We start from the raw sequence: 45,526 nt of genomic DNA on the forward strand, positions 1-45,526 counted from the left end.
ATTTTTTGTTTTCAGCGGAGGTATAAATCTTCTTCAGCTGTTCAATGCGCGGATCCTTTTCGTTAGCCTTGGTGGTTACGAAGATGTTAACAAACGGGTTATCAGCGCGTTCGACCAACAGGCTGTCCTTAGACGGGTTCAGTTTGGCAACCAGTGCATAGTTGGCATTGATTACGGCAATATCAAGGTCGCCCATTGCTTTAGGAATAGAAGCAGCGTCCAGCTCTTGAATCTTGTAGTTTTTCGGATTTTTGGTAATGCTTGCTATAGATGTAGAAACATCGTTTTTATCCTTAACTTCGATGAAGCCTTTGTCAGCCAGAACCAGAAGTGCGCGAGCACCGTTGGACGGATCGTTAGGAATGCCGATGGTTGCGCCTGCCGGGATATCCTCAACCTTTTTATATTTGGTGGAGTAGATAGCCATCGGGAAGTTTACGGTTTTGAAAGCTTCAACCAGTTCGAATTTAGGTTCTTTTTTCAGGGTTGCTGCCAGATACGGAGCATGCTGCATGGAGTTGGCAAACAGCTCGCCCTGTGCCAGGGATACGTTCGGGGTTACATAGTCGGAGAATTCGACAACCTCAATTTTCAGGCCTTGCTTTTCAGCCAGCTTTTTAACGTTGTCCATGATTTCAGCGTGCGGACCGGCGGTTACACCGATTTTAACAGGTGCGTTCGGGTCAGCCTTTTTATCGGCTGCCTTGTTGTCATCACCGCAGCCTGCGGCGATGATGGTCAGTGCGCAAAGCGCAACGGTGAGTAAAAGTTTGGTAATCTCCTTCATAAGTTGTTCCTCCCTAAAATAATGGTGGTCTGCTGCCAGGCAGAAGCGGCTTTTTCTTTATTACGTCGATGAAACTCGCTTCATCGTTGTAAACCCTCATTTGGCTTGTAGATTACAGTTTGTTTTTGTTTAATTTTTTAGATGCGTAGTCGCCTAAGGACTGCATTGCCTGTACCATGACGATGAGCACGACAACGGTGGCAATCATAACATCCATCTGGAAGCGCTGGTAGCCGTAGCGAATTGCCAGGTCACCAAGACCGCCGCCGCCTAAGGTGCCGGCCATTGCGGAATAGCCGATTAAGCTGATGATGGCAAGCGTTACACCCAGTACGATAGAATGCATTGCTTCGGGAAGCAGTACCTTAGTGATAATCTGCATCGGGCTTGCACCCATAGCCTGTGCTGCTTCGATAATGCCGGGGTTAATTTCCAGCAGAGAAGATTCAATGATACGTGCAATGAACGGTGCTGCGGAAATAGTCAGCGGCACGATTGCTGCGGTAGTACCGATGGAAGAGCCGACAATCATACGTGTCAGCGGAATAATTGCTACCATTAATATAATGAAAGGAGTGGAACGCGTTGCGTTGACAATCGCACCCAGAATAGTGTTAAGCGGTTGGTTCGGCAGAATGTGGTCCTTGCGGGTTACGGTAAGAATTACGCCCAGCGGAATGCCGATTAAAGTGGAAAGTGCGGTAGAAGCGAAAACCATGTAGCAGGTTTCCCAAAAGGATTTTATTAAAAGGTCAATCATATCAGGACTCATAGCCAATTACCTCCGTTTTCAGATGCTGCTGATGCAGATATTCCAATGCATTTTTAATGCGCTCGCGGTTACCGGAAATCTCAATCAGCAGGGTGCCGAAGAGGACATCCTTCAGCTGGTCGGTATTACCGGAAATAATGCTTACGTCAACATCAAAATGTTTTACCATGCCGGAAATAATAGGCTCGCTGGCACTGTCGCCGATGAAGGAGATACGCACCAGCAGCTTGCTGCCTTCTGTATAGGTATCGCTTAATTTCATCTGTTTAACGATATCAGGCAGCTCGGCGTTGATAACGCTCTTGGTAAATTCCTTGGTAGTGGGATGCTGCGGATTGGTGAAAACGTCAATCATCGGGCCTTCTTCAATGATGTCGCCGCTTTCGATAACAGCAACGCGGTCACAGATGGTTTTTACAACCTCCATCTGGTGCGTAATCAGCACGATGGTCAGGTTCATCTTTTTGTTGATGTCCTGCAGCAGATGCAGAATAGATTTGGTGGTCTGCGGGTCGAGGGCGCTGGTTGCTTCGTCGCACAGCAGTACCTTAGGATTGCTTGCCAGAGCGCGGGCAATGCCTACACGCTGCTTCTGGCCGCCGGATAATTGGCTGGGATAATAGTTGGCACGGCTTTCCAGCTGTACCAGCTCCAGCAGCGGACGTACGCGCTTGTCGATTTCGCTCTTGCTCAGACCTTGGATCTCCAGCGGAAAAGCGATGTTATCATAAACAGTACGGCTTGCCAGCAGGTTGAAGTGCTGGAAGATCATGCCGATGCTTTGACGTGCTTTACGCAGCTGTGCTTCGCTCATGGCGGTCAGCTCCTGGCCGTCAACGAATACCTGGCCTGCGGTAGGTTTTTCCAGCATGTTGATGCAGCGCACCAAGGTGGATTTGCCGGCACCGGAAAGACCGATGATACCGAAAATTTCGCCGGCCTTGATGCTCAGGCTTGTTTTGTGCAGAGCATGGATGTCGCCGGCCTTGCTGTAGTAGGTTTTTTCTACATTAACTAGTTCTATCATTCTTGTGTTCCTTTCTAATGTGACTGCAAGTTTCAGCAGTCCTTATTTGAGTGTGAGAGATTATTTTCCAATAGAAGTCAGCGGATGCTGCTTGAGAGTCGCATTCTCCGGTGTACGTCTGCTGTCGGAATTGACGGCCGGCGTAAAAAAATCCTTCACCGGCACGGCGAAGGATACGTTGCATCTGTAATCTTCATCTGCCGGAATTATCCGTTGGAATTGGCACCGTTCACTGATGTGTGGTTGCCGTAGCTTCATCGGGCCAGTCCCTCAGCTACTCTTGATGAAATCTCTGTTAAGTTTGAATGAAATAATCATACATCTATTTTAGGATATTGTCAACAGTTTTGCGTAAAATTTACGAAAAAACTGTAAAGCTGTAAAGCTGCGTCCAATGGATTTCAGGAATTGCTCAAATTATATCAAAATACTAGGTAATTGTAAAGCGAAATGCGAAATTTTTTACAAAACCTGCGGAAAAAAGATTTTTTGTAAATTCTTCTTGACTTTCACAAGATAAAGTATTAAAGTATTTTTACAAGTTAGTGAGTTAAAGTACTATCGTTATATGCACGTAACGCACAGGAGGAAACTAAAAAATGGCAGCAAATATTCATGATCATTTAACAGACCAGTTATTCAAAGCGATTCTCAGCTTAAAGGATGAGGAGCAATGCTATAAATTTTTTGAGGATATCTGTACTATCAGCGAGCTGAAGGCAATGGCACAGCGCCTAGAGGTAGCGCGCATGCTGGATGAAGGCTGTATTTACGAAACTATCGTAGAGAAAACCGGTGCCAGCACCGCGACGATTTCACGCGTTAAACGTTGTCTTGTTTACGGCGCTGACGGTTATAATTCTGTCATGCAAGTTATAAAAGAGGGGAAGAAAAAAGATGACTAATAAGGTGTATCAGGTTCCCTACGGAACCAAGGATATTCTGCCGGGAGAGATGAAGACACGCCGCGGAATTGAAAATGCGATTATCAACGTTTTTGACAAATGGGGCTATGATGAGGTAAAAACACCTGATTTCGAATATGTTGATACTTTTGGCGCCGCAGGTAGCAAAGGGGACTTCCGTTTTTTTGACCGCAGCAATAATCTGCTGGCGCTGCGCAATGATATGACGGCACCGATTGCCCGTCTGACAGCGACACGCCTGCAGGGCGGCGAAAAGATTAAACGTCTTTGCTATCTGGCAAATCTTTACCGTTATGAAGAAATTCAGGCGGGACGCCAATGCGAATTCGAGCAGGCCGGTGTAGAAATGCTGGGTGCCAGCGGTGCCGCTGCCGATGCCGAGGTTATCGTGCTGGCAGCCGAAGCATTGCAGGCTGCAGGCTTGCAGAAGTTCGCTATCAGCCTGGGCCACGTTGATTTTATCAACGGCCTGGCGGAGGAAGCGGGCTTTGATGCTGCTCAGCTGCAGCAGCTGAAGGATTACCTGCGCCGTCATGATGCTGTGGGCATGCAGCAGATGGCAGATGCGATGGAAAATATCCGTCCGGAAATCAAGCAGCTTTTTGCCGATTTCCTCTTCCTGCAGGGCGGCATAGAGCTTTTGGACAAGGTTGCTGCAATAGTAACTAACGCTAAGTGCCAAGGCGCGCTGAATGATTTGCGCAAAATCTACAAGCTGGTGGATGCTTACGGTGCAGCAGGCTATTTGAGCTTTGATCTTGGCTTATATCGTTCGCTTGACTATTACACGGGCATGCTTTTTGAAGTGTATCTGCCGGAAATGGGTTATCCGGTGGCAGGCGGCGGACGCTACGATAAGATGATGCAGCGCTTCGGTCTGGAGTGCCCGGCAACAGGCTTTGCCGTTGGCGTGGACCGCGTACTGCTGGCTTTGGAGCGCAACGGTGTTGCTACCAATAACCGCACCTGGGACGTGCTGGTAACCTGGAGCGAAGGCAAGCTGCCGGAGGCGATTGCCAAAGCGACAGCATTGCGCCGCGAAGGTCGCAGCGTGAAGCTGCTGACCGAGGCTGCGGACCTGCAGGGAGCAGCGCTTGCCGTAAAGGAATATGGCTGTAAATCGTTAGTATATGTAGAATAAGCTTAAAGAAAAGATAGTATACACATTAAGCTTATAGCTGGGAAATATAGAGGGGTATTTTTATGGACGAATACATTACTATAGCATTGCCGAAGGGCAAGCTGTTCGATAAGTCTGTACGCCTGCTGGCGAAGGTAGGCTACAGCGCCGAAAACGTTACCGAGGATTCACGCAAGCTGGTAATCAGCAACGAGGAAACCAAGGTACGCTTTATTATTGCCAAAACCGTTGATGTACCGACGTATGTTGAATACGGTGCGGCAGATATCGGTATCATCGGCAAGGATGTACTGCTGGAGCAGGATAAAGACGTGGTGGAGCTTCTGGATTTGGGCTTTGGCCGCTGCCGTCTGATGATGGCGGTGCCGGAGGCCAAGCGACGCGCCAAGCTGACGGATTATGCTCACCTGAGGGTAGCAACGAAGTATCCGAACTGCGCCAAGGCTTATTTCAATAAGCTGGGAATTCAGACAGAAATTGTGAAGCTCAACGGCTCGATTGAGCTTGGACCTATCGTAGGCCTGAGTGAAATGATTGTAGATATAGTAGAAACAGGGCGCACCCTGAAAGAAAATAAACTGGCGGAGGTTGATTCTATTTTTACCGCTACTGCCAGACTGATTGCCAACCGCGCCAGCTTTAAGCTGAAATTTGCGCGCTTGCACAAGCTGGTTGAGGATTTACGTATTGTTTTAAATGAGGAGGATAAATAAAATGCAGGTTACAGACGCAAGAAAGATGAGCGCAGCAGAGATTGCTGCTTTAATGAAGAAGAAAGCTTTTGACGAGGTGGAATTATCTCCGCGCATTCAGGCAGGCACGGACGCTATGTTCGGCAGACACATGACGGCAGCACAGGTTGTTGATCAGATTGTTGCTGATGTGCGTAAAAACGGTGACGAAAGCCTTTTTTACTATACTAAGCTGATTGACCGCGTAGAGCTGACACCGGAAAATATCCGCGTAACCGAGGAAGAATTTGCGGAAGCGGAAGCGGAAGCTATTGTCAAACCGGAAGTAAAGGCTGCTTTGGAGCGTGCCATTGCCAATGTTATGAAGTTCCATGAAGAGCAGATGCCGAAAACCTGGCTTACGAACCGTCCTTACGGTTCACTGCTGGGGCAAAAGGTTACCCCGGTTGATTCCGTCGGTATTTATGTTCCCGGCGGCACTGCTGCTTATCCTTCGTCTGTAATGATGAATGCCTGCCCGGCAAAGGTGGCCGGCGTTCCCCGCATTGTGATGGCCGTACCGCCCGGAAAGGACGGCAAGGTTAATCCGAACGTGCTGGTAACGGCAAAATTAATCGGTGTTACCGAAATTTATAAAATGGGCGGCGCACAGGCAATTGCTGCACTGGCCTTTGGCACCGCAACCGTACCGAAGGTAGAAAAAATCACCGGCCCCGGCAATATCTTTGTAACCTTGGCGAAAAAAGCCGTTATCGGTCACGTTGATATTGATATGCTTGCCGGTCCGAGCGAAATTTTGATTGTAGCAGATGATAGCGCTAACCCGACTTATCTGGCAGCAGACCTTCTGAGCCAGGCAGAGCATGATCCGCTGGCCTGCGCCATTCTGATTACCGACAGCGAGCGTGTGGCCAACGCTGTGGGCGAGGAAATCGAAGTGCAGCTGGCACAGCTGCCGCGTAAGGAAATCGCCGGTACCTCTCTGCAGCAGGCAGGTAAGATCGTCCTTGCCAAGGATATGCCTACCGTTATCGAAATGGCTAACCTTTCCGCACCGGAGCACTTGGAAATCATGACTAAGGCACCGTTCGAAATTATGCCGTATATCCGTAATGCCGGCGCAATGTTCCTGGGTGCTTATTCACCGGAACCGCTGGGCGATTACTATGCAGGACCGAACCACGTTCTGCCGACAGGCGGTACGGCGAAATTCTATTCCGTACTGAACGTAGAAACCTTTATGAAGAAAACTAGCATTATTGCCTACACTGCTCCGGCACTTATGGCCGCTGCCGACGATATTATTACCTTGGCTGAAGCAGAGGGACTGCAGGCTCATGCAAACGCTATCCGTAAACGTGTGGGTAAATAAGGAGGCAGAAGATGAGTAGCTTTACTGTTCGCCAAAGTATTGAGGCGATGGAAGAATATGCCGTAGAAAGCGTGGCGGCGGATATTATTGTTAACGCCAACGAAAGTAATTACCAGCTGCCGCAGGAGATTGCGGAAAAGATTACCCAGCGCACCGCACGCTTCCCGTTTAACCGTTATCCGCCAATTAAATCGGAAAACCTGTGCGAAGTGATTGCCAAAGAGCTGGATGTAGATATTGACTGTGTAAAAATCGGCAACGGTTCCAGCGAGTTGTTGGAAAAGGCCTGTTATGTTTTTGGCGGGCCCGGCAAAAAGATTGCCGTACCCTGGCCGTCATTTTCTATGTACGGCGAATACGCTGCCCTTTCCGACAGCGAGGAGGTGCGCTATCCGCTGACAGCCGAAGGCTTTGTTGATGCTGACAGCGTTATCAGCTTTTGTAAGGAGCAGCAGCCTTCACTGTTGATTGTCTGCAATCCGAACAATCCTACAGGCAACTATAACAGCCTGGCAGCTATGGAAAAAATTATTGCTAATGTAGATTGCCCTGTTATTATGGATGAGGCTTACATGGAATTTGCCGATGGCAAGGAGCTGGCACCGAATGATTTGCGTCCGATGCACAAGCTGTGGCTGGTAGCAGGCTCTACTTTGAGCTTAGTCGGACGCTACAGCAATCTGATGGTTTTCCGCACCTTTTCCAAGGCCTATGGGCTGGCAGGTCTGCGCTGCGGTTATGCAGTGGGTGCGCTGGGGCTGGTGCGTCAGCTGGGCAAGGCGCTGCTGCCGTATCATGTAAATGCCTTTACGCTGATGGCCGCTAAAACAGTTTACGAAAACAAGGAATTGTATAAAGAACGCATCAAAACCATCCGCGAGGAACGCGATAAATTTGCAGATTGTCTGAAAACCTTAGGCTTTAAGGTATGGCCGACGGCAACTAATTTTGTTACCTTCCGTGCGGAGGGGGAACTGATGCAGCAGCTTGCCAAGGCTTATGCGGCGAAATTTAGCGAAAGATTGCCGGAGCAGGCGGCAGGAGGCAAGCTGATCTTTAAATATCTTTTGGCCAACAGTATTCTGGTGCGTGATTTCAGCACGCATCCGGTGCTGCAGGGCTGCTTGCGTATCACTATCGGCTTGTCTGAAGAAAACAAGCAGATTATTGCTAAAATCACCGAGCTTTGTGCGGAGGTAAAAGCATGAGAAGCGGTAATGTAGAAAGAAAAACACTGGAAACAGGCATCAGCGCCGAATGGTGCCTTGATGGCAGCGGCAGCTGCGAAATAAATACAGGCATCGGCTTTTTTGACCATATGCTGACGCTTTTGGCGAAGCACAGCTTCAGTGATCTGGTGGTGCATGCTGTGGGCGACTTAGATGTTGACAGCCATCATACGGTAGAGGACTGCGGTATTGTTTTAGGCCAGGCGCTGAAGGAGGCTGTGGGCGATAAGGCAGGCATTCACCGTTACGGCAACTGCTTTTTGCCGATGGATGAAGCGCTGATACAGGTGTGTCTGGATTTCAGCGGCCGTCCGTATCTTGTTTTTGACGCGGATATTCCTAAGGTACAGCTTGGCATTTACGATGCCGAGATGACGGAGGAATTTTTCCGCGCTTTGGCAATGCAGGCAGGCCTCACGCTGCATATCCGCGTGCTTTACGGCAAGAATACGCATCACATCATCGAAGCGATTTTCAAAGGTTTTGCCAGAGCGTTGGCCGAGGCAGTAGCCTTTGACAGCCGTGTGCATGGTGTTATGAGCAGCAAGGGGACACTTTAATGCGTGTTATAAAGCACCGTTGCTTCACACATGTTTTGAGTTAGCATGAGGGAAAATATATGAGTAAAAAAATAACGATTATAGATTATGGCATGGGCAATCTTTACAGCGTGCAGAACGCACTGCGTTCTATCGGTGCGGAGCCTGTGGTGACAAGCGATGCGTCTGTGATTGCGCAGGCTGAAAAGATTCTGCTCCCGGGCGTGGGTGCTTTTGGCGATTGTATGGCTAACCTGGAAAAGTCGGGCCTGATTCCCGTGATTACGGAAAGCCTGCACAGCGGCAAGCCTTTTCTGGGCATTTGTCTGGGCATGCAGCTTTTGTTTGAGGGCAGCGACGAAGCGCCGGGCGTTAAGGGCCTGGGCTTCTTCAAAGGCAAGGTGCGCCTGCTTGATACCGAGCTGAAGATTCCGCATATGGGCTGGAATAAGCTGGAGCTGCGCAGTCCTTCACCGCTTTTAGAGGGTGCGGAGGGTGAATACGTTTACTTTGTGCACAGCTTCCATGCGGAGCCAGAGGACAGAAGCATTATTACCTCGGTCTGCGACTATGGCATGGAGGTTACTGCTTCCGTGGGACGCGGTAATGTTCAGGCCTTTCAGTTCCATCCGGAAAAGTCGAGCAGAGTCGGCATGCGCCTGCTGAAAAATTTTGTTGAATTATGAGGGGAAAATTATGATTATATATCCTGCAATAGATATCCGTGGCGGACGCTGCGTGCGTCTGACGGAGGGACGCTTTGATGCAGAAACTGTTTTTGCCGATGACCCGGCGGAGATGGCTGCCAAGTGGGCGGCCTGCGGTGCCGAATGGCTGCATCTTGTTGATCTTGACGGTGCGCTGGCGGGCGAGGGCAAAAACCTGCCTGTGATTGAACGCATTCTTAAAACTGTAAAAATTCCTGTCGAGCTTGGCGGCGGTATTCGCAATCTGCAGGCAGTAGAAAAGCTTTTGGAGCTGGGTGTGGAGCGCCTGATTTTGGGCAGCGCTGCCGTAAAGAATCCTGAGCTTGTCAAAGAGGCCTGCGCCAAATATCCCGGACATATCGCTGTCGGCATTGATGCGAAGAACGGCGATGTAGCTATCGAAGGCTGGGGCGAAGGAAGCGGCGTTGTCGCAACCGAGCTGGCCAAGCGCATGGCAGAATATGGTGTGGCAACGATTATCTTTACCGATATCAGCCGTGACGGTATGCTCAGCGGCGTAAATGCCGAAGCGACGGCGGCGTTGGCGCGTGCCTGTGGCGTACCGATTATTGCCAGCGGCGGTGTAGCTTCGCTCGATGATATCCGCAACGTAAAAAAATACGAAAAGGATGGCGTAGCAGGCTGCATTATCGGTAAGGCAATTTATACCGGTGCCGTTAATCTGCCGGACGCTTTAAAAATTGCTGCGGCAAAGGAGGAATAAGATGCTTACGAAGAGAATTATTCCTTGTCTTGATGTTAAGGAAGGACGTGTTGTTAAGGGCACGAACTTTGTCGGTCTGCGTGATGCCGGTGACCCGGTGGAACGTGCGGCGGCTTATGATGCCGAGGGTGCTGATGAGCTTGTTTTCCTTGATATTACTGCGACCTTTGAGGAGCGCAAGGCGATGCTGGATGTTATCAGCAGAACTGCGGCCAAGGTTTTTATGCCGCTGACAGTCGGCGGCGGCATCAGCAGCGTGGAGGATATCAAAAATTCTCTGCGTGCCGGTGCTGATAAAACCTCGCTCAATTCCGCAGCGGTAAAAAATCCGCAGCTGATTGCCGACGGTGCCAAACTGTTTGGTAACCAGTGCATTGTTCTCGCAATTGATGCACGTAAATGCGGTGAGAACAAGTGGGAGGTTTATGTGCAGGGCGGGCGTAAGCCGACGGGACTTGATGCCGTGGAATGGGCAAAAAAAGGTGTAGCGCTCGGTGCCGGAGAAATCCTGCTGACAAGCATGGATGCCGACGGCACGAAAAACGGCTATGACATTGCTCTGACGAAGGCCGTAAGCAGTGCCGTAAATGTGCCTGTTATCGCCAGCGGCGGTGCAGGCAAGCTGGAGGATTTCTATGATGTGCTGACAGAAGGTGGCGCTGACGCTGTGCTGGCGGCCTCTGTTTTTCACTATAAAACCTTCACCATTAAGCAGGTGAAGGAGTATCTGCGTTCTCGAGGTATAGAGGTGAGGTTATAATGCAGATCGATATTTCTAAAATCAAATTTGACAGCAGAGGTCTTGTGCCTGCTGTTGTTGTAGATGTACGCACGAACGATGTTGTTATGCTGGCGTATATGAATGAGGAGTCATTGCTCAAAACATTGGAAACAGGTTATACCTGGTTCTGGAGCCGCAGCCGTCAGGAGCTGTGGAACAAGGGCGCAACAAGCGGTAATCTGCAGAAGGTTGTAGAGCTGTTCTATGACTGTGACGGTGATGCATTGCTCGTAAAGGTAGAGCAGCAGGGAGTAGCTTGCCATACAGGCGAATATTCCTGCTTCCATAATGCGCTGTGGCATACGTCCAATCTGCCGGTGCCTGAGGTAGAAGGGCTGCCGAAGGTTATCAGCGAGTTGTACCGTATGATTTTGTACAAGCGTCAGGCTGATGATGCAGAGATGAAGTTCCTTATGAGCGGCAGTCAGGATAAGCTGCTGCAAAAGCTGGGCAACGAGATTACGGAAACGATTATCGCGTCCAAGAACGGCGAGAAGGATAAGGTGCTGCACGAAATGGCAGATTTGTGGTATCACTGCCTGGTGCTTTTGGCTTATCACAACATTACGCCGGAGGAGCTGCTGCGTGAGCTTGGGGGCAAGAGAGCGTAAGGAAAATTTTACAAAACCAAATATGTATGCTAGACTATAAACAGTTGCATGATTATTTTCACTTAGCGAAAAGATCGTGCCTGACTGTGTGAGTCAGTGGCATCTGTCGAGCTTTCGGCAGATGCCTTTTTTATTGACACCACATATGACACCAAGTATAATGGAGATAGAAAGAAGCTATGTCACAATGGGAAAAGCTACTGTACAAGCTGAAAAAATTATCACATGATATGCGGTTTGAGGAATTGCAGAAAATATTGGAAAGCTATGGCTATGAAATGCAATCTCCGCAAAGTGGCAGCAGCCATTTTTCGTTTCGTAAAAAGGGCAGAGCTGTTATTACTATTCCTAAGCATAAACCGATCAAAAAGGTGTATATTAAGTTAGTTAAAAATATTGTGGAAAGCGAGGAAGAAAAATGAAAACTTTAGAAGATTACATGAAGTTGAATTATCGCCTTGAGTTTGAACCTGATGAAGATGAAGGCGGTTATGTTGCTTATTTTCCTGAGCTTCCCGGCTGTATTACTATGGGGGATACTATTGAAGAGGCAGCGGCAAATGCAGTTGATGCTAAGCGTACATGGCTGGAAGCTGCCTTGGAAAATGAAATGGGAATTCCTCTGCCTGAGAAAAAGGATAAATATTCCGGTCAGTTTAAACTTCGTGTGCCCAAGGCTTTGCATAAGCTTTTGAGTCAGCATGCTAAGCAGGAAGGTATCAGTATGAATCAGTATTGTGTGTATCTGCTTACTCGTAATGATGCTCTTAATGCCAAATAGATAAGATTGAGCGTAACTCATCAAAAATAGAAATCTGCTGTGCGAAAGCGTGGCAGATTTTTTATTACCTTTGTAACAATTTTCTTTTCCTGCTATAACCTGAGATACTTTTTTTCGCTAAAGCATTACAAAAGCATTTAAATATAGTATAATGATAACATATTATTTTCTGGCACTATTTTAGGGAGAGGTGTAATTACTCATGGATGAAAGAAATAATAAACCTGTGCCGCAGCTGATAGAGGTTGAGCCAATGCAGGATGGCTACCGCTGGGTCGCAATTACGGCGATGCTGCTGGCAATCGGTATTATTCTGCACACTGTAAGTCCTAACGTCGGCGGTGTAACGCCTAACTGGACAATTGCTATGTACTCTATTGTTATCAATCTGACGCGTCCCAAGCTGTCTCAGGCTATCGGTATCGGTTTTATCGCTGGCCTGACACTGGTACCGTCCTCTAAATCGGCTTTCCCGCTGGGCAATGTTGCCAGCGAGCTGGCCGGTGCGACTGTCTGCTGCCTTTTGGTTGAGGCTATGGTTAAAATCGGTATCAGCGAATGGAAGCTGCGTCCGTTTATCACCGGCTTTGTTGCTACGATGACCAGCGGCGGTCTGTTTACTTTTATCCTGAAGCTTATTTTAGGCTTGCCGCTGCACGTATGGATTTACGCTATGCTGCCGGTTGTTGCGATTGTAGGCCTGCTTAACGGTTTGATAACCTTCTTCCTGTACGCTCCCGTGCGGAAGCTGTTTTACTTTCAGGAGGATGAAAAATAATGGAAAGCGTAATCAACGTAGAGAATTTTTACTTTGCCTATAAAAAATCGGATCTGGTGCTGCGGGATATCAACTTTGAAATAAAAAAAGGCAGCTTCACCGTTATCACCGGACCTAGCGGTGCCGGTAAGACAACGCTGTGCAAGGCTATGACCGGTATCGTCCCCTATTACATGGGCGGACGCTACAGCGGCGATGTTAAAATTAACGGCGAAAGCACTAAGGGCAAGCGCGTCAGCGATATTGCCATGCGTGTGGGCTTTATTATGGAAGACTACGAAAGCCAGCTGGTTTCATTGACTGCCGGCGAGGAAATTGCCTTCAGCCTGCTTAACCACGGATTTGCGCCGCATGAGGTTAAAGAACGCACCAGACAGGCGCTCGAGGATGTAGGCCTGCCGGGGCGCGAAAGCTATCAGCTGGACGAGCTCAGCGGTGGTCAGCGTCAGCGTCTGCTTTTGGCAGCAACGCTTGCCGTGCATCCGGAGATTATTGTGCTGGATGAGCCTGTATCTGCAATGGACCCGGACGGTGCACGTTCCCTGTATAAGCTGGTAGACAAAATCCATAAGCAGTACGGTACAACGATTATTGCCGTTGAACATCGCGTGGATTATGTGCTGCCTTACGTAACGGATATGATTGTACTGAACGAGGGCGAGCTGGTGGCGGCTGATGCCTTTGAGGCTGCTGCTCCTAAAATGTACGAAAATCCTGCATTACGTCCGCTGCTGCCGTCACTGTGGCAGATTAAGCTGGGCCTGGAAGAAAAGCTCGGCGTGGATTTGGGCGATTGGCGCAGCGAAGAGGATGCGCTGGCTGATTTTCGCACCTATGGGATTGTTGCGGCAGAAGGGAGAGCTGACTGATGTTAGAAGCAAAGGATGTCAATTTCGCTTATATGCGTGGACAGCCTGTAATCAAGGATATGGATTGCAAGATAGAGGACGGAGAATTTGTGGCGTTGTTGGGACATAACGGCAGCGGTAAAACAACCTTGAGCCGTCTGTTTATGGCACTGTGCCATCCGCGCAGCGGTCAGGTTTTTGTTGACGGCGAGGATATCGTTAAGCGTGAGCCGGCAGATTTGGCCGATAAAATCGGTTACGTATTCCAAAACCCGGACCTGCAGATTTTAGAGGATACTGTATTTGATGAGGTTGCTTATGGGCCGCGTGCCAAAAAGCTGACGGAAGCAACTATAGAGCGTCAGGTAAACGAAGCGTTGGAGGCTATGGGCCTGACAGAGCTGAAGGGTGAATATCCGCGCCTTCTGTCCTTCGGTCAGAAGCGACGCCTTGGCGTTGCGGCGGCACTGGCACTTAATCCGCGCACGCTGATTCTGGACGAAATTACCAATGGCCAGGATGCGTTGGAAAAGGAAGCTATGATGAGCTACCTGCAGGCAATCAATGAAAAGCGCGGCATTACGATTGTACTGATTTCGCATGATATGGATATTGTACGTCGTTACGCTAAGCGTGCAATTGTATTGCATTACGGCAAGCTGGTTTACGACGGTACGCCGGTGAAGCTGTTTGACGGCAGCCAACCGGTAGAGCGCTGGGGTCTGTGCCGTCCTACGGTAGCAGCTCTGGCTGCATCCTTGGGAATTGAGGCCGCAACTGCCGAAGAATTTTGCAAGCAAGTTATTTGTAAGGAGGGAAGCAGATGAAGCTGACAGCCTTTACACAGATTATAGTTACTCTGGCGGTTACTGCCTGGGTGTTCATTCTGCCGGTAGAAGCGGTAGCCACGATTCTTGTTTTGGAGCTGGCGCTGCTGTTATACATTAAGCATGACAGAATGACGATGGCTGCTATCGGCGGTCTGGCAGTTTTCACCGGTATGATGATTTTACTGCAGCTGCTTTTCGGCTCTCCGCTTGATGTATCGCTTACCGGCGGCCTGCGTATGCTGGTTATGACGATGGCGTTTTTGTGCCTGTTGGCAGCGAGCCGAATTCAGGACATTGCCAAGGCTTTGGTAGACCGTTTTCATATGCCCTGCGAATATGCCTTCATGCTGACTACGGCGCTGCGCTTTGTGCCTAACTTTCTGACCGATAGCGGTATTACGCTGGATGCACAAAGCTGTCGCGGCTATTCTAACCGTGGCAATATGTTCAAGCGCTTCTTCGCTTATCTGGTTGTTATCCGTCCGCTGGTTATGCGTGCGGTAGCAAAATCGGAAACACTGGCACTTTCCATGGAGCTGAAGGGCTTTGGCGGTAACACCTACAAGAATATGCCGCCGGCACCGCTGCGCTTCGGCGATATTTTCGTACTTCTTTTGGTAGTAGTGCTGAGTACTTATCCGCTGTGGATTAAATATCTCTAATAAAAAACAAAGAACTGCGAAAGCTCTGTGCAGTGTATTGCTGTACAAAGCTTTAGCAGTTCTTTTTTGTTGCGTAAACAATTTTTATTCTCCCTTGGTCTGGAATTCGGCAATGGCAGGATTAATCAATGCCATATAATAACCGGCGACAACCTCGGGACCGGGATTCATTTTGTTTTTGAGCCACCAGCGAATCATGCCGACAAAGCTGCTAGTGAGGCTGTTGATTAAGAAGTCCTCCGGCACTCTTTGTGAGTATTCGTCGTAGGACCCGCTCATCTTGATGCTGACGTTCTGCAGCATGTAATCGCGGAAGAAGCCTAAGAACAGCGTACCGTCATCGTAATTGATGATGCCCAGGTAGTATTCGCGTTTGTCGCGCAGGTGATAAAGGATGTGTGTGATACGAGTTTCCGTGTTTTGCGGCATTTCGGGAAAATTATGTGTGGAGCAGGGAGGGATAACCGGACTGAAGATATGGTCGAAAAGCTCAAAGCAGATTTGGCGTGCCAGATCATCTTTGGTTTCGAAGTGGCTGTAAAAGGTGCTGCGGCCGACATCGGCTGCATCGATGATATCCTTAACGCTGACTTTTTCATAGCTTGTTTTGGTAAGCAATTTGACAAAGGCATCGATAATTGCCTGTCTGGTCTTTTTTTGTCTTCTGTCCATGGTATGCAATGCTCCTCTCCCGATAATGTACATTTTATGAAAAGTGTTCATTAAAGTACGAATCTCGATTTTTGTAGATAGATTTTTCACCCAAATTAGATTATCATATACATAGAGTTTAGTCAAGAACTTGACTTCGCTTCATAATATACTCATACTCATCAAAAAACGTAAAAGGCGTCCGGCGGCAAACGGACGCTTTTTGCGTTGTGCGCAAAAATACAAAATCCCGCGGTCTTATGGCCCGCGGGGTTTTGCTTTTGATGAGTATTGAGTAGAAAAAAGGGTTGAGCTGTATACCTTATGTTTCCGCACAAGCTACAGAGTATGTTGTAAAAGCTCCCAGGGGATGAAGCTTTTTACAGTTATATTGAAGGGAAAGAGGAGTAATTAATTTTTACTATTTTTGTCTTGCGTTAATGCTGAGGCGGTTGGGGAAATTCGCCGTTGTGATGTCTGTAGCCATGGAATTCTTCCTTATGGTGTTTGTAGCCACGGTATTCACCTTTATGATGTTTGGGCGGCTTCGGCGGCAGCGGTCTGTTGGCTCTTATAGCCTCGCGCTGCTCGGGAGTCATATGCTGCAGACGCTCGTGGCGTACCTGGCGCTGCGCCATATCGTCCTTAATGAACTGCTGCACTTCGGCCTTTTGAGCCGGTGTGAGCTTAGCCATGGTTTCTTTGGCGTATTTTTCGTGAGCTTCCTTGCGATCTTTACGCATTTTTTCTATAGCTTTTTCACGCTGTTCGGGTGTCATGCTTCTCCATTCCGCACGCAGCTTCTGGTGCTCGGCACGCTGTTCGGGTGTAAGCTTAGGACCTTGGCGATGCATTCTGTGAGCCGGCGGCGGGCAGGGACGGTCTGCGTCATTTTCGTGCAGAATAGCATTTACACGCTCGCTCATAGAAGGCTGCGGCGGACAATCTGCAGAGGCAGCAAAAGCGCTGGTGCAGAAGGCTGTTAAAACTGTACCGGTAACGAGAATCTTTTTCATGTTCAACATCAGAATCACTCCTTATATCTTTAAATCGTTTAGTGGAATTTTGCTTTGATTAAGGCTTGGCTTTTAGCTGTTCCTTAACTTTGCTTATATTGTACAGGCATTTTATGACTTTTTTATGTTTTTAGTCTTAATTTGAGCTGAAAAATATCTTTTTTTGCGTCATACTTTTAACACACATAGACGTTAAAATATAATATAATGAAAGAAAAGCAGCTTAAGGAGGTTTGGCGATGAAGAAAATGCTTATCGCTGATGATAATAAACAGATTACGACAATTTTATCCGGTTATGCCAAAAAGGAAGGCTTTGAGCCGGTTGTTGCGCTGGACGGAGCAGAGGCACTGGATAAATATCTGCAGTATGAGCATGAAATTGCTGTCGTGCTGCTGGATGTTATGATGCCGGAGATAGATGGCTTTGAGGTTTGCCGCCGTCTGCGCAAGGAATCCATGGTGCCTATTATTATGATTACGGCGCGTGGTGAGGATTACGACAAGATTATGGGTTTGGATATCGGTGCGGACGATTATGTGATTAAGCCGTTCAGCGCACCGGAGGTGATGGCCCGCGTGCGTGCGGTACTGCGTCGTCTGGGGGCGCAGGAGCCGGCGAACGCTCAGACTCTGTCTTACGCAAATCTGTACATTAATTTGGAAAAGTATGCAGTGCAGATTAACGGTGAAGATGTGGCACTTACAAAAAAAGAAATCGAGCTTTTATGGACGCTGGCGAAAAATTCTACGAAGGTTTTCAGCCGTGATAATCTGTTGGACAGTATCTGGGGTTATGACTATTTCGGTGACAGCCGTACTGTCGATTCGCATATCAAGCGCCTGCGCGCTAAGCTGGATAAGTACGAGCACCCTCTGTGGGAAATCAAAACTATCTGGGGCGTAGGCTACCGCTTTGAGGGACACAAGGATGAATAATAAAATTGCTTTAAATCTGACGTTGTACTTTTCAGCGGTCTTGCTTGTTTTTGCGCTGATTATCGGCGGCGTTTTTTACCAGTTCTTCAAACAGCAGACAATTGAAATCAAGGAAAAGGAAATGCGTCTGCGGGCGGAGAAAATTGCCGAAGTGCTGAGCGATAATATGGAGCGCATGGAAAGCCGCCACGGTGATGGTATTGCCAACAGCAAATTTATCAGCTATCTGGATAATGTGACGCAGGAAATCGTCTGGGTGGTGGACAGCAATCGTCAGCTGAGCATCAATAAGGACAGTGTACAGCGTCAGCGTCGTGAGGTACAAAAGCATCATGAGCATAGCGGCTTTGGCCTTTTTAAGCGTCCCCTGCCGCCGATTGCCTGGAAGGAACCGCCTAAGACTTCTAAGGAAGCCTATGAAAGACTGCCTGCACAGGTCAGAGAAAAGGTTGAAGAGGGCTTTAGCGGAAAAGAGTTTATTATAGAAGAATATAATCCTGTTCTGGATGGCATTATGCTGACTGTAGGCAGACCGATTTATGACAGCAAGGGACAGGTAAAGGCTGTGCTTTTGCTGCATTCTCCGGTAGCAGGATTGCAAGATGCTATCTGGTCTGGTCTGCGTATTCTGCTTATCAGTCTGCTGGTGGCAATGGCTTTGGGCATGTTGCTTTCGGTAGTGCTCAGCTGGCGCTTTACCGGCACGATAGAAAAAATGAAAAAAATTGCCGAGCGTCTGGCGGAACGTGATTATAGCGCCCGCACCAACATTAAGCAAAATGACGAAATTGGCGAGCTGGCGCGTACGCTGGATATTCTAGCGGAGCGTCTGGAGCTGGCAGATGCCGAAAGCCAGAAGCTGGAAAAGCTGCGCCGCGAGTTTATTGCCAACATTTCGCATGAGCTGCGCACGCCTGTAACGGTTATCCGCGGCAGTCTGGAGGCCTTGCGTGACGGTGTAGTTACGGAAAAGGCGGACGTTGAGGAATTCCATGAGCAGATGTATAAGGAAAGCCTGTTTTTGCAGCGACTGATAAATGATCTGCTGGATTTGTCGCGTTTGCAGAATACGGATTTCCCGATTGAAAAATCACCGTTGAACCTTGTCGATGTTATACATGATGCAGTGCGCAGCGGCAGGCAGCTCGGTGCTGATAAAAAGCTGCAGATTACATGCAGTGCGGATAAGGACATTTACATGCTGAACGGTGATTACGGACGCTTGCGGCAGATGCTGATGATTTTTTTGCATAACAGCATCAAGTTTTCGCCCGAAGGCAGTGAAATTAAGCTGGAGCTGGCAGGCAACAGGCTGAAGCTTATTGACCATGGCTGCGGTATTAAGGAAGAGGATATTCCGCATGCCTTCGACCGCTTTTATAAGGCGCGCAATGAGCATAATAAGAGCGGCAGCGGTCTGGGACTGGCAATCGCCAAGCAGATTGCCCAGCGCCATGATATGCAGCTGGAGCTGCAGAGCAAGCTGGGCGAGGGGACAACGATTATTATCGGTTTGCCGCCCGAGCTGAAGGAAAAGGAGTATACGGATGAATAAGATGAATTACGGCTGTGAAGGACTTTGTGTCGCTATCAGCGGCGGTACGTCGGGCATTGGCCTGGCGGCGGCGCTGCGCTTTTTGACGGATGGTGCGCGGGTATATATTTTGGGACGCTCCGTGGAACGCGGTGCGCAGGCTTTGCGTTATCTGGAGGAGCAGACAGGAAAGCAGGCAGTGTATATTTCCTGTGACGTGACGAAGCAGGCTGAATGCAAGGCTGCAGTGGCAAAGATTGCCGAGCAGGAAGGCAAGCCTGACTGGCAGCTGGATATTTTGGTAAACAGCGCCGGCTTTTATCGCGAGCAGCGTCTGGAGCAGCTTACGGAAGCAGATTTTGATGCGATGATGAACGTCAACGTTAAAGGCATGATGTTTTTGATGCAGGCAGCCCTGCCTTATCTGCGCAGCAAAAGCAGCGTGGTGAATATTGCGTCGGATGCTGCTGTCAGCGGCAATTACGGCTGTGCGCTTTATTGTGCTACTAAAGGCGCAGTGGTGGCGTTTACTAGAGCACTGGCGCTGGATTTGGCGCCGAGCGTGCGCGTGAATTGCGTCTGCCCGGCAGACGTGGATACGCCGCTGCTGGCGCAGCAGCTTGCTGATGCGAACGGCGGTTATACACTGGCAGATGTGGCTGCAGCCTATCCGTTGCAGCGGATTGCTGCAGCCGGTGAGATTGCTCACGTAATCTGCAGTCTGGCGTCCCCTGCCAACAGCTTTATGACCGGCAGCATTGTAACTGTTGACGGCGGCCTGACAGCCGGATAAATATTGTAAATATTGAATTGTGGTAAAACAGGCAAAAAACAGGTAAAGAAATTTTCTTTGCCTGTTTTTTATATACGCAAACGAATATAAGTGATATAATTAATGTATTAAAGTATAAAAAATACGGGAGGGTATTTTTATGGATAAAATGCAGCCCATTGGCGTACTTGATTCGGGAGTCGGCGGTCTGTCGGTTTTGAAATGCCTGCATCAGATGCTGCCGTACGAGGATTTTATTTATGTGGGTGATACTGCACGTACGCCTTACGGCACACGCAGTGAACAAGAAATCCGTGGTTTTGTAGGCGAAATAATCGATTGGCTGGCAGCCAAAAACGTTAAGCAGGTAGTTATAGCCTGCAATACGTTGACGATGCTCGGTGTAGACAGTTTGCGGGGGACGCATCCGTTCGGGGTTGTCGGGATGTCCAAGGGGGCGCAGCAGCTGTTGGCGGCCAGTCCGAATAAGAAAATCGGCGTGTTGGCAACGCAGTTTACTATTGCCAGCGGACTGCACAAAAAGGCTATTCTTGCCGCTGATGCGCAAGCGCAGGTTTATCCTGTGGCCTGCCCCAAGTTTGTACCGTTAATTGAAGGTGAGCGCTTTGACAGCCCGGAGCTGCAGCAGGCTATTGCCGAGTATACCGAGCCTTTTAAAAAAGCTGGCGTTGAAGCAGTGATTTTGTCCTGTACGCATTATCCTTTTATCAAAGAACAAATAGAAGCAGATTTAGGACCGAATGTAAAGGTGCTTGACCCGGCGGCTGCCACCAGTGCCGACGCTATCGCAGCACTTAAGGAGGAAGGTCTGCTGCGTACAGAAGGCAAGGGACGTCTGCAGGTTTGCTGCACAGCTGATCTGGCAAGAGTTGAGCGCTTGGCAGGCAGAATGCTGCCTGTCGACGATTGCGACTTTTCTTTAATCGATTTAAAAGAGAATTAATCGCATAACTTTTATTCTTTTCGAAAAAGAAGCAGGAATTTTCTTGTTAATGTCTAATTTATAATAATTAAGAGCGAGAAAGGGATTGCTTTTTTGTGGCTTGCTATGCGAGCTGCCTAATAGGTATTTATGTTACTAAATGCCGGTTTCATGATACTGTGAAAGCGGTATTTATATTTTCGCAGCTATGTCATCTGTATTGACTGATGACTGGTTACGCAAATGCTATTATATTCAAAAATAATATAAAGAAAGGTGGTAGCTGTGGAAAAGCAGGGAGTATTGAACGATAAAAAAATTGTAGGCTCGCCTATGGTGCATATGACATGTCTTGCTCTGGTGCTGTTTGCATTCTGGATGGTTTTGTCAGGCAGAACAGAAACAAAATTTGTCGTATACGGTATCCTCACAGCTGTGGTGACAACTTGGGTTACATACCCGCTTTTGCTGGTCCCAAATAAGGACGGCAGTAAAAAGTATTATGTTTTCGGTTTTTCGATTCCGAAAATGATTATGTACTTTTTCTGGCTGATGTGGCAGCTGGTGCTCGCCAATATTGATGTGCTGCTGGCAACTACAGGTCAGGAGCTGAACATTGATCCTAAGGTTGTCCGCTTCCGCTTCAAAGCCGATAATCCTATGGCATCTGTTATTTTGGCGAACTCAATTACGCTGACACCGGGTACAGTAACAATGAATGTTACCGACGACGGTGTGTATGAGATTCATGCACTGACCGTTGGTGCGGCCGCAGGCGTGCTCGACGGCGGCATGCAGAAAAAGGTTGCCGATTTATATGGCGAAAAATTTGATTTTGCAGTAGTAGAGAGTGAGGAATGATTATGCAGATTATATTTTATATTATGATGGTAGCCATTCTTCTGATCATCGGTACGATGCTGCAACGCTTGTTTAACGGACCGACAATTTTTGACAGAATGAACGCCTTGGGCGTTATCGGTGCCGATACAATTCTATTATTGGTGCTTTTCGGCTATATTGACAAACGTCCGGATATGTATGTTGATATAGCGATTTCTTATGCAATTTTAGGCTTTATCGGCTCGCTGATTGTAGCTAAATTTATAGGAGGTAAAAGGATATGATTGAACAATTCGGTTTTACCTCCCCGCGTGAAGTTATCGCTGCACTGTTCCTGTTAAGCGGCCTGGTATTCTTCGTCGGCTCAGCTATCGGTATGCTGCGCCTGCCGGACTTCTATTCCAGAATCCATGCCTCCGGTAACAGTGAAACTCTTGGCTGTACGCTTTCCTTTATCGGTCTGATGATTTATGAAGGACCTACACTGACAGCGGCAAAGATGGCTTTTGTATTTTTACTTGTTTTTATGGCGAATCCGATCGGCTCGCATATTCTGAGCAAGGCAGCCTATAAATCCGGGCACCCTGTCTGGACACTGCAAAGCAAGGGAGCTAAAAAGCTTGTCGGTCTGGAAAAAGCTGACCACAGTGCTGACGAGCCTGTCGGTCATATCCGCAAGAAGCCTGCAAAAACAAATCGTAATCAGGTACATAAATATCTTAAGAAGAAAGGAGATAAATAAAATGGAGATTTATACTATTGAAGCTCTTTTACTTGTCTTCCTGATTCTCATTACCTGTGCAGTTATTTTCTGCAAGGATATTCTTAGTGCTGCGATTATCTACAGTGCGTTCAGCTTCTGTGCTGTGCTGCTGTATCTGATGATGGGTTCCCCTGACGTGGCCTTTACGGAGGCTGTTATCGGTACGATTTCTACCATCTTCTTCGTAGCTTCGTTGAAAAAAATTGATAGGTGGTGTAAATAATGCGTGGATTAGTTGCTGTTATCCTAGCGATTATGACAGGCATGTTTTGCTCTGTCGTAACCTACCTGCCCGAAATTGGTGACGCGAACACTGCGCCTAACCAGCATGTTACTCCGACCTATATCTCCCGTAGTGCGGAGGATACAGGCTCGCCCAATATCGTAACGGGCGTCATCATCGACTATCGTGGCTTCGATACTATGTGGGAAACCTCGGTAATGTTCCTCGCCGGTCTGACAACGGTGCTGGTGCTGACCAGCAATCCGGTAGGACGCAGACCTGAGGAAGAGCCGGAGGATCCGGAGGAAGGAGAGATTATCAAATGAAAGAACCATTTGGCGGTCTTATCCTGAATGTGGCCTTCAGAATGCTGGTGCCGTTTACGCTTACCTACGGTGTCTACATTCTTTGCCTGGGTGAATTTTCTCCGGGCGGCGGCTTCCAGGCAGGCGCATTGCTTTCTGTAGGCGTGCTGCTTGCACGTCTTATCCTGGGCTTTGATACAAAGTTCAATGTCTTAGGCAAAACCTCTGTTGTTCTTGCCGGCGTGGGCACCTTCCTGTATGCTTTTACCGGCTGGCTGACATTGTTCGGCGGTGCAGACTTTTTCCTGAACTACAATTATATGCCGATTCATATGGAGCCGCAGCATGAAATGCATGCTATGGGCATTTTCCTTATTGAAATCGGTGTTGCCATCTGCGTAATGATGACAATTATTAATCTGCTTGATGCAATCGTGAAAAGGGGTGACGAAGATGGAAGTGCTCAATGAGTTTTTGAAAACAAAAGGCATTTATTCCCTGGTCATGATTCTTTTCTTTCTGGGTGTGTATGGCATGGTCCTCAGCAAAAACTACATGAAGAAGCTGATGGCGATGAATGTTATGCAGGTTGCCGTAATCTATTTTTATCTGTGTTTTGCACAGAAGGATGGCGCAATGATTCCTATCCAGAACGGCCTGACAACAGATCCTAATGCTTACATTAACCCTCTGCCGCACGGCCTGATGCTGACAGCAATCGTTGTAAGCCTTGGTACCACGGGCGTAGCAATTGCACTCCTCATGCGTATTAAAGAAATCTACGGTTCTGTTGAAGAAGTAGAGGTATTGAGGAGGGCTAGTAAATGACACAGCATGCTCCCGTCCTAATTGTACTTTTACCTTTGACAGCATCATTGCTGTGTATGTTATTTTCCCGTATCAGCAAGTTTTTAGGCTCCTGGATAGTTATGGCTTCTATCGCAGGTGCCTTTGCCAATGCCTGCATCGTACTGCAAAGAGTGTTGGAGTCCGGCGGCAAAACCTGGCATTACTGGATGGGTGGCTGGGAACCGCCAATCGGTATTGAATTTGCTCTTGACCCGTTGAACAGTATTCTGGCAGTAGTGGTAACGTTTATTTCCCTGATGGTTTCGCTTTACAGCCGTCCATTCGTCAAGGATGAGGACTGGCTGCATGTAGGCGGCTATTATACACTGTTTGGTCTACTGACGGTAGGTCTTTCCGGTATGATTATCACCGGTGATGTTTTTAACCTATATGTATATCTGGAGATTATGTCACTTTCCGGTTACGGCCTGATTGCCCTTGGCGGCAGAAAGTCAATGCTGGCAGCCTTCCGTTACCTGTTAATCGGTACCATCGGTGCTTCTCTGTATCTGCTTGGTGTCGGTTATCTGTACGCTATGACAGGTACTCTGAACATGGCTGACCTTGCTGCACGCGTAGTTCCGCATCTGAATTCGCCGCTGTTTGCGATTGCTGTAGCCTGCTTTATCATCGGCTTCGGTATCAAGATGGCGCTGTTCCCGCTGCATGGCTGGCAGCCTGATGCCTACACCTTCGCTCATCCGGGCGCTGCTGCTTTTATCGCAGGCTGCATGAGTAAGGCTCCGGCATATGCTTTAATTCGTTTTGTATATTATATCTTTAAGGTTGATAACCCTGTAGTTCAGAGTGCGCTCAATGTTTTGGGCATTCTCGGTGTAGCAGGTATTCTTATCGGTTCTATTATGGCGATGGCTCAGTATGACTTCCGCCGTATGCTGGCATATTCCTCTGTGGCACAGATCGGTTACATTGCTATTGGTCTGGCAATGGGTAATATGTACGGCTTTATCGGTGCTGTACTGCACGCTATCAACCATGCTTTTATGAAGAGCAGTCTGTTCCTGGTTATCGGCGGTATTGAGTATCGCTTCGGTGAGGTTAATCTGTACCGCTTAGGCGGCATGAACAAAAAGATGACTATCAGTACGATTACCGTGCTGCTGGCTTCTTTGTCTATGATCGGCCTGCCTCCGACCTGCGGCTTCTTCAGTAAATGGTATCTTATGCTTGGTGCCTACACCGGCGCGCAGTACTTCTACATCGCTGTACTTGTTATCAGCTCCCTGCTGAATGCAATTTATTTCTTCCGTATTATTGAGCAGATGTTTATACAGCGTGAAGCTTCGCTGACTGAGGTACATCCGCATAAGGGCAAGCTGGGCTTACCGCTTTCCATGGTTATCCCGATTCTCGTCGGCGGTATCATGATTCTGGTACTTGGCTTCTACAGTGTTGACATCGTTACCGATGTCGTTAAGTTAGGATTGCCGGAGGTGTTTCTGAGATGACTATTTTAGATTGCAGACCATTTCTGGCGGTTGGTGTATCTTTTATAGCTGCTGTACTTATCGCGTTCAGCAGACGCTGGCCTAACCTGCGTGAAACCTGGAGCGTTATCGCTTCCGTACTTAAATTCGGCATCATCCTGTCGATGTTGCCCGCTGTTCTCGATGGCAATCAGTATCAGTGGACGCTGTGCCAAATTACCGATACCGTGGGACTGACGCTGCGTACCGATCCGGCCGGCATGATTTTTGCGGTGCTTGCTTCGATGCTGTGGGTACCGATGAACTTCTATTCCATCGGCTATATGCGCTGCAATAACGAAAGCGAGCAGACCGGTTATTTTGCCGCTTTTGCTATCTGCATGAGTGCCGTAATGGGCATTGCGATGGCCGAAAACCTGTTGACCTTCTTCATCTTTTACGAGCTGCTGACTCTGGCAAGCTATCCGCTGGTACTGCATAAGCGTAACCAGGAAGCTTTGATGGCCAGCCGTAAGTATTTGATTTATACCTTGATTTCCGGTCAGCTTTTCCTGGCCGGCGTTATCGCCGTTTACTGCATCAGCGGTACGATGGACTTTACTCCCGGCGGTTTCCTGACTACGGACATGGCTCCGAGATGGGTGCTGCAGGCTATCTTCGTACTGATGATTTTGGCAGGCTCCGTAAAGGCTGCGGTTATGCCGCTGCATGGCTGGCTGCCGGCAGCAATGATTGCGCCGACTCCGGTATCTGCATTACTGCATGCCGTTGCCGTTGTTAAAACCGGTGTTTTCGCCGTACTGCGTATCATCGGCTTCGTCTTTGGCCCGAAGCTGCTGGCGGAAATAGGTGTCGTTGATGTATTGGCGTGGGCTGCTGCGGCAAGCATTATCATTTCTTCCCTTATTGCTCTGCGTCAGGATCATCTGAAACGTCGTCTGGCGTTCTCCACTATCGGCCAGCTTTCCTACATCGTGTTAGGTGCTGCGCTTATTTCTCCGCTGAGCATCAAGGGTGCTTACCTGCATCTGGTAGCTCATGCTGTTATGAAGATTACCCTCTTTATGTGCGCCGGTCTGATTATCGCGCGTACACACAGAAACAATATCAGTGAGCTGTATGGCATCGGCAAGAAGCTGCCGGTAACTATGGCCTGCTTCACGATTGCTTCTCTTGGTATCGCCGGTACACCGTTCCTCGTTGGCTTTGTCAGCAAATGGAATCTGGCACTCGGCGCTTTGCAGGCAGGCAAGCCTTTGTACATTCTCGTCTGGGTTGCCAGTGCGCTTCTGGCTGCCGGCTATCTGATGCCTGTTGTACAGATGGCATACTTCCGCAAGGATCCGCAGGAGGAGTTCCGTGAATATGGCGATATCAGCTACTCGATGCTGATACCTATTTGCGTTACAACTATTATCGCTGTTGTCCTCGGTATCGTGCCGGATATTTATCCGCACTTCTATGAGCTGGCAACAATGGCCTCCAACGCTATTTGCGCAGGCTGGAACGGAGGTTGGATGTAATGAGCAAGAAAACTGTTTACATGATAGCTGCTGCCGTACTCGTGCTTTCCGCAATCGGAGAGCTTTGCGGTGTACATCTGCACAGTCCTGCGTGGTGGCCGCTGCCGTTTGGCTATGATATTTTCTTCGGCTTCTTCGGTTGCTGGCTGCTGATTATTCTGGCAAAAATTATCATGACGCCGCTGCTGCAGCGTGATGAAACCTACTATGATGATCCTAAGGGAGGTGAGAACGATGAGTAATCTGCTTCATCCCGGTCTGATCCTCATTGCCGTGGGTGTGATTGCAATGCTCGTGCCGAAAATGCTGCGCAAGTTCGTTTTGGCTGTAGGCCCGTTCTTTGCCCTATTTGCTACACTTTCTATGCCGGTTGGCGCAGATTTGAGCATTGAGTTTCTGGGTACAGGCTATCACTTGGGCTACATGTTTGTAGATAAGCTCAGCTACGTGTTCTGCATGATTTTTGCGCTGATGGCTTGCATCGGCGGCATTTATTCCTGTCATAACGAGAACCGTATGGAAGCATTGTGCTCCATGTCCTATGCCGGCTGTGCTCTTGGTGTAACACTGGCTAAGGATTGGCTGACGCTGATTTTCTTCTGGGAAGCACTTGCCGTAACCTCTCTGTTCTTGATCTGGTGCCGCAATACTCCTCAGTCCCGTCGCGCAGGCCTGCGTTATCTTTTGGTGCACATGCTTGGCGGCAACCTGCTGCTGCTCGGTATTTTCCTGAAGGTTGGCAGTGGTGATTCTCTGATTGCAAATCTGTCCAAGGCTCCGCATGACCTTGCTTTCTGGGCAATTTTAATCGGTGTAGCTGTTAATGCGGCAATTCCGCCGGTTAATGCCTGGTTGGTTGATGCTTATCCCGAAGGCACGATTACAGGCAGCGTATTCTTAAGCTCCTTTACGACAAAGGTTGCTGTTTATGCTTTAATCCGTATCTTTGCCGGAACAGATTTCCTGATGGGCTTTGGCTGCTTTATGGCGCTTTACGGTGCAGCCTATGCGATTATGGAAAACGATATGCGCCGTCTGCTCGGTTACCATATTATCAGCCAGGTAGGCTTCATGGTTGCCGGTGTAGGCGTTGGCACGGCGATGGCACTGAATGGTGCTGCTGCCCATGCCTTCTCGCACATCCTGTATAAATCCCTGCTCTTCATGTGTGCCGGTGCTATTATCTATGCAACCGGTATCCGCAAGATTAATCAGCTAAGCGGTATGGCGAAAAAGATGCCGTTCGTGGCTGTATGCTTCTTTGTAGCGGCATTCTCCATTTCCGGTGTACCGTTCTTCAACGGCTTCATCAGCAAAACGATTACGATTGCCGCTGCATCCGCTGCCGGTTATGATTGGGTATATACTCTGCTGGAGCTTGCCAGCATAGGTACTTTCTTATCCATTACCTTGAAGATGGGTTACTTTATCTTCCTGCGTGATGCCGATAAGAATGTAGAAATTAAAAATCCTCTGCCGAAGAATATGTATATTGGCATGGGCTTCGGCGCAGCGCTCTGCTTCCTGTACGGCGTATATCCGGATCTGTTGTATCGATATCTGCCGTTCGGTTATCCAGATTACCAGCCGTTTACTGCAGCACATATGCTGAGCTACGTAGAAATTCTTGTCGTAACCATGGTGCCGTTTATGATGTTCCTGCCGCGCATGGAGCCTCATACAGCGCTTAGCCTCGATACAGACTGGTTCTACCGTAAGCCGATTGATTTTGTCATCGTCCGCGTCAGCATGCTGCTGTGTGCAATCAGCGGCGGCCTGGGCAGTGCCTGGGGCGTACTGTACGAAAAGTTTATGGATCTTACGAGCAATCCGATGGATTTCCTCGATGCCAAACCGTTCCGTAAACGCACGCATTATAACCCGGAAAACTACCGTACATCTATCGCTGACCCGATGATGATTACCTTAACGGTGCTGGTAAGCAGCATTGCTTACTTCATTGCAACGTTATAAAATGCTTTTAAGAGCTGTCGCACGCAGGTGCGGCAGCTCTTTTACGTAGTCTTTTCAAAGTATAATTTATTTATCTTGTAAATATTATTATTAGGTGTTATATTATTGATAATCATCATATATGAAAGAGGTTATCGGTATGCTTAAGGGTATATTTTTAATTATAGGTGCCGCAACCTGCTGGGGCATGGGCGGTGTAGCAGGACAGTATTTGTATCAATATCATCAGGCAGATATGATCTGGCTTTGCATGGCGCGTCAGATTCTGGCAGGCTGTATGTTCCTGCTTTTTGCGGCCTTTGTGCAGAAGCAGGATATCTTTGCTATTCTTAAGGCAGATACCTGGAATATTATTGAGTTTTCATTTTTAGGTATCTTGGGCGCGCAGCTGGGCTTTTATTACACCATCGGTTTGTGCAATGCGGCGACGGCGACGGTTTTGCAGTACATGGCACCGATTTATGTAATGCTGTGGATGAGCTATAAGTCAAGAAAAATTCCTGACGGACGTGAACTGATAGGCATTGTCGGTGCGCTGGTAGGTGTATTTCTTATTGCAACGCACGGCAGCCTTGACAGTCTGGCGATTTCGCCAATAGCCCTGACAATCGGTGTATTGTCTGCGCTTTCCTATGCATATTACAGCATTAAGCCGGGCCAAATGCTCAAAAAATATACTGCGGCAACGCTTATCGGCTGGGGCCAGCTTATCAGCGGTGTGGCATTGATTATCTGGCGTAATCCCTTTACGCCAGCAGGTCATTGGGATATGAGCGGTTATCTTGCTTTTGCGTATCTGCTTTTGGGTGCGACTATTGCGAGCTATGCATTTTATCTGGCAGGCCTGAAAATTGTCGGACCGACTAAGGCGAGCCTGATTTCCTGCGCCGAGCCTTTGGCTTCTATTATCTCCGTAGTATTGCTGCTGAATACTGAATTGGCTGGTGCTGACTATATCGGTATGGCGTGCATTATTTTCACAGTTTTATTACTTTCACTGCCTAAAAAATAAACATTTTTCATAGCAGATATGATAGAATAGAATTAAGTAAAATTGCTTAGGCTAACCAAGAGGAGGTACGGAGATGACTGATTATAAGTACAAATATGGTCATGGCTACAAGGAGTTTTCTCTGCCGGAGGAGCATGTTCTGGGCGAACTGAAAATGAAGCAGATGCCGCCTCTGGAGAATTTAAAAGCAGCTGTTCTGGATGCTTTATATCATCCTATCGCCAGCGCACCGATTAATGAGCTGGTGCAGCCCGGAATGAAAATTGCCTTTATCTGTAACGATTCAACTCGTGTTGCCAACACGCATTCCTTTATGCCCATTTTGGTTAACGAAATGAATAAACTGGGTGTTAAGGATGAGGATATGCATATTGTCTTTGCTTTGGGTACACATCGCTGCATGAGCCACGAGGAAATGGTGGAGCAGGTCGGCGAGGATGTTGCCAAACGCCTGAAAATGTATAACAGCGACTGCCATGTGCAGGATAACTTCGAGTATTTCGGCGAAACAGAGCATGGCACTCCTGTATGGCTCAATAAGCATGTTTGTGATGCTGAGCTGGTTATTTTGACCGGTACCGTTGTTTATCACTTCTTCAGCGGCTTTGGCGGCGGACGCAAGGCCGTGCTGCCCGGTGTTGCCGCTATGGAAACGGTACGCAAAAACCATAGCCTGATGATGAGCCCGGAGGCAAAATTAGGCAAGCTGCATGGCAATCCTGTATACGATGATCAGGTTGAGGGCGTGCGTCTTTTTGCTAAAGAGCATAAGATGTTCCTGTTCCATTCTATTTTGGATGCACAAAAGCAATTCTTGAAGGTTTTTGCCGGTGACTGGTATGAAGCACATCTTGAGGCCTGCAAATTTGTCGAGCAGGTTTATGGCGTACCTATCAGCGAGCCCGCGGATGTAGTTATTGCCAGCTGCGGCGGTTATCCTAAGGATATCAATATTTATCAACTGCAAAAGACGATGGATAATGCCTGGTGTGCTGTTAAGGATGGCGGCGTAATCATTATTCTCGGTGAATGCGAAGAAGGCAGCGGAAGTGCCGCTCTGGAAAAGGCATTGGAAGAAAATCCTTCTCCGGATGCTATTAAGGCGGAGCTGGAAAAGAATTTTGTCATCGGTGCGCATAAGGCTTTTGCGATCACCCGTCTGATGAAGAAGGCACATTTTATCCTTGTATCCGCTTTGGATAAAGAGCTTGCCAAAAAATTGCTGTTTGAATCAGTGGATGATGTAGATGCGGCTATGAAGCTGGCAGAAAAATATGTCGGCAAAGATTATAAGGTTTTACTGATGCCGCAGGGCAGTCTGACAGTGCCTGTATTGAAAAAATAAAATTTTATAAAAAAACAAATGACTCTTGCCTTTTATGATGATATCATATATAATTGTAATGTTATTAGTATGTGATTAAGTAGAAGGGGAGAACGTTTGTGAAGTTAGATATTGATTATAAGGCTATAGGACTGAGGATAAAGGCCGCTCGTGCCAGAAAAGGATTAACTCAGGGAAATATAGCTAATCTAACTGGTCTGTCAACTCCGCATATCAGCAATATAGAAACCGGTAATACTAAGCTTGGCCTGCCTACAATTATTCATCTGGCTAATGTACTGGATGTTTCTGTGGACGAGCTGCTGTGTGACAACATTCATCACAGTGAGCAGATTTACTGTAATGAGCTGGCTGACTTGGTTAAGGATTGTTCCGTAGATGAACTGCATATTATTTCTGAATTAGCAAAGGTCATCAAGAAGGCCGGTATTAACAGTGCCAAGAAGGTCAGAAAGCGCCGTACCAAGGCAGAGATGGCAGCAGCTAAGGCAGCTGAAGAAGCTGCAATGCAGATGGAAATTTAATATAGCTTATGTGCTACTGTAGCTCAGCTGGTAGAGCAACTGATTCGTAATCAGTAGGTCGCAGGTTCAAATCCCGTCAGTAGCTCCATTAAAAAATCAAGCACCCATGCGGGTTTCGCATGGGTGCTGTTTTTGTGTAAAGCTAGTACCGCAAGCAGCAAAAAAGGCCCTGCTTGGGCAGAGTCAACACGGCTACGATTGCCGCTAGAACTGCTCAAGCAGAGCCTTAATCTTGAGAAAAGTATAACACATGAATTGCCGAAAAGCAATTCTAAGTTATCCGCTTGCTCCGGACTGTGTGCCGAAGTTTCTTCTTATGGAATAATCAAAAACAAAATAAAAATATTAGCAAAAATATGCTGAATATGATATAATGATTTTGGTAGATGTCATAACATTTTCCGTGAACATTCCACCTTAATGTTTTTTTGTTTAACGTTTACCACCTTTTTTCAGCAAAACCCCACGGCGAAAGCTGTGGGGTTTTTGTGTCGTGCGAGTTAATCTCTGGGGTTTTCGTTCTCCCATTTATGGACAGCATCCTTGAACGCCATTACGCTGATGATTTTGGCTACACTTTCGCCTTTTCTGAAGCCTTTGCCACGTCCGCCGTAAAGATTGATAACTTTGTACAACTCCTCGGCAAAAGGTTTTACGGTAGCCTCGATGATAGCATCGGTCTGTTGTTCTCTTTCAGCCTCAAGCATTTTAGCCTTGGATTTTTCGCCTCCGCGCAATTCGGCAATGAAATTCTTTACCGCGATACGCTCGGTATCAGTCAGCTTAAATGATGTTACCCTTGCTCCAGCGGGGAGCTCTCTTTTACGGCCTGCACCCTCTCTGGCACCGCCGGCTTTGATAGAATTTTTAACATTTTCCATAACAAATACCTCCTTGTCTTACAAATGGTAATAATGAATTTGAAATTTCTATAATTATAATACTACGCTCGAGAAAATATGTCAACTATAAAATGAGAAAATATGATAAGGTAATACTAAAAGAGCGACTTGCTTTTGTAATTATCTATGTGAAGCTATATTCTCATAGTAGCAGTCAGTCTGCAATAAAAAAGCCGTTGGTCAAACCAACGGCTTAGTAAATTCTGGTGGAGATAAGCGGGATCGAACCGCTGACCTCTTGAATGCCATTCAAGCGCTCTCCCAGCTGAGCTATACCCCCATATTATATATCTATCTTACAAAAGAGAGCGGTGTTTGTCAAGTAAGCAAAAGCATTATTAATCCGCAAAGTAACGTATGAGCAGAAATGTTTCATACAGTATAAAGCAGATATACTTTAAAAATTGCTATATAATTTAATTTCCTGCTTGATGCCATTATGTAAAATTAAAGCCGAGAATCTGCGGGGAGGCAGCAGCTGCTCAGGAAAATATATTGTGCATAATTTATTTCGCAAGCTTAATGATAGTCCGGGTGGAATTTTAGTCAAAAATTTGACTAAATACGTGAAAAGTATTAAAATATAGACGTTGTATTAGCTTCGTAAAAAATAAAAGCACAGCAGTTTAATAGATATTAAAAATAAAAGGAGTATCAGGATGAGTCAAAATTTCTTGGAGCGATGTAATGAGAAAATGCAATCAATATATGATTACTGCGGAACAAAAGCTAAGCAGTTGTATGCCGAGCTTTTGGCAGCAGTACGGTCCTTATATAATCACTGTGAAGTGAAAGCACGCGAATTTTACGCTATGCTTTTAGAAAAAGTGCAGTTATTATACAATGGATGTTTAGAAAAAATAGCAGCGATTGTTGCACAGGTGAAGGCAGTCATAGCTGTTGCAAAAATTCAACTGGCTATGTTCGATCGTCGTGTGCGTCTGCATGTTATGAGCATTGTGAATAAGCTGCAGGCTAAGCAGCAGGAGATTGTCGGACGTATGAAAGCACGCTATCATGCGCTACGCAGTACCTGGCGCCGCAACCAGCATTTTACCTTCTGGTTTATTCCGGCAGACGGTCAGAATATAGCTAAAACCCATGTGAAAAAGACTCATTTGAAATATGCTATGACAGCAGTTGCTTCATTCCTTGTTTTTGTGTCCTGTACTATCGGTGTACTGGCTCATTTTGCTGTGCAAAACGAGCAGCAGAAGCAGGAGCTGGCTGCTTATAAGCAGACTAAATCCGAGCAGGAGCAGACTATCAGACAATTACGCCTGATGGCAGAAACCAACCAGAAAAAGCTGGCAGCTTTGTCTAAGCTGGAAGACCAGGTTCGCAGCCAGATGGAAAAAAGCGGTGCACAGCTTCCTCCTAAGAGCAATGCTTCCGATTACGCAGGTCAGGGCGGTCCTGTATTGGGTTCTGCTAATCCGGCAAACATTGTACTGGAGCAGGAAAAGAACATTGGTCTTGAGGCTGATGCGAAAAAAGTTGATTTGGAAAATTTGCTGAGCGCTATTGAAGCTGAGAACTATCGTCGTGAGGTTACTCCGAGCCAATGGCCTACCAGTGGCGGTTATATTTCATCTTCTTTCGGCGGTCGCGCTAATCCCTTTGGCGGTTATGGCCGTGACTGGCATCCTGGTATTGATATTGCCACTGATTATGGCGAGCCGGTTTATGCCAGTGCAGCAGGCTATGTACAGCAGGCAGGCTGGTATGGCGGTTATGGAATTTATGCACGTATAAACCATGATTATGGCTATCAGACAGCATATGGTCATATGAGCCGTGTTGTCTGCCGTGCAGGACAATATGTGAAAAAAGGCGAGATTATCGGTTATGTCGGCAGCACCGGCTACAGCACCGGTCCGCATCTGCATTTTGAAGTTATTCATTATGGCGAGCAGGTTGATCCTTCCAGCCTGATGTAATTGTGACTGATAACCAGATATTGAAAATTTTAAGTTCGTCGTGCTTTGTGCGACGAATTTTTTTAAGTAAAAAAGAAATAAATTTCAGAAATATTGTTTACATATGTTCTGACAAATGCTACAATGAGGATAACGAAAGGAGCGGATGAACTATGCTTACTTTAGAAATGCTGGAAAAAATGCTTTTGGCAGCAGCAGTTGAGCTTGAAGAAAAAAGCAAAATGCTGTGCGAGCTGGACAGCGTAGCCGGTGACGGTGACCATGGCGTTACTATTGCGCGTATGGCAGAATCCATGAAAAACAAGGTAGAAGCGCATGATAGTGCTAATATTAAAGATTTGCTTGATGATTTGAGCATGGCTTTTATGAACAGCAACGGCGGCAGTGCAGGACCTTTATGGGGCACTGTTTTTGGCGGACTTGCCGATGCTGCACCTGAGGATGCTAAGGAAGTTTCTTTGGAAGAGCTTCAAGCTATGCTGGCTCAGGCTAAAGAGGATTTTGAGGATATTTCCAAAGCTAAAATCGGTGATAAGACGATGGTTGATGCTCTGTATCCTGCACTTGAAGCAGGTATGACTGCCGAAGGTGATGCGAAGGCTGTCTTTGCTGCTATGGGCAAGGCAGCAGCCGAGGGCGCAGAAAAAACTGCTGACATGGTAGCACGCTTCGGCCGTGCTAAAAACGTCGGTGAACGCAGCCTAGGTACTAAGGACCCAGGTGCAACGTCTATTTCTATTCTGCTGACAGCAATGGCTGCGGCAATTTGATTTGCTGATAAAGCGCAAGCTTAAAAAACAATAAAATAAATAAAAACGGAGGCGTCATTATGCAAAAATTCATTAACAATCCGGAAAATCTGACAAGTGAATTATTGGAAGGTCTTGTGTTATCTAATCCTGATATCATCACTCTGGAGCAGGGAAACCTCATTGTAAACAAGAAGTTGGCAGAGGCAGACCGTGTAACTATCGTAACCTTGGGCGGAACCGGCCATGAGCCTGCTATCAGCGGCTTTGTCGGCGAAGGTATGATTGATATTTCTGTTGCAGGTAATATTTTTGCTGCACCCGGTCCTCAGGCTTGCGTAGAAGCAATTAAGATGGCTGATAAAGGTCGTGGCGTACTTTTCGTTGTACTCAACCATGCAGGTGATATGCTGACCGGCAACCTGACCATGAAACAGGTGAAAAAACTGGGCATTAATGTTGTTAAGGTTGTAACTCAGGAAGACGTTGCCAATGCTCCGCGCGAAAACGCTGACGACCGCCGTGGTCTGGTTGGCTGCGTTCCTCTGTACAAGATTGCCGGTGCTGCAGCTGCTGCAGGCAAATCCTTGGAAGAGGTTGCTGCTATTGCACAGAAATTTGCTGATAACATGGCAACTATTGCTGTTGCTACTAAAGGTGCTACTCATCCCGCAACCGGTATGGAAATCGCTCATATTGCCGAAGGCACTATGGAAATCGGCATGGGCCAGCATGGTGAAGGCGGTGGCGGTACTCAGCCGATGAAATCTGCTGACGAAACAGCTGCAATTATGATGGACGCTCTGCTAAAGGATCTGGACGTAAAAGCAGGCGAAAAGCTGATGGTCGTTATCAACGGCAGCGGTGCTACTACTCTGATGGAACAGCTGATTGTTTTCCGTGCCTGCCATAAGCTGTTGGCAGAAAAAGGTATTGAGGTTGTGGCAAGTGCTGTAGGCGAAATCCTTACCGTACAGGAAACCGCAGGCTTCCAGATGTTCATTGCGCGTATGGATGACGAGCTGCTTGGCTACTGGAATGCTCCGTGCCGCACTCCGTACTATAGAAATTAAGCAGGTGACTGAATATGGCAGATAAAGAAGGTAATGTACTGGCAAAAGATTATGGCATCGGCATTGCTCCGCCGGAGCGTCCGTTCCCGGTAAAGGGGCACGCATCCGCAGGCTGGGGCATGCAATCTCGTCTGGGACAGATTTTTGCTGATGACGGCCGCACTATTATGCTGGCCTTTGACCATGGCTATATCATGGGCTCTACCGCAGGTTTGGAACGTCTTGATCTGACAATTCCGCCGCTGATGCAATATGCGGATTGCCTGATGGCAACAAGAGGTGCTTTGCGTACCTGCATTCCCGCTAACCATCACAAGGCTGTTGCTCTGCGCTGTACTGCTGACACTAGCGTACTCAAGGACGATATGAGCTTTGGTAATGTCGGCGTTGAAATAGAAGATGTTATCCGCATGAATGCTTCCTGCATGGCAGTTCAATGCTTTGTAGGCTCTGCAGGTGAGCTTGACTCCCTGCGCAATTTGTCTTATTATGTAAATATGGGCGAACGTTTTGCAATTCCTGTTCTCGGTGTTGTAGCAGTTGGCAAGGAGATGGAGCGTACTACGCGTTATTTCTCCCTGGCTACACGTCTGCTGGCCGAAACCGGCGCACATATCATCAAAACATATTATTGTGATAACTTCGAACAGGTTACTGCTGCATGCCCCGTACCTATCGTAATTGCCGGCGGCAAGAAGATTCCTGAGCGCGACGCACTGGAAATGGCTTATCGTGCCGTAAACGAAGGCGCAGCCGGTGTTGATATGGGACGCAACGTTTTGCAGGCTGCCGCACCGAAGGCTATGCTGCGTGCAATCCGTATGGTTGTACACGAAAACGCAACGCCGGAAGCAGCTTACCATGCTTATGAGTTATGGCAGAAGGATGTGGATTAAATGAAAGAATTTATGCATGTCGGCGTACCGACGACTGTTGCAAGAGAAGGCGAGATTTATGCAGAAGGCATAAAAACGCATCTCATTACTCCTGATACCAATGAATTTCATATTGAATACCTGCGTTTCGAAAAAGATACTCCGTTGCCGGAAGAGCTGCAGACCTTAGTGCATGTAGCTTATAAGGTTGATGACCTTGATAAGCAGCTGGCAGAAAATAAGGTTATTGTTGAGCCCTGGATGGCTGATGAGCATACCCGCATTGCTTTCATCATGAAGGATGGTATCCTGTTCGAATTAATGGAAGAAGTTAAATAAATGCTATCGGTTCATGAACGGGCACAGCTTGTAGCTGCTGCCCGTTTATATTATGAAAGCAATCTGACGCAGGCGCAAATTGCGCAACGCCTTAATGTGTCACGTCCATCTGTCAGCAAGATGCTGGCAAGAGCGCGTGAGCTGGGAATTGTGCATATCGAAATCCGTGCCGGAGATGAGGGAAAGGCGGATTTGCTGCAGCGTCTGCAATCTAAATATGCCTTGGCCGGTGGCTGTGTGCTTACAGATGAACAGGACGCATTGACGCAGGCTATGCATTATCTTATGGCTGAAACAACGGCTGACAAGAGCTTGGCTCTGGGCTGGGGTTATGCCTTGGGCGAGGTTGTGCTGAAGGCTGCGGACTGCAGCAGTTATACGCAGGACGGTATGGTATATCCGCTGATCGGTACGGCGAATTTTCCTAATAAGGGTTATCATCCGGATGAGCTGGTGAAAATATGGGCAAGCGCCTGTGGCAGAAGCTGTTATATGCTTGGCTGCAGTGCTTTTCCTGATTCCGAGGAGGAACGCGCCGAGTTGGAAAGCCGTTCTGTCTATCAGCAGCTTCTACAGCAATGGCAAAGTCTGGATGCTGCTGTTGTTTCAGTTTGCGATTATCCTGCCGTGCCCGATGAAGCAACGGCAACCCGTTTCGGTAATGCGTTGGAACAGCAAAAGGCCGTAGGAAGCTTTTTGTCATATTATTATAATCAGCGCGGTGAATTCATCAGCGGTAATAATGATTACTGTTTGCATATTCCGCTGGCGCAGCTGCGCCGTTGCAAGAAGCTGATAGGCATTGGCTTGAATGCCGGTAATAAGGCGTTGGTGGGTGCTTTGGCAACAGGTCTTTTTACGCATCTTATTGTCAGCGAAGAGCAGGCTAAGGCTTTGCTGAAATAATTTCATTGAGGATTGACTGCCTCACACTATAGGTGTGGGGCAGTTTTACTTTTCACAGCAGAACATGTAACTTTTTATACAGTAAATATACATTGAAAACAGAAATGAGGAAATTTTTTCAAAAAACTTTACAAATAAAGTATAAAAGCATAAAATAACCTTAACTACATTTATACGAAATTTGTAGCATGGAAGGATGGTAGAAAATGATTTCTCTCAAAAGCAACAAAATTAAAGCATTGGCAGCCGGTCTGATGCTGACCCTCGCCTTGGGGGCATTAGGCTGCGGCGATGACAAAAAGGAAGCAGGTGCAAAGGCTGAAAAAGTTAATGTAGGCATTGTACAGCTGGTTGAGCATGAGGCGCTTGATGCAGCTAACAAGGGTTTTATTGACGGTCTGGCATCTAAGGGTTATAAGGAAGGTCAGAACATTACTTTTGACAAACAAAATGCTCAGGCTGACCAGTCTAATCTGCAGAACATTGCTCATCGCTTTGTAAACAATAAGGTTGATTTGATTTGTGCTATTGCAACTCCTGCGGCACAGACGGTAGCAAATGTTACCAGTAATATTCCTATCGTTGCTACTGCGGTAACTGACTACAAAACCGCTAAGCTGGTTAAGGATAATGCTAAACCGGGCACTAATGTAACCGGTACAACTGATATGAACCCTGTTTCCGAGCAGCTGGATTTGCTGCTGAAGCTGGTTCCGAATGCTAAAACCATCGGCACAATTTATTGCTCCAGTGAGGGTAACTCCCAACTGCAGGTTGAGTTGCTGAAGAAGGCTGCAGCTGCTAAGGGAATTACCGTAAAGGAAGCTACTGTTTCTACTGTTAATGATATCCAACAGGCTGCCCGTAGCCTGGCAGGTGATGTACAGGCAGTATATGTGCCTACCGACAATGTATTGGCTTCCGCTATTCCTACTCTGATTAGTGTAACCGAGGAAGCAAAACTGCCGGTTATTTGCGGTGAAGGCGGCATGGTAAGAGCCGGTGGTCTGGCAACATTGGGTGTTGATTATTACCAGCTCGGCTTCCAAACCGGTGTGATGGCTGCTGATATTCTGAGCGGTAAAGCAAAACCGGCTGATATGGCTATTCAGGCACAAAAAGAATTTAAGCCTACCATCAATCTTAAGGAAGCAGCTAAGATTGGTTTGAAGGTTCCTGAAGATTTGCTTAAGGGTGCAGATGTTATTAAATAATTATAATTTGGAGCCTGCCGTTAAAAAAGCAGGCTCTTTTTTCGCTAAGAAGATTGGGAGGAATTGGGAAATGATTAGTTTGTTGATACCTACAGTGGCACAGGGCTTGCTGTGGGCGTTGATGGCTCTTGGTGTATATGTAACATTCCGAGTGCTGGATATTGCTGATTTGACGGTAGAAGGCAGCTTTCCGCTGGGCGCGGCAACAGCTGCTTCCATGATGGTTGCAGGCTTCGGTCCTCTGGCCGCACTTTTGGGTGCCTGCGTTGCCGGTATGCTGGCAGGTATTATAACCGGCATTTTGCATACTAAAATGAAAATACCTGCTCTGTTGGCCGGCATTTTGACAATGATTGCTTTGTATTCCGTTAACCTGCGCATTATGGGTAAGGCTAACTTATCCCTGCTTGGTGTGGATACTACCTTTAAAATTGCCAAGTCTATGATGGACCTGTCAATGGCGCAGACGACGCTTGTTGTTGGTCTGGCTGTAACTGTTCTGGTGGGCTGCTTCATGTACTGGTTCTTTGGTACGCAGATTGGCGCTGCTATTCGTGCTACCGGCTTCAACCAGCAGATGATCCGTGCTCAGGGCGTAGATACCGATGTAACGATTATCCTTGGCTTGCTCATAAGTAACGCTCTGGTTGCTGTTTCCGGTGCTCTGGTTGCACAGTCCAACGGCTTTTCCGATGTCGGTATGGGTACCGGCACAATCGTTATCGGTCTGGCATCCGTTATTATCGGCGAGGTGCTTTTCGGTACACGCAGCTTTAAAAACTGCTTGATTTCCGTAGTTTTAGGCTCCATTGTTTATCGTATTGTAATTGCAGTTGTACTGGCTATGGGTATGCCGCCAAACGATCTGAAGCTCTTTACCTCAGTGCTGGTGGCAATTGCTTTGTCCATGCCGCTGATTAAAAGTAAATTCGGTGCCAGAAAGGCGGTGCGTTAAATGCTGCATGTAGAACACGTTTCCAAAACATTTTTCCCGGGAACTATCAATGAAAAGAAGGCTCTGCAGGATTTATCTCTGCATCTGGAGCCCGGTGATTTTGCTACAGTTATCGGTGGTAACGGTGCCGGCAAATCTACTACGCTGAATGCGATTGCCGGTGTATTCCCGATAGATAAGGGCAAGATTATTATTGACGGTGAGGATATTACCAAAGAGCCGGAGCATAAGCGTGCCAAATATATCGGCCGTGTATTCCAGGATCCGATGCTTGGTACTGCTGCCGGTATGATGATAGAAGAAAATCTTTCTCTGGCGGCCCGCCGCGGAGAAACTCCCGGCTTGGGCTGGAGTCTTTCCAGCGATCAGCATGACCGTTTTTATGAGCTGCTGAAGGAGCTTGATTTAGGTCTGGAGGACAGAATGACTGCTAAGGTCGGTCTTTTGAGCGGTGGTCAGCGTCAGGCACTTACCTTGCTGATGGCAACGCTGAAAAAACCGAAGCTGCTGCTTTTGGACGAGCATACGGCAGCGCTGGACCCCAAAACTGCGGCGAAAGTGTTGACGCTTACGGAAAAAATTGTAACCCGTGATCAGCTGACAACGCTGATGATTACCCATAATATGCGCGATGCTTTGCGTTACGGCAACCGACTGATTATGTTGCATAACGGCAGAGTAATTATCGACGTTAAGGGAGAAGAAAAGCAGCATTTGCAGATAGCCGATTTGTTGGATATGTTTGAAAAGGCAAGCGGCTCCGAGATGGCAAGTGACCGGTTGCTGCTTGGCTGATAGCCTAAAATTCTTGGGGGGGTAGACATAAGTTTACAATAGGTAAACGAGAGTACCATAAAAAATAATTTTAGCATTTCACTAGAAATTTAATAGCTTCATAACTAAAATATAGAGGAAAGTAAATAAAATATATGAAAAAACTCTTGCGAAATCTGAAAAACGTGGTAAACTTTAAATAAGTGCTTTATTAGTTTAAAAAAATTTGTTGCAAGTAAACCGAAAGGCGGTGCTAGGAAATTGCAAGAGGAAATTAAACTTATTGGTCGCAGAATCCGTTTGCTGCGTACCGCAAAAAATCTGACACAAACAGGGTTGGCAAAGGAGATGGGGATTTCCCAGACACACCTGTGTAATATAGAGTGTGGCCGTGTTCCTGTAACTCTGCCCAATCTGCTTAAGCTGCATAGCTTATTAGAGTGCAACATGAGCAGTTTCTTTGTTGATTTAGATGAACAGGCTGATGCCAAAGATAAAGATATCAGCTTGGAAGAAGTTCTGCAAATTGTAAAGTTGTTAAAACAAAAAGGTTAAGCACTTCTGCTTTACGAGGAGAGAGAGAATTTTAAATAGCCGGTGCAAGGTGAGTGAGAGTTCCTTGTACCGGCTATTTTTTATGTGGTTTAAAGGTGTTGGATAGCTTTACTTACTCTGTAATCTGCTTTGTGCTATAATTAAAAATAGCAGGAAAAAAATTTATATATAAAGCGTTTGTTGATAGGAGAATAATTATGGCTACAGTAAAAACACAGGCGCACTGCCTGCTGGCCGGTGCAGCAGCTGCCGCTGTCTGCGCCTGGCCTTGGGCGCAGGGCAGTTTGGCGGCTGATTTTATACATCATACGGCATTGGCTGCGACGATTGGCGGCTTGGCAGATTGGTGGAGTGTGACGGCACTGTTTAAGCGTCCGCTCGGTATCAATGCGCCCGGCACCGATGTACTGCGCAATAATTATGAGCGCCTGACAACAGGTTTGGCGGATTTCGTGAGCAATGACCTGCTGACGGCGGAAAATGTTATGCAGGCTGTCGGCAGGGAAAATTTTGCCAAGCTGCTGTTGGTACATTTTGCGCAGCAGCAGAATGTGGAGCGCCTGTGGCAGACGGTACGTCCGTTGGCGCAGCATGCGCTGCGCTCGCTCAATACAAGGCAGGTAGAACAGCTTTTGCTTTCGGAGCTGCCTAAGTATATTGCCAGCCTGCGTATTCCGGAGATTTTGGTGGACGCACTGCAGAAGGCTGTGGCCAACGGCAGCTTTAACGGTATTTGGCAGCTGCTGACGCAGGAGGCCAAGCAGATTCTGCATAAGCCGGAATTTACCGCTTTGCTGAAAGGCTTGGCGCAGATGGCGGAGGAAGAATATAACAAGGACAGTCTGTTGCGTAATTTGTTTGTGAGCGGGCAGGCAGCAAAGCTGGTGCCGCTTTTTGTGCAGGAGCTGGAAAAAGCTTTGGACGCATTGGCAGATCCTGCAAGTGAGCTGCGGCGACAGCTTGATAATTGGCTGTTGGCGCGCATGGAGGATTATCGTCATGATATTGCTTTTGCGGACTGGCTCAACAGCAAGCTGTCACAGTTGGTAACAGCGAAGGCACTGGCTTTTAAAGAGCTGCTGCAAACGCAGGACGTAGATATTTTATTGACTTTGCTGCAAAAGAGGCTGCAGCTGCTGGCTGACAGCGATACGGAGCAGAGCAGGCTGGACGGTGCGTTGAAGGAGCTGCTGCTGCAGGCCTTGTCAATGCAGCATGATACGGTATATGATTTGGTTTTGGCTAAGCTGCATAGCTATGACAGGGATGTATTGATTGCGAAAATGGAGCAGCGCGTGGGCGATGATTTGCAAAATATCCGCAAGAGCGGCACCTGCATCGGCGGCTTGATGGGAGCGGTGCTGTTTATTATTGCGACGATGGGAGAAAGGCTGGTGGGGTAGGATGAATAGCCTGAAAAAACATTGGACATATGCAGACAGTGCTTTTATTGCTTCCGGTGCAATCTATCTGCTTTTCTTATATCTCAGGCTGCATTATGCTGGGCTGTACATGGGGCACTTCGGCGAGCTTAAGTGGGATTGGCTGATTTTGGGTTACTATATGGCGGAAGCGGCGCTGATTGGCAGCTTTGCGGATTGGTTTGCCGTGACTGCTGTGTTTAAGGTGCCCTGGATATGCCGTCTGCTGCCGTTTATGGCCAAGCATACGGCGATTTTGCCGCGTAGCAGAGAGGGTTTTGTGCGTGGCTGCGGTCAAATGGTACAGCAGGAGTTTTTGACGAAAAAGGCCTTGCTGCTGCAAAAAAAGCAGCTGGTAATTCTGGATAAATTTATAGCTTATCTGGAAAAGCCGGAGAACAAGGCGCGTTTGCAGGGGTTGCTGACCAATTTTGCCGAAGGCGTTCTGCATAAGCTCGATACGCAGGCTTTAAGCAGGCAGCTTGAGGGTAAAATAAAAACAGCCTTGGCTGACGTAGAAGCCAACGAACAGCTTGATAAGCTGTTTAAAGCCTTAGCTGCACAGCGTAGGGATGAGCAATGCTACGAATGGCTGCTGCAGCAGCTGGTTACCCTGGCGGAATCTTCTGCTATCAGAGAGCGTGTTCGCCGAGAGCTGCAAAAGCAGGTGGAAAAGTGTGGCAGCGAAGGCTTGTGGAGCAGCCTGAAGCTGTGGGCTGCCAAAAAGCTGGATGTTGTTAATGTTGATGATGCAACAGATGCCATTTGCCGTGCCTTAGTGGGAACTGCTCACCGTCTGCAGGATGATGAGCAGTGGCGCTCCTGGCTGTATGCGCAGCTGCAGCGTGTTGCAGGCAGTGTTTACGGTACGCAAGCGTGGCATGAGCTGGTGCAGTCACTGCAGAATCGTGCTTTGCATGATATTTCTCTGCAGTCTGCCTTGAAGCAGCTTTTGGATAATATGATTAAAGCTTTGTGCCGTCCGCTGGCGCAGGAAGGCGGTGCGGTAATGCAGCCGACGATTCTGCTGCAGGCTGTGCAAGAGGCTTTGGAAACTATTGAAACGGATTTACGTTCCGACGCACAGTTTAAGGCCAAGGCAGAGGCCTATCTGCAGCATATACTTGGCTTGGGACTGCTGCAGGCTCAGACGATGCTGGGAGATATCGTGGAGCGCATTTTGCAGGCAATGGTTGATGAACGTTTGACGGGGATGGTGCGCAGTAAGGTTAATACCGATATGCAACGTATTCGCCTTAACGGTACGGTTATGGGTGCCTTTTTGGGAGCAATTTTCTATCTGCTGAAATGTGCCTGGTAAGAAAAAGATGCTGCCGGTCAGCCGGCAGCATCTTTTTGTGTACTTCTAAGCGGCAGCACTGGTGCAGGGTGGCTTTGCAAGGTAATTTTATCCGGTGTGAATGTTAATGTAATTGTCAAGGTCACGGATAATGCAGTGTGTCCCCATGCTGCTGATAGTTTCGTAAAAATAGGTTATATATTCGTACAACTTGTAATGTGCAAAAAGTTCTGCAACCTCATGTCCGGAAAGCTGTTTGTAAAAGCGGTAGCGTTCCATGCATCCGATAATTAAAATAGCTTCTTTATTCATTTAAGTCATCTCCTCCGGATAGGTAAACTCATCTGTTTTTTTCAGCTTCTCGGTACATTTGTGCCAAAATCAGAGGACTATATTGCCAAAGTCCGGATGATTGGTCAGCAAGCTGTGCATAGAAGCATGATTGGTAAAATTTATGAATCAGTTGATGTGCTGACATCGTTCCGTCCTGCATAAGCCGTTCTAGTATCTGTGGTACGAGCTGCGTGAGAAAAATACTGAAATCTTTACTTTCCATGGTCATGCCTCCTCATAAGTTAGTTAAGAGAAAACTATATGTTTTGGTAGTGGTTACCGGTTTATGAAGATTGATAAGAGAACATCTGATACACATA

The 45,526-nt window shown here is 47.5% G+C and carries 54 protein-coding genes, 2 tRNA genes and 1 riboswitch; of the genes, 47 read left to right on the forward strand and 9 right to left on the reverse strand.

The window, feature by feature from the left end; translation table 11 throughout:
* The 3 genes from HMPREF9443_RS09490 to HMPREF9443_RS09500 all read right to left on the reverse strand — a co-directional run.
* A partial coding sequence (locus HMPREF9443_RS09490) for a MetQ/NlpA family ABC transporter substrate-binding protein (RefSeq protein WP_009146390.1) occupies window positions 1-787 on the reverse strand: 787 nt, incomplete at its 3' end.
* Window positions 788-899: 112 nt separating this feature from the next.
* Window positions 900-1,559 (reverse strand): methionine ABC transporter permease, encoded by a 660-nt coding sequence (locus HMPREF9443_RS09495; protein WP_009146391.1) that lies wholly within the window; start codon window positions 1,557-1,559, stop codon window positions 900-902.
* A complete protein-coding gene (locus HMPREF9443_RS09500) occupies window positions 1,549-2,586 on the reverse strand; it encodes a methionine ABC transporter ATP-binding protein (RefSeq protein ID WP_009146392.1) in 1,038 nt (345 codons plus the stop codon). The genes HMPREF9443_RS09495 and HMPREF9443_RS09500 overlap by 11 nt, the downstream gene beginning before the upstream one ends.
* 190 nt (window positions 2,587-2,776) lie before the next feature.
* A riboswitch (SAM riboswitch) is annotated at window positions 2,777-2,876 on the reverse strand.
* Window positions 2,877-3,185: 309 nt separating this feature from the next.
* Between HMPREF9443_RS09500 and HMPREF9443_RS09505 the strand changes: the two genes are divergently transcribed.
* From HMPREF9443_RS09505 to HMPREF9443_RS09580, 16 genes are all read left to right on the forward strand, one after another.
* Entirely contained in the window at window positions 3,186-3,491 is a 306-nt protein-coding gene (locus HMPREF9443_RS09505; protein WP_009146393.1) for a YerC/YecD family TrpR-related protein, read from the forward strand.
* On the forward strand, window positions 3,484-4,653 hold the full coding sequence (hisZ, locus tag HMPREF9443_RS09510) for an ATP phosphoribosyltransferase regulatory subunit (protein WP_009146394.1): 1,170 nt from the start codon (window positions 3,484-3,486) through the stop codon (window positions 4,651-4,653). Before HMPREF9443_RS09505 ends, hisZ begins: the two co-directional genes overlap by 8 nt.
* A 62-nt stretch (window positions 4,654-4,715) precedes the next feature.
* Window positions 4,716-5,366: an ATP phosphoribosyltransferase gene (gene hisG, locus HMPREF9443_RS09515; protein ID WP_009146395.1), complete on the forward strand. Its 651-nt coding sequence runs from the start codon at window positions 4,716-4,718 to the stop codon at window positions 5,364-5,366.
* 1 nt (window position 5,367) lies between these two features.
* On the forward strand, window positions 5,368-6,717 hold the full coding sequence (hisD, locus tag HMPREF9443_RS09520; protein WP_040565471.1) for a histidinol dehydrogenase: 1,350 nt from the start codon (window positions 5,368-5,370) through the stop codon (window positions 6,715-6,717).
* A gap of 11 nt (window positions 6,718-6,728) precedes the next feature.
* Window positions 6,729-7,925 (forward strand): pyridoxal phosphate-dependent aminotransferase, encoded by a 1,197-nt coding sequence (locus HMPREF9443_RS09525; protein ID WP_009146397.1) that lies wholly within the window; start codon window positions 6,729-6,731, stop codon window positions 7,923-7,925.
* On the forward strand, window positions 7,922-8,506 hold the full coding sequence (gene hisB / locus HMPREF9443_RS09530; RefSeq protein WP_009146398.1) for an imidazoleglycerol-phosphate dehydratase HisB: 585 nt from the start codon (window positions 7,922-7,924) through the stop codon (window positions 8,504-8,506). Before HMPREF9443_RS09525 ends, hisB begins: the two co-directional genes overlap by 4 nt.
* Window positions 8,507-8,565: 59 nt before the next feature.
* Window positions 8,566-9,171, forward strand: coding sequence for an imidazole glycerol phosphate synthase subunit HisH (hisH, locus tag HMPREF9443_RS09535; protein WP_009146399.1), 606 nt, complete (start codon window positions 8,566-8,568; stop codon window positions 9,169-9,171).
* Window positions 9,172-9,181: 10 nt separating this feature from the next.
* Window positions 9,182-9,916 carry a 1-(5-phosphoribosyl)-5-[(5-phosphoribosylamino)methylideneamino]imidazole-4-carboxamide isomerase gene (gene hisA / locus HMPREF9443_RS09540; protein WP_040565472.1) on the forward strand — a complete coding sequence of 245 codons (735 nt, stop codon included), beginning with the start codon at window positions 9,182-9,184 and terminating at the stop codon, window positions 9,914-9,916.
* A 1-nt stretch (window position 9,917) separates the two neighbouring features.
* The gene (gene hisF, locus HMPREF9443_RS09545) at window positions 9,918-10,676 is read left to right on the forward strand and encodes an imidazole glycerol phosphate synthase subunit HisF (RefSeq protein WP_009146401.1); all 759 of its coding nucleotides are present in this window, start codon (window positions 9,918-9,920) and stop codon (window positions 10,674-10,676) included.
* Complete coding sequence (gene hisIE / locus HMPREF9443_RS09550; RefSeq protein ID WP_009146402.1) at window positions 10,676-11,308, forward strand: bifunctional phosphoribosyl-AMP cyclohydrolase/phosphoribosyl-ATP diphosphatase HisIE; 633 nt, start codon at window positions 10,676-10,678, stop codon at window positions 11,306-11,308. Before hisF ends, hisIE begins: the two co-directional genes overlap by 1 nt.
* Before the next feature lie 179 nt (window positions 11,309-11,487).
* A complete protein-coding gene (locus HMPREF9443_RS09555; protein WP_009146403.1) occupies window positions 11,488-11,730 on the forward strand; it encodes a type II toxin-antitoxin system HicA family toxin in 243 nt (80 codons plus the stop codon).
* Window positions 11,727-12,089, forward strand: a complete 363-nt coding sequence (locus HMPREF9443_RS09560; protein WP_009146404.1) for a type II toxin-antitoxin system HicB family antitoxin — start codon at window positions 11,727-11,729, stop codon at window positions 12,087-12,089. The genes HMPREF9443_RS09555 and HMPREF9443_RS09560 overlap by 4 nt, the downstream gene beginning before the upstream one ends.
* Before the next feature lie 202 nt (window positions 12,090-12,291).
* Window positions 12,292-12,867, forward strand: a complete 576-nt coding sequence (locus HMPREF9443_RS09565) for a tryptophan transporter (protein ID WP_009146405.1) — start codon at window positions 12,292-12,294, stop codon at window positions 12,865-12,867.
* Window positions 12,867-13,736 carry an energy-coupling factor ABC transporter ATP-binding protein gene (locus tag HMPREF9443_RS09570; RefSeq protein ID WP_009146406.1) on the forward strand — a complete coding sequence of 290 codons (870 nt, stop codon included), beginning with the start codon at window positions 12,867-12,869 and terminating at the stop codon, window positions 13,734-13,736. The genes HMPREF9443_RS09565 and HMPREF9443_RS09570 overlap by 1 nt, the downstream gene beginning before the upstream one ends.
* The gene (locus HMPREF9443_RS09575) at window positions 13,736-14,542 is read left to right on the forward strand and encodes an energy-coupling factor ABC transporter ATP-binding protein (protein WP_009146407.1); all 807 of its coding nucleotides are present in this window, start codon (window positions 13,736-13,738) and stop codon (window positions 14,540-14,542) included. Before HMPREF9443_RS09570 ends, HMPREF9443_RS09575 begins: the two co-directional genes overlap by 1 nt.
* Window positions 14,539-15,207, forward strand: coding sequence for an energy-coupling factor transporter transmembrane component T (locus tag HMPREF9443_RS09580; RefSeq protein ID WP_009146408.1), 669 nt, complete (start codon window positions 14,539-14,541; stop codon window positions 15,205-15,207). Before HMPREF9443_RS09575 ends, HMPREF9443_RS09580 begins: the two co-directional genes overlap by 4 nt.
* Window positions 15,208-15,291: 84 nt before the next feature.
* Here the strand turns inward: HMPREF9443_RS09580 and HMPREF9443_RS09585 are convergent, their stop codons facing one another.
* Together HMPREF9443_RS09585 and HMPREF9443_RS09590 are read right to left on the reverse strand one after the other, a co-directional pair.
* Window positions 15,292-15,879, reverse strand: a complete 588-nt coding sequence (locus tag HMPREF9443_RS09585; RefSeq protein WP_040565473.1) for a TetR/AcrR family transcriptional regulator — start codon at window positions 15,877-15,879, stop codon at window positions 15,292-15,294.
* A 416-nt stretch (window positions 15,880-16,295) separates the two neighbouring features.
* Window positions 16,296-16,883: a hypothetical protein gene (locus tag HMPREF9443_RS09590; RefSeq protein WP_009146410.1), complete on the reverse strand. Its 588-nt coding sequence runs from the start codon at window positions 16,881-16,883 to the stop codon at window positions 16,296-16,298.
* 230 nt (window positions 16,884-17,113) lie between these two features.
* Here HMPREF9443_RS09590 and HMPREF9443_RS09595 point away from each other — a divergent pair, with 230 nt between their 5' ends.
* The 19 genes from HMPREF9443_RS09595 (at window position 17,114) to HMPREF9443_RS09685 (ending at window position 31,958) form a co-directional block, all read left to right on the forward strand.
* Window positions 17,114-17,812 carry a response regulator transcription factor gene (locus HMPREF9443_RS09595; protein WP_009146411.1) on the forward strand — a complete coding sequence of 233 codons (699 nt, stop codon included), beginning with the start codon at window positions 17,114-17,116 and terminating at the stop codon, window positions 17,810-17,812.
* On the forward strand, window positions 17,805-19,367 hold the full coding sequence (locus tag HMPREF9443_RS09600) for a sensor histidine kinase (protein WP_009146412.1): 1,563 nt from the start codon (window positions 17,805-17,807) through the stop codon (window positions 19,365-19,367). Before HMPREF9443_RS09595 ends, HMPREF9443_RS09600 begins: the two co-directional genes overlap by 8 nt.
* On the forward strand, window positions 19,360-20,139 hold the full coding sequence (locus HMPREF9443_RS09605) for an SDR family NAD(P)-dependent oxidoreductase (protein ID WP_009146413.1): 780 nt from the start codon (window positions 19,360-19,362) through the stop codon (window positions 20,137-20,139). Before HMPREF9443_RS09600 ends, HMPREF9443_RS09605 begins: the two co-directional genes overlap by 8 nt.
* 139 nt (window positions 20,140-20,278) lie before the next feature.
* The gene (gene murI, locus HMPREF9443_RS09610) at window positions 20,279-21,082 is read left to right on the forward strand and encodes a glutamate racemase (protein ID WP_009146414.1); all 804 of its coding nucleotides are present in this window, start codon (window positions 20,279-20,281) and stop codon (window positions 21,080-21,082) included.
* Between the two features lie 264 nt (window positions 21,083-21,346).
* Entirely contained in the window at window positions 21,347-21,922 is a 576-nt protein-coding gene (locus HMPREF9443_RS09615; protein ID WP_040565474.1) for a Na+/H+ antiporter subunit E, read from the forward strand.
* Window positions 21,923-21,924: 2 nt separating this feature from the next.
* Window positions 21,925-22,188, forward strand: a complete 264-nt coding sequence (locus HMPREF9443_RS09620) for a monovalent cation/H+ antiporter complex subunit F (protein ID WP_021720122.1) — start codon at window positions 21,925-21,927, stop codon at window positions 22,186-22,188.
* Window positions 22,185-22,646: a monovalent cation/H(+) antiporter subunit G gene (gene mnhG, locus HMPREF9443_RS09625; RefSeq protein ID WP_009146417.1), complete on the forward strand. Its 462-nt coding sequence runs from the start codon at window positions 22,185-22,187 to the stop codon at window positions 22,644-22,646. Before HMPREF9443_RS09620 ends, mnhG begins: the two co-directional genes overlap by 4 nt.
* 1 nt (window position 22,647) lies before the next feature.
* Complete coding sequence (locus tag HMPREF9443_RS09630; RefSeq protein WP_009146418.1) at window positions 22,648-22,890, forward strand: Na(+)/H(+) antiporter subunit B; 243 nt, start codon at window positions 22,648-22,650, stop codon at window positions 22,888-22,890.
* Window positions 22,890-23,216 (forward strand): hydrogen gas-evolving membrane-bound hydrogenase subunit E, encoded by a 327-nt coding sequence (gene mbhE, locus HMPREF9443_RS09635; protein WP_009146419.1) that lies wholly within the window; start codon window positions 22,890-22,892, stop codon window positions 23,214-23,216. The genes HMPREF9443_RS09630 and mbhE overlap by 1 nt, the downstream gene beginning before the upstream one ends.
* Window positions 23,213-23,665, forward strand: a complete 453-nt coding sequence (locus HMPREF9443_RS09640; protein ID WP_009146420.1) for an MnhB domain-containing protein — start codon at window positions 23,213-23,215, stop codon at window positions 23,663-23,665. The genes mbhE and HMPREF9443_RS09640 overlap by 4 nt, the downstream gene beginning before the upstream one ends.
* Window positions 23,649-24,023, forward strand: a complete 375-nt coding sequence (locus HMPREF9443_RS09645) for a sodium:proton antiporter (RefSeq protein WP_009146421.1) — start codon at window positions 23,649-23,651, stop codon at window positions 24,021-24,023. The genes HMPREF9443_RS09640 and HMPREF9443_RS09645 overlap by 17 nt, the downstream gene beginning before the upstream one ends.
* Before the next feature lie 56 nt (window positions 24,024-24,079).
* Window positions 24,080-25,513, forward strand: coding sequence for a complex I subunit 5 family protein (locus tag HMPREF9443_RS09650; protein WP_187363726.1), 1,434 nt, complete (start codon window positions 24,080-24,082; stop codon window positions 25,511-25,513).
* Window positions 25,510-27,015 (forward strand): monovalent cation/H+ antiporter subunit D family protein, encoded by a 1,506-nt coding sequence (locus HMPREF9443_RS09655; RefSeq protein ID WP_009146423.1) that lies wholly within the window; start codon window positions 25,510-25,512, stop codon window positions 27,013-27,015. The genes HMPREF9443_RS09650 and HMPREF9443_RS09655 overlap by 4 nt, the downstream gene beginning before the upstream one ends.
* Window positions 27,015-27,257, forward strand: coding sequence for a hypothetical protein (locus tag HMPREF9443_RS09660; protein ID WP_009146424.1), 243 nt, complete (start codon window positions 27,015-27,017; stop codon window positions 27,255-27,257). Before HMPREF9443_RS09655 ends, HMPREF9443_RS09660 begins: the two co-directional genes overlap by 1 nt.
* Window positions 27,250-28,989, forward strand: coding sequence for a Na(+)/H(+) antiporter subunit D (locus HMPREF9443_RS09665; RefSeq protein WP_009146425.1), 1,740 nt, complete (start codon window positions 27,250-27,252; stop codon window positions 28,987-28,989). Before HMPREF9443_RS09660 ends, HMPREF9443_RS09665 begins: the two co-directional genes overlap by 8 nt.
* 139 nt (window positions 28,990-29,128) lie before the next feature.
* Window positions 29,129-30,001, forward strand: a complete 873-nt coding sequence (locus HMPREF9443_RS09670) for a DMT family transporter (RefSeq protein ID WP_040565475.1) — start codon at window positions 29,129-29,131, stop codon at window positions 29,999-30,001.
* A gap of 73 nt (window positions 30,002-30,074) precedes the next feature.
* A complete protein-coding gene (locus HMPREF9443_RS09675; RefSeq protein WP_009146427.1) occupies window positions 30,075-31,346 on the forward strand; it encodes a nickel-dependent lactate racemase family protein in 1,272 nt (423 codons plus the stop codon).
* A gap of 98 nt (window positions 31,347-31,444) precedes the next feature.
* Entirely contained in the window at window positions 31,445-31,870 is a 426-nt protein-coding gene (locus tag HMPREF9443_RS09680) for a helix-turn-helix domain-containing protein (protein ID WP_009146428.1), read from the forward strand.
* 12 nt (window positions 31,871-31,882) lie between these two features.
* A tRNA-Thr gene (locus HMPREF9443_RS09685) sits at window positions 31,883-31,958 on the forward strand.
* 412 nt (window positions 31,959-32,370) lie between these two features.
* On the opposite strand, the gene HMPREF9443_RS09690 is transcribed toward HMPREF9443_RS09685, so the two are convergent.
* Window positions 32,371-32,751 (reverse strand): hypothetical protein, encoded by a 381-nt coding sequence (locus HMPREF9443_RS09690; protein ID WP_009146429.1) that lies wholly within the window; start codon window positions 32,749-32,751, stop codon window positions 32,371-32,373.
* A 225-nt stretch (window positions 32,752-32,976) separates the two neighbouring features.
* Window positions 32,977-33,052 (reverse strand) — tRNA-Ala (locus tag HMPREF9443_RS09695).
* Between the two features lie 379 nt (window positions 33,053-33,431).
* On the opposite strand from HMPREF9443_RS09695, the gene HMPREF9443_RS10435 reads away from it, so the two are divergent.
* The 12 genes from HMPREF9443_RS10435 (at window position 33,432) to HMPREF9443_RS09755 (ending at window position 44,894) form a co-directional block, all read left to right on the forward strand.
* Complete coding sequence (locus tag HMPREF9443_RS10435) at window positions 33,432-34,712, forward strand: M23 family metallopeptidase (protein WP_009146431.1); 1,281 nt, start codon at window positions 33,432-33,434, stop codon at window positions 34,710-34,712.
* Window positions 34,713-34,864: 152 nt separating this feature from the next.
* Complete coding sequence (gene dhaL / locus HMPREF9443_RS09705) at window positions 34,865-35,482, forward strand: dihydroxyacetone kinase subunit DhaL (RefSeq protein ID WP_009146432.1); 618 nt, start codon at window positions 34,865-34,867, stop codon at window positions 35,480-35,482.
* A gap of 59 nt (window positions 35,483-35,541) precedes the next feature.
* Window positions 35,542-36,534, forward strand: a complete 993-nt coding sequence (locus tag HMPREF9443_RS09710; RefSeq protein WP_009146433.1) for a dihydroxyacetone kinase subunit DhaK — start codon at window positions 35,542-35,544, stop codon at window positions 36,532-36,534.
* A gap of 14 nt (window positions 36,535-36,548) precedes the next feature.
* A complete protein-coding gene (gene lsrF, locus HMPREF9443_RS09715; RefSeq protein WP_009146434.1) occupies window positions 36,549-37,430 on the forward strand; it encodes a 3-hydroxy-5-phosphonooxypentane-2,4-dione thiolase in 882 nt (293 codons plus the stop codon).
* Window positions 37,431-37,748, forward strand: a complete 318-nt coding sequence (locus HMPREF9443_RS09720; RefSeq protein ID WP_009146435.1) for a hypothetical protein — start codon at window positions 37,431-37,433, stop codon at window positions 37,746-37,748. It abuts the gene before it with no gap.
* A complete protein-coding gene (locus HMPREF9443_RS09725; RefSeq protein ID WP_009146436.1) occupies window positions 37,749-38,654 on the forward strand; it encodes a sugar-binding domain-containing protein in 906 nt (301 codons plus the stop codon).
* A gap of 206 nt (window positions 38,655-38,860) precedes the next feature.
* Window positions 38,861-39,868 (forward strand): ABC transporter substrate-binding protein, encoded by a 1,008-nt coding sequence (locus HMPREF9443_RS09730; protein WP_009146437.1) that lies wholly within the window; start codon window positions 38,861-38,863, stop codon window positions 39,866-39,868.
* 73 nt (window positions 39,869-39,941) lie between these two features.
* The gene (locus tag HMPREF9443_RS09735; protein WP_040565482.1) at window positions 39,942-40,823 is read left to right on the forward strand and encodes an ABC transporter permease subunit; all 882 of its coding nucleotides are present in this window, start codon (window positions 39,942-39,944) and stop codon (window positions 40,821-40,823) included.
* A complete protein-coding gene (locus tag HMPREF9443_RS09740; RefSeq protein WP_009146439.1) occupies window positions 40,824-41,618 on the forward strand; it encodes an ABC transporter ATP-binding protein in 795 nt (264 codons plus the stop codon).
* Window positions 41,619-41,858: 240 nt separating this feature from the next.
* On the forward strand, window positions 41,859-42,152 hold the full coding sequence (locus HMPREF9443_RS09745; RefSeq protein WP_009146440.1) for a helix-turn-helix domain-containing protein: 294 nt from the start codon (window positions 41,859-41,861) through the stop codon (window positions 42,150-42,152).
* A 197-nt stretch (window positions 42,153-42,349) separates the two neighbouring features.
* A complete protein-coding gene (locus HMPREF9443_RS09750) occupies window positions 42,350-43,555 on the forward strand; it encodes a DUF445 domain-containing protein (protein WP_009146441.1) in 1,206 nt (401 codons plus the stop codon).
* A gap of 1 nt (window position 43,556) precedes the next feature.
* Window positions 43,557-44,894 carry a DUF445 domain-containing protein gene (locus HMPREF9443_RS09755; protein WP_009146442.1) on the forward strand — a complete coding sequence of 446 codons (1,338 nt, stop codon included), beginning with the start codon at window positions 43,557-43,559 and terminating at the stop codon, window positions 44,892-44,894.
* Between the two features lie 87 nt (window positions 44,895-44,981).
* Here HMPREF9443_RS09755 and HMPREF9443_RS09760 read toward each other — a convergent pair whose 3' ends face one another.
* Both HMPREF9443_RS09760 and HMPREF9443_RS09765 read right to left on the reverse strand, forming a co-directional pair.
* Window positions 44,982-45,185 carry a DUF3791 domain-containing protein gene (locus HMPREF9443_RS09760; RefSeq protein ID WP_009146443.1) on the reverse strand — a complete coding sequence of 68 codons (204 nt, stop codon included), beginning with the start codon at window positions 45,183-45,185 and terminating at the stop codon, window positions 44,982-44,984.
* Between the two features lie 28 nt (window positions 45,186-45,213).
* Entirely contained in the window at window positions 45,214-45,429 is a 216-nt protein-coding gene (locus tag HMPREF9443_RS09765; protein ID WP_040565476.1) for a hypothetical protein, read from the reverse strand.
* Between the last annotated feature and the right edge of the window lie 97 nt (window positions 45,430-45,526).

The organism is Phascolarctobacterium succinatutens YIT 12067, assembly GCF_000188175.1.
GTDB classification, from domain to species: Bacteria; Bacillota; Negativicutes; order Acidaminococcales; family Acidaminococcaceae; genus Phascolarctobacterium_A; species Phascolarctobacterium_A succinatutens.

Excerpts from the sequence above, each read along its gene's own strand:
- HMPREF9443_RS09495 (WP_009146391.1), bottom strand. The coding sequence starts at position 1,559 with ATGAGTCCTGATATGATTGACCTTTTAATAAAATCCTTTTGGGAAACC.
- HMPREF9443_RS09500 (WP_009146392.1), bottom strand. The coding sequence starts at position 2,586 with ATGATAGAACTAGTTAATGTAGAAAAAACCTACTACAGCAAGGCCGGC.
- HMPREF9443_RS09505 (WP_009146393.1), top strand. The coding sequence starts at position 3,186 with ATGGCAGCAAATATTCATGATCATTTAACAGACCAGTTATTCAAAGCG.
- hisZ (WP_009146394.1), top strand. The coding sequence starts at position 3,484 with ATGACTAATAAGGTGTATCAGGTTCCCTACGGAACCAAGGATATTCTG.
- hisG (WP_009146395.1), top strand. The coding sequence starts at position 4,716 with ATGGACGAATACATTACTATAGCATTGCCGAAGGGCAAGCTGTTCGAT.
- hisD (WP_040565471.1), top strand. The coding sequence starts at position 5,368 with ATGCAGGTTACAGACGCAAGAAAGATGAGCGCAGCAGAGATTGCTGCT.
- HMPREF9443_RS09525 (WP_009146397.1), top strand. The coding sequence starts at position 6,729 with ATGAGTAGCTTTACTGTTCGCCAAAGTATTGAGGCGATGGAAGAATAT.
- hisB (WP_009146398.1), top strand. The coding sequence starts at position 7,922 with ATGAGAAGCGGTAATGTAGAAAGAAAAACACTGGAAACAGGCATCAGC.
- hisH (WP_009146399.1), top strand. The coding sequence starts at position 8,566 with ATGAGTAAAAAAATAACGATTATAGATTATGGCATGGGCAATCTTTAC.
- hisA (WP_040565472.1), top strand. The coding sequence starts at position 9,182 with ATGATTATATATCCTGCAATAGATATCCGTGGCGGACGCTGCGTGCGT.
- hisF (WP_009146401.1), top strand. The coding sequence starts at position 9,918 with ATGCTTACGAAGAGAATTATTCCTTGTCTTGATGTTAAGGAAGGACGT.
- hisIE (WP_009146402.1), top strand. The coding sequence starts at position 10,676 with ATGCAGATCGATATTTCTAAAATCAAATTTGACAGCAGAGGTCTTGTG.
- HMPREF9443_RS09555 (WP_009146403.1), top strand. The coding sequence starts at position 11,488 with ATGTCACAATGGGAAAAGCTACTGTACAAGCTGAAAAAATTATCACAT.
- HMPREF9443_RS09560 (WP_009146404.1), top strand. The coding sequence starts at position 11,727 with ATGAAAACTTTAGAAGATTACATGAAGTTGAATTATCGCCTTGAGTTT.
- HMPREF9443_RS09565 (WP_009146405.1), top strand. The coding sequence starts at position 12,292 with ATGGATGAAAGAAATAATAAACCTGTGCCGCAGCTGATAGAGGTTGAG.
- HMPREF9443_RS09570 (WP_009146406.1), top strand. The coding sequence starts at position 12,867 with ATGGAAAGCGTAATCAACGTAGAGAATTTTTACTTTGCCTATAAAAAA.
- HMPREF9443_RS09575 (WP_009146407.1), top strand. The coding sequence starts at position 13,736 with ATGTTAGAAGCAAAGGATGTCAATTTCGCTTATATGCGTGGACAGCCT.
- HMPREF9443_RS09580 (WP_009146408.1), top strand. The coding sequence starts at position 14,539 with ATGAAGCTGACAGCCTTTACACAGATTATAGTTACTCTGGCGGTTACT.
- HMPREF9443_RS09585 (WP_040565473.1), bottom strand. The coding sequence starts at position 15,879 with ATGGACAGAAGACAAAAAAAGACCAGACAGGCAATTATCGATGCCTTT.
- HMPREF9443_RS09590 (WP_009146410.1), bottom strand. The coding sequence starts at position 16,883 with ATGTTGAACATGAAAAAGATTCTCGTTACCGGTACAGTTTTAACAGCC.
- HMPREF9443_RS09595 (WP_009146411.1), top strand. The coding sequence starts at position 17,114 with ATGAAGAAAATGCTTATCGCTGATGATAATAAACAGATTACGACAATT.
- HMPREF9443_RS09600 (WP_009146412.1), top strand. The coding sequence starts at position 17,805 with ATGAATAATAAAATTGCTTTAAATCTGACGTTGTACTTTTCAGCGGTC.
- HMPREF9443_RS09605 (WP_009146413.1), top strand. The coding sequence starts at position 19,360 with ATGAATAAGATGAATTACGGCTGTGAAGGACTTTGTGTCGCTATCAGC.
- murI (WP_009146414.1), top strand. The coding sequence starts at position 20,279 with ATGGATAAAATGCAGCCCATTGGCGTACTTGATTCGGGAGTCGGCGGT.
- HMPREF9443_RS09620 (WP_021720122.1), top strand. The coding sequence starts at position 21,925 with ATGCAGATTATATTTTATATTATGATGGTAGCCATTCTTCTGATCATC.
- mnhG (WP_009146417.1), top strand. The coding sequence starts at position 22,185 with ATGATTGAACAATTCGGTTTTACCTCCCCGCGTGAAGTTATCGCTGCA.
- HMPREF9443_RS09630 (WP_009146418.1), top strand. The coding sequence starts at position 22,648 with ATGGAGATTTATACTATTGAAGCTCTTTTACTTGTCTTCCTGATTCTC.
- mbhE (WP_009146419.1), top strand. The coding sequence starts at position 22,890 with ATGCGTGGATTAGTTGCTGTTATCCTAGCGATTATGACAGGCATGTTT.
- HMPREF9443_RS09640 (WP_009146420.1), top strand. The coding sequence starts at position 23,213 with ATGAAAGAACCATTTGGCGGTCTTATCCTGAATGTGGCCTTCAGAATG.
- HMPREF9443_RS09645 (WP_009146421.1), top strand. The coding sequence starts at position 23,649 with ATGGAAGTGCTCAATGAGTTTTTGAAAACAAAAGGCATTTATTCCCTG.
- HMPREF9443_RS09650 (WP_187363726.1), top strand. The coding sequence starts at position 24,080 with ATGTTATTTTCCCGTATCAGCAAGTTTTTAGGCTCCTGGATAGTTATG.
- HMPREF9443_RS09655 (WP_009146423.1), top strand. The coding sequence starts at position 25,510 with ATGACTATTTTAGATTGCAGACCATTTCTGGCGGTTGGTGTATCTTTT.
- HMPREF9443_RS09660 (WP_009146424.1), top strand. The coding sequence starts at position 27,015 with ATGAGCAAGAAAACTGTTTACATGATAGCTGCTGCCGTACTCGTGCTT.
- HMPREF9443_RS09665 (WP_009146425.1), top strand. The coding sequence starts at position 27,250 with ATGAGTAATCTGCTTCATCCCGGTCTGATCCTCATTGCCGTGGGTGTG.
- HMPREF9443_RS09670 (WP_040565475.1), top strand. The coding sequence starts at position 29,129 with ATGCTTAAGGGTATATTTTTAATTATAGGTGCCGCAACCTGCTGGGGC.
- HMPREF9443_RS09675 (WP_009146427.1), top strand. The coding sequence starts at position 30,075 with ATGACTGATTATAAGTACAAATATGGTCATGGCTACAAGGAGTTTTCT.
- HMPREF9443_RS09690 (WP_009146429.1), bottom strand. The coding sequence starts at position 32,751 with ATGGAAAATGTTAAAAATTCTATCAAAGCCGGCGGTGCCAGAGAGGGT.
- HMPREF9443_RS10435 (WP_009146431.1), top strand. The coding sequence starts at position 33,432 with ATGAGTCAAAATTTCTTGGAGCGATGTAATGAGAAAATGCAATCAATA.
- dhaL (WP_009146432.1), top strand. The coding sequence starts at position 34,865 with ATGCTTACTTTAGAAATGCTGGAAAAAATGCTTTTGGCAGCAGCAGTT.
- HMPREF9443_RS09710 (WP_009146433.1), top strand. The coding sequence starts at position 35,542 with ATGCAAAAATTCATTAACAATCCGGAAAATCTGACAAGTGAATTATTG.
- lsrF (WP_009146434.1), top strand. The coding sequence starts at position 36,549 with ATGGCAGATAAAGAAGGTAATGTACTGGCAAAAGATTATGGCATCGGC.
- HMPREF9443_RS09720 (WP_009146435.1), top strand. The coding sequence starts at position 37,431 with ATGAAAGAATTTATGCATGTCGGCGTACCGACGACTGTTGCAAGAGAA.
- HMPREF9443_RS09725 (WP_009146436.1), top strand. The coding sequence starts at position 37,749 with ATGCTATCGGTTCATGAACGGGCACAGCTTGTAGCTGCTGCCCGTTTA.
- HMPREF9443_RS09730 (WP_009146437.1), top strand. The coding sequence starts at position 38,861 with ATGATTTCTCTCAAAAGCAACAAAATTAAAGCATTGGCAGCCGGTCTG.
- HMPREF9443_RS09740 (WP_009146439.1), top strand. The coding sequence starts at position 40,824 with ATGCTGCATGTAGAACACGTTTCCAAAACATTTTTCCCGGGAACTATC.
- HMPREF9443_RS09750 (WP_009146441.1), top strand. The coding sequence starts at position 42,350 with ATGGCTACAGTAAAAACACAGGCGCACTGCCTGCTGGCCGGTGCAGCA.
- HMPREF9443_RS09755 (WP_009146442.1), top strand. The coding sequence starts at position 43,557 with ATGAATAGCCTGAAAAAACATTGGACATATGCAGACAGTGCTTTTATT.
- HMPREF9443_RS09760 (WP_009146443.1), bottom strand. The coding sequence starts at position 45,185 with ATGAATAAAGAAGCTATTTTAATTATCGGATGCATGGAACGCTACCGC.
- HMPREF9443_RS09765 (WP_040565476.1), bottom strand. The coding sequence starts at position 45,429 with ATGGAAAGTAAAGATTTCAGTATTTTTCTCACGCAGCTCGTACCACAG.